54 protein-coding genes (2 of these 54 running past the window's edge) are annotated in these 54734 nt (G+C 71.8%); 30 read left to right on the forward strand and 24 right to left on the reverse strand.

Going from position 1 to position 54734, the window contains the following annotated elements; all coding sequences use genetic code 11:
- The 9 genes in view from bamA to JMJ55_RS31890 are tightly spaced (at most 54 nt apart) and all read left to right on the forward strand, a layout consistent with a single transcriptional unit that may run on beyond the window.
- Positions 1-1125, forward strand: partial view of an outer membrane protein assembly factor BamA gene (bamA, locus tag JMJ55_RS07010; protein WP_236033457.1) — the 3' portion only. 1215 nt of this gene lie to the left of the window's left edge; only the last 1125 of its 2340 coding nucleotides appear in the window; its start codon lies off the left edge, out of view; it ends in the stop codon at positions 1123-1125.
- A 54-nt stretch (positions 1126-1179) separates the two neighbouring features.
- A complete protein-coding gene (locus JMJ55_RS07015) occupies positions 1180-1998 on the forward strand; it encodes an OmpH family outer membrane protein (RefSeq protein WP_202824795.1) in 819 nt (272 codons plus the stop codon).
- A gap of 13 nt (positions 1999-2011) precedes the next feature.
- A complete protein-coding gene (gene lpxD / locus JMJ55_RS07020) occupies positions 2012-3043 on the forward strand; it encodes a UDP-3-O-(3-hydroxymyristoyl)glucosamine N-acyltransferase (protein WP_202824796.1) in 1032 nt (343 codons plus the stop codon).
- 3 nt (positions 3044-3046) lie between these two features.
- Positions 3047-3532, forward strand: coding sequence for a 3-hydroxyacyl-ACP dehydratase FabZ (gene fabZ / locus JMJ55_RS07025; protein WP_202824797.1), 486 nt, complete (start codon positions 3047-3049; stop codon positions 3530-3532).
- Positions 3533-3536: 4 nt separating this feature from the next.
- Positions 3537-4397: an acyl-ACP--UDP-N-acetylglucosamine O-acyltransferase gene (gene lpxA, locus JMJ55_RS07030; protein ID WP_202824798.1), complete on the forward strand. Its 861-nt coding sequence runs from the start codon at positions 3537-3539 to the stop codon at positions 4395-4397.
- Positions 4394-5242, forward strand: a complete 849-nt coding sequence (locus tag JMJ55_RS07035; protein WP_202824799.1) for an LpxI family protein — start codon at positions 4394-4396, stop codon at positions 5240-5242. The genes lpxA and JMJ55_RS07035 overlap by 4 nt, the downstream gene beginning before the upstream one ends.
- Positions 5239-5628, forward strand: coding sequence for a lactoylglutathione lyase (gene gloA / locus JMJ55_RS07040; RefSeq protein ID WP_171612391.1), 390 nt, complete (start codon positions 5239-5241; stop codon positions 5626-5628). Before JMJ55_RS07035 ends, gloA begins: the two co-directional genes overlap by 4 nt.
- A 4-nt stretch (positions 5629-5632) precedes the next feature.
- On the forward strand, positions 5633-7042 hold the full coding sequence (locus JMJ55_RS07045) for a YcjX family protein (protein ID WP_202824800.1): 1410 nt from the start codon (positions 5633-5635) through the stop codon (positions 7040-7042).
- Entirely contained in the window at positions 7039-7929 is an 891-nt protein-coding gene (locus JMJ55_RS31890) for a DUF697 domain-containing protein (protein ID WP_202824801.1), read from the forward strand. The genes JMJ55_RS07045 and JMJ55_RS31890 overlap by 4 nt, the downstream gene beginning before the upstream one ends.
- Before the next feature lie 6 nt (positions 7930-7935).
- Here JMJ55_RS31890 and JMJ55_RS07055 read toward each other — a convergent pair whose 3' ends face one another.
- Positions 7936-8526, reverse strand: coding sequence for a hypothetical protein (locus JMJ55_RS07055; RefSeq protein WP_202824802.1), 591 nt, complete (start codon positions 8524-8526; stop codon positions 7936-7938).
- Positions 8527-8583: 57 nt separating this feature from the next.
- Positions 8584-9558 carry a Bug family tripartite tricarboxylate transporter substrate binding protein gene (locus tag JMJ55_RS07060; RefSeq protein ID WP_202824803.1) on the reverse strand — a complete coding sequence of 325 codons (975 nt, stop codon included), beginning with the start codon at positions 9556-9558 and terminating at the stop codon, positions 8584-8586.
- A gap of 40 nt (positions 9559-9598) precedes the next feature.
- On the opposite strand from JMJ55_RS07060, the gene JMJ55_RS07065 reads away from it, so the two are divergent.
- Entirely contained in the window at positions 9599-10705 is a 1107-nt protein-coding gene (locus JMJ55_RS07065; protein ID WP_236033458.1) for an isocitrate/isopropylmalate dehydrogenase family protein, read from the forward strand.
- A gap of 139 nt (positions 10706-10844) precedes the next feature.
- On the opposite strand, the gene JMJ55_RS07070 is transcribed toward JMJ55_RS07065, so the two are convergent.
- The 7 genes from JMJ55_RS07070 to hutU form a co-directional block, all read right to left on the reverse strand.
- On the reverse strand, positions 10845-11423 hold the full coding sequence (locus tag JMJ55_RS07070) for a histidine phosphatase family protein (RefSeq protein ID WP_202824804.1): 579 nt from the start codon (positions 11421-11423) through the stop codon (positions 10845-10847).
- Positions 11424-11515: 92 nt separating this feature from the next.
- Positions 11516-12232 carry an alpha/beta fold hydrolase gene (locus JMJ55_RS07075; RefSeq protein WP_202824805.1) on the reverse strand — a complete coding sequence of 239 codons (717 nt, stop codon included), beginning with the start codon at positions 12230-12232 and terminating at the stop codon, positions 11516-11518.
- Between the two features lie 11 nt (positions 12233-12243).
- Positions 12244-12984: a hypothetical protein gene (locus JMJ55_RS07080; protein WP_202824806.1), complete on the reverse strand. Its 741-nt coding sequence runs from the start codon at positions 12982-12984 to the stop codon at positions 12244-12246.
- A gap of 60 nt (positions 12985-13044) precedes the next feature.
- Positions 13045-13461, reverse strand: a complete 417-nt coding sequence (locus JMJ55_RS07085) for a PaaI family thioesterase (RefSeq protein ID WP_202824807.1) — start codon at positions 13459-13461, stop codon at positions 13045-13047.
- Positions 13461-14642 (reverse strand): imidazolonepropionase, encoded by a 1182-nt coding sequence (gene hutI, locus JMJ55_RS07090; RefSeq protein WP_202824808.1) that lies wholly within the window; start codon positions 14640-14642, stop codon positions 13461-13463. The genes JMJ55_RS07085 and hutI overlap by 1 nt, the downstream gene beginning before the upstream one ends.
- A complete protein-coding gene (hutH, locus tag JMJ55_RS07095) occupies positions 14642-16138 on the reverse strand; it encodes a histidine ammonia-lyase (RefSeq protein ID WP_202824809.1) in 1497 nt (498 codons plus the stop codon). Before hutH ends, hutI begins: the two co-directional genes overlap by 1 nt.
- Entirely contained in the window at positions 16135-17811 is a 1677-nt protein-coding gene (gene hutU, locus JMJ55_RS07100) for a urocanate hydratase (RefSeq protein ID WP_202824810.1), read from the reverse strand. Before hutU ends, hutH begins: the two co-directional genes overlap by 4 nt.
- Before the next feature lie 174 nt (positions 17812-17985).
- Between hutU and JMJ55_RS07105 the strand changes: the two genes are divergently transcribed.
- Positions 17986-19710 (forward strand): glycosyltransferase family 39 protein, encoded by a 1725-nt coding sequence (locus tag JMJ55_RS07105; protein WP_202824811.1) that lies wholly within the window; start codon positions 17986-17988, stop codon positions 19708-19710.
- Between the two features lie 45 nt (positions 19711-19755).
- On the opposite strand, the gene JMJ55_RS07110 is transcribed toward JMJ55_RS07105, so the two are convergent.
- Entirely contained in the window at positions 19756-20385 is a 630-nt protein-coding gene (locus tag JMJ55_RS07110; protein WP_236033459.1) for a phosphatase PAP2 family protein, read from the reverse strand.
- Between the two features lie 77 nt (positions 20386-20462).
- Between JMJ55_RS07110 and JMJ55_RS07115 the strand changes: the two genes are divergently transcribed.
- From JMJ55_RS07115 to JMJ55_RS07145, 7 genes are all read left to right on the forward strand, one after another.
- Positions 20463-21377: a lipid kinase gene (locus JMJ55_RS07115; protein ID WP_202824813.1), complete on the forward strand. Its 915-nt coding sequence runs from the start codon at positions 20463-20465 to the stop codon at positions 21375-21377.
- 63 nt (positions 21378-21440) lie between these two features.
- Entirely contained in the window at positions 21441-22799 is a 1359-nt protein-coding gene (locus JMJ55_RS07120; protein ID WP_202824814.1) for a formimidoylglutamate deiminase, read from the forward strand.
- Complete coding sequence (locus JMJ55_RS07125) at positions 22796-23551, forward strand: SDR family NAD(P)-dependent oxidoreductase (RefSeq protein WP_202824815.1); 756 nt, start codon at positions 22796-22798, stop codon at positions 23549-23551. Before JMJ55_RS07120 ends, JMJ55_RS07125 begins: the two co-directional genes overlap by 4 nt.
- A gap of 32 nt (positions 23552-23583) precedes the next feature.
- The gene (locus JMJ55_RS07130; RefSeq protein WP_202824816.1) at positions 23584-24639 is read left to right on the forward strand and encodes a spore photoproduct lyase family protein; all 1056 of its coding nucleotides are present in this window, start codon (positions 23584-23586) and stop codon (positions 24637-24639) included.
- Positions 24629-25693, forward strand: coding sequence for an SPL family radical SAM protein (locus JMJ55_RS07135; protein WP_202824817.1), 1065 nt, complete (start codon positions 24629-24631; stop codon positions 25691-25693). Before JMJ55_RS07130 ends, JMJ55_RS07135 begins: the two co-directional genes overlap by 11 nt.
- A gap of 17 nt (positions 25694-25710) precedes the next feature.
- The gene (locus tag JMJ55_RS07140) at positions 25711-26766 is read left to right on the forward strand and encodes an SDR family oxidoreductase (RefSeq protein WP_202824818.1); all 1056 of its coding nucleotides are present in this window, start codon (positions 25711-25713) and stop codon (positions 26764-26766) included.
- A gap of 85 nt (positions 26767-26851) precedes the next feature.
- The gene (locus tag JMJ55_RS07145; protein WP_202824819.1) at positions 26852-27832 is read left to right on the forward strand and encodes a TRAP transporter substrate-binding protein; all 981 of its coding nucleotides are present in this window, start codon (positions 26852-26854) and stop codon (positions 27830-27832) included.
- 7 nt (positions 27833-27839) lie between these two features.
- Here JMJ55_RS07145 and JMJ55_RS07150 read toward each other — a convergent pair whose 3' ends face one another.
- On the reverse strand, positions 27840-28745 hold the full coding sequence (locus JMJ55_RS07150; RefSeq protein ID WP_202824820.1) for a polysaccharide deacetylase family protein: 906 nt from the start codon (positions 28743-28745) through the stop codon (positions 27840-27842).
- Positions 28746-28839: 94 nt separating this feature from the next.
- Here JMJ55_RS07150 and cydD point away from each other — a divergent pair, with 94 nt between their 5' ends.
- The 5 genes from cydD to recQ all read left to right on the forward strand — a co-directional run bounded on the left by cydD (position 28840) and on the right by recQ (position 35551).
- Positions 28840-30522, forward strand: a complete 1683-nt coding sequence (cydD, locus tag JMJ55_RS07155) for a thiol reductant ABC exporter subunit CydD (protein ID WP_202824821.1) — start codon at positions 28840-28842, stop codon at positions 30520-30522.
- A gap of 4 nt (positions 30523-30526) precedes the next feature.
- Positions 30527-32167, forward strand: coding sequence for a thiol reductant ABC exporter subunit CydC (cydC, locus tag JMJ55_RS07160; protein WP_202824822.1), 1641 nt, complete (start codon positions 30527-30529; stop codon positions 32165-32167).
- An 18-nt stretch (positions 32168-32185) separates the two neighbouring features.
- Positions 32186-33133, forward strand: a complete 948-nt coding sequence (locus JMJ55_RS07165; RefSeq protein WP_202824823.1) for a radical SAM protein — start codon at positions 32186-32188, stop codon at positions 33131-33133.
- 132 nt (positions 33134-33265) lie between these two features.
- Positions 33266-33658 carry an OmpA family protein gene (locus JMJ55_RS07170; RefSeq protein ID WP_202824824.1) on the forward strand — a complete coding sequence of 131 codons (393 nt, stop codon included), beginning with the start codon at positions 33266-33268 and terminating at the stop codon, positions 33656-33658.
- A 45-nt stretch (positions 33659-33703) separates the two neighbouring features.
- Positions 33704-35551 carry a DNA helicase RecQ gene (gene recQ / locus JMJ55_RS07175; protein WP_236033460.1) on the forward strand — a complete coding sequence of 616 codons (1848 nt, stop codon included), beginning with the start codon at positions 33704-33706 and terminating at the stop codon, positions 35549-35551.
- Between the two features lie 110 nt (positions 35552-35661).
- Here the strand turns inward: recQ and JMJ55_RS07180 are convergent, their stop codons facing one another.
- From JMJ55_RS07180 to JMJ55_RS07215, 8 genes are all read right to left on the reverse strand, one after another.
- On the reverse strand, positions 35662-36642 hold the full coding sequence (locus JMJ55_RS07180; RefSeq protein WP_202824825.1) for a YihY/virulence factor BrkB family protein: 981 nt from the start codon (positions 36640-36642) through the stop codon (positions 35662-35664).
- Between the two features lie 53 nt (positions 36643-36695).
- On the reverse strand, positions 36696-38426 hold the full coding sequence (locus JMJ55_RS07185) for an ABC transporter ATP-binding protein/permease (protein ID WP_202824826.1): 1731 nt from the start codon (positions 38424-38426) through the stop codon (positions 36696-36698).
- Positions 38427-38462: 36 nt separating this feature from the next.
- On the reverse strand, positions 38463-38912 hold the full coding sequence (locus JMJ55_RS07190; protein WP_202824827.1) for a DUF1499 domain-containing protein: 450 nt from the start codon (positions 38910-38912) through the stop codon (positions 38463-38465).
- The gene (locus tag JMJ55_RS07195) at positions 38909-39172 is read right to left on the reverse strand and encodes a DUF3253 domain-containing protein (protein WP_202824828.1); all 264 of its coding nucleotides are present in this window, start codon (positions 39170-39172) and stop codon (positions 38909-38911) included. Before JMJ55_RS07195 ends, JMJ55_RS07190 begins: the two co-directional genes overlap by 4 nt.
- A gap of 69 nt (positions 39173-39241) precedes the next feature.
- The gene (locus tag JMJ55_RS07200; protein WP_202824829.1) at positions 39242-40195 is read right to left on the reverse strand and encodes an NAD(P)/FAD-dependent oxidoreductase; all 954 of its coding nucleotides are present in this window, start codon (positions 40193-40195) and stop codon (positions 39242-39244) included.
- Positions 40196-40221: 26 nt separating this feature from the next.
- Complete coding sequence (locus JMJ55_RS07205; RefSeq protein WP_202824830.1) at positions 40222-40992, reverse strand: EAL domain-containing protein; 771 nt, start codon at positions 40990-40992, stop codon at positions 40222-40224.
- A 107-nt stretch (positions 40993-41099) separates the two neighbouring features.
- Complete coding sequence (locus JMJ55_RS07210) at positions 41100-41840, reverse strand: DUF1194 domain-containing protein (RefSeq protein WP_202824831.1); 741 nt, start codon at positions 41838-41840, stop codon at positions 41100-41102.
- Between the two features lie 146 nt (positions 41841-41986).
- Positions 41987-44893 (reverse strand): FAD-binding and (Fe-S)-binding domain-containing protein, encoded by a 2907-nt coding sequence (locus JMJ55_RS07215; protein ID WP_202824832.1) that lies wholly within the window; start codon positions 44891-44893, stop codon positions 41987-41989.
- A 126-nt stretch (positions 44894-45019) separates the two neighbouring features.
- On the opposite strand from JMJ55_RS07215, the gene JMJ55_RS07220 reads away from it, so the two are divergent.
- The 3 genes from JMJ55_RS07220 to JMJ55_RS07230 all read left to right on the forward strand — a co-directional run bounded on the left by JMJ55_RS07220 (position 45020) and on the right by JMJ55_RS07230 (position 48650).
- Complete coding sequence (locus JMJ55_RS07220) at positions 45020-46204, forward strand: pyridoxal-phosphate-dependent aminotransferase family protein (RefSeq protein ID WP_202824833.1); 1185 nt, start codon at positions 45020-45022, stop codon at positions 46202-46204.
- Positions 46205-46368: 164 nt separating this feature from the next.
- Positions 46369-47007 carry a VOC family protein gene (locus JMJ55_RS07225; protein WP_202824834.1) on the forward strand — a complete coding sequence of 213 codons (639 nt, stop codon included), beginning with the start codon at positions 46369-46371 and terminating at the stop codon, positions 47005-47007.
- Positions 47008-47231: 224 nt separating this feature from the next.
- A complete protein-coding gene (locus JMJ55_RS07230; RefSeq protein WP_202824835.1) occupies positions 47232-48650 on the forward strand; it encodes a PleD family two-component system response regulator in 1419 nt (472 codons plus the stop codon).
- A gap of 31 nt (positions 48651-48681) precedes the next feature.
- Here JMJ55_RS07230 and rpmG read toward each other — a convergent pair whose 3' ends face one another.
- From rpmG to JMJ55_RS07245, 3 genes are all read right to left on the reverse strand, one after another.
- Positions 48682-48849, reverse strand: a complete 168-nt coding sequence (gene rpmG, locus JMJ55_RS07235; protein ID WP_043342217.1) for a 50S ribosomal protein L33 — start codon at positions 48847-48849, stop codon at positions 48682-48684.
- Positions 48850-48931: 82 nt separating this feature from the next.
- A complete protein-coding gene (locus JMJ55_RS07240; protein WP_202824836.1) occupies positions 48932-50512 on the reverse strand; it encodes a CHAD domain-containing protein in 1581 nt (526 codons plus the stop codon).
- On the reverse strand, positions 50428-50967 hold the full coding sequence (locus JMJ55_RS07245; RefSeq protein ID WP_202824837.1) for a SixA phosphatase family protein: 540 nt from the start codon (positions 50965-50967) through the stop codon (positions 50428-50430). The genes JMJ55_RS07240 and JMJ55_RS07245 overlap by 85 nt, the downstream gene beginning before the upstream one ends.
- A 94-nt stretch (positions 50968-51061) precedes the next feature.
- Here JMJ55_RS07245 and JMJ55_RS07250 point away from each other — a divergent pair, with 94 nt between their 5' ends.
- The 4 genes from JMJ55_RS07250 (at position 51062) to JMJ55_RS07265 (ending at position 53706) form a co-directional block, all read left to right on the forward strand.
- A complete protein-coding gene (locus tag JMJ55_RS07250) occupies positions 51062-51787 on the forward strand; it encodes an SDR family NAD(P)-dependent oxidoreductase (RefSeq protein ID WP_202824838.1) in 726 nt (241 codons plus the stop codon).
- Entirely contained in the window at positions 51787-52386 is a 600-nt protein-coding gene (locus JMJ55_RS07255) for a DUF6134 family protein (protein ID WP_202824839.1), read from the forward strand. Before JMJ55_RS07250 ends, JMJ55_RS07255 begins: the two co-directional genes overlap by 1 nt.
- Before the next feature lie 97 nt (positions 52387-52483).
- A complete protein-coding gene (locus tag JMJ55_RS07260) occupies positions 52484-53239 on the forward strand; it encodes a creatininase family protein (protein WP_202824840.1) in 756 nt (251 codons plus the stop codon).
- A 5-nt stretch (positions 53240-53244) separates the two neighbouring features.
- Positions 53245-53706, forward strand: a complete 462-nt coding sequence (locus JMJ55_RS07265; RefSeq protein ID WP_202824841.1) for a GNAT family N-acetyltransferase — start codon at positions 53245-53247, stop codon at positions 53704-53706.
- A 6-nt stretch (positions 53707-53712) separates the two neighbouring features.
- Here JMJ55_RS07265 and phoB read toward each other — a convergent pair whose 3' ends face one another.
- Together phoB and phoU are read right to left on the reverse strand one after the other, a co-directional pair.
- Positions 53713-54429, reverse strand: coding sequence for a phosphate regulon transcriptional regulator PhoB (phoB, locus tag JMJ55_RS07270; protein ID WP_236033461.1), 717 nt, complete (start codon positions 54427-54429; stop codon positions 53713-53715).
- A gap of 14 nt (positions 54430-54443) precedes the next feature.
- On the reverse strand, positions 54444-54734 hold the final stretch of the coding sequence (gene phoU, locus JMJ55_RS07275) for a phosphate signaling complex protein PhoU (protein ID WP_202824842.1). The gene runs 429 nt beyond the window's last position; the window shows 291 of its 720 coding nt (coding positions 430-720); its start codon lies off the right edge, out of view — the gene reads right to left on this strand; the stop codon is at positions 54444-54446.

The following is a 54734-nucleotide window of genomic DNA, read 5'->3' on the forward strand; positions in this document are numbered from 1 at the left end:
CGCCAGCGCATCCGCGACCTCGGCTACTTCTCGGATGTGCAGGTCAGCTCCTCGCCCGGCTCGGCGCCGGATCGCGCCATCCTCACCACCCAGGTCGCCGAGCGCGCGACCGGCGAGGTCTCGATCGGCGGCGGCTACTCGACCGATGCCGGCCTGCTGGCGGATGTCGGCCTGCGCGAGCGCAACCTGCTCGGCACCGGCATCGATGCCCGCATCAACGGCACGCTGGCGCAGCGCCGCAGCCAGCTCGACTTCTCGATCACCGACCCCTACTTCCTCAACCGCAACTTGGCGGCCGGCGTCGACATCTTCTACGTCCAGCGCAACCTGCTGAACATCGCTTCCTACCGCGAGGAGCGGCAGGGCTTCACCCTCCGCTTGGGCTATGCCTTCAACGAGCGGCTGCGCCAGACCATTGCCTATACCCTGACGAACCGGAACATCTCCGACATCGCGGAAGGCGCCTCCCGCTTCATCCTGGAGCAGAAGGGCACGACGCTGCTGTCGCAGATCGGCCAGACGCTGACCTATGACCTGCGCGATTCGGTGGTTGATCCGCGGCGCGGCGCGGTGCTTCGCCTCGGCACCGATTTTGCCGGCCTCGGCGGCGACGTCGCCTATCTGCGCGGCCGGCTCGACGGCACCTATTACGTCCCGCTGGAATCCCTGCTCGGCGACCCGGACTACCTGCTCTCGATCTCCGGCAGCGTCGGCTATCTCGAAACGCTTTTCGGCAAGCGGGACCGCATCATCGACCGCTTCTTCCTCGGCGGCGAAAACCTGCGCGGCTTCCGCATCGCCGGCGCCGGCCCGCGCGACGTGAATACGCGGGACAGCCTGGGCGGCCGGCTGCTCTGGACCCAGACTACCGAATTGCGCTACCCGCTGCCGCTGCCGGCGGAACTCGGCCTGGTGGGCCGGGCTTTCGTCGATGTCGGCTCGTTGTCGCAGACCGTGAAAGGCGTGGGCGTCGTCGATGACACCTCCCCCCGGGTCGGTGCCGGCGTCGGCGTCTCCTGGCGCAGCCCCTTCGGCCTGATCAATATCGACCTGGCCCAGGCGGTGGTGAAGAAGTCCTATGACGAGACGCAGATCTTCCGGTTCGGCTTCGGCACCCGGTTCTGATCGCCCAATCCTCTGAGCCCCGCCAACACCCGAACCCCTGGGATTTCCCTGCCGATGCCAGCCTTCTGCGCCAACCCCGCCCTCCGTCACGCGGCCACGGCCTGCCTGCTCGCCGCGCTCGCGGGCGGGCCGGCGGCGGCGCAGGGGCAGGATCCCGGCTATTTCATCCCGAACCAGGGCGGCCAGCGCCCGGCGCAGGGGCAGCAGCAGCGCCCGGCGCAGCAGCCGGCGCAGCGGCCGCCCCAGCAGCAGGGTCAGGCGCCGCGGGCCGGCCAGACCCAGGCCCCGCCGCCCCTGCCGCCCGGCCAGCAGCCGCCGGATGCCGTCATCGGCATTGTCGATGTGCCGGAGATCCAGCGCGTCTCGACCGCCTTCAACCAGGTGCGGGACGAGATCGAGCGGCGCCGCCAGCGGCTGAATGACGACCTCCAGCGCGAGCAGAATAACTGGCGCGAGCAGCAGCAGCAGCTTGCCAACCAGCGCGCGACCCTGCCGCCCGACCAGCTGCGGGAGCGGGAGCGGGCCTTGCAGGACCGCATCACCGACAGCCAGCGCATCTTCCGCGAGCGGTCGCGCGCCATTGAGCAGGCGGCGCAGCAGGCGCTGGTCGAGATCGAGCAGGCGCTCGGCGTCGTCATCCGCCAGGTCGCGGCCAGCCGGAAGGTCAACCTCGTCCTGCCGCGGCCGCTGGTGATCTTCAACGAGCCGCCCTTCGACCTGACCGAAGAAGTGGCGCAGCAGTTCAACCGCACGCTGCGCAGCGTGACCATGCCGCCGGAAGGTGCCGGTGCGGAGGCCGCCGCGCCCGCGCCCGGGCCGCGGCCCGCCACCCCGGCGGCCAGCCCGGCCCCGGCGACCCAGCAGCGGCGCTGAGCGGCAGCCGGCCTTGGCCGTCGATCCGCGTTTTTTCGCCAGTGCCGGCCCGCTCCGGCTCGGCGACCTCCTCGCCGCGGCCGGCGGACGCTGCGAGGGCGATCCGGAGCGGCGCTTCACGGGCGTCGCGCCCTTGCAGGCCGCCGGCCCGGATGAGGTGAGCTTCCTCGACAACCGGAAATACCTGCCCGAACTGGCCGAGACCCGGGCCGGCGCGGTGGTGCTGCAGCCGGATCTGGCTGGCCAGGTGCCGACTGGCACGCTGGCGATCGCGGCGCCGGCGCCCTATCTCGGCTTCGCCCGCATCGCCGCCCTGTTCCACCCCGCCCCGGGCCCGGTGCCCGGCATCCACCCGACCGCCGTCATCGCCCCCGATGCCACGGTGGGGGAGGGCTGCGAGATCGGCCCCTATGTCGTGATCGGCGCCGGGGCGCGGATCGGGCAGGACTGCATCCTTTATCCCCATGCGGTGGTCGGGCCGGGGGTCGAGCTCGGCGATGGCTGCCGCCTGCATCCGCATAGCAGCATCAGCCATGCCGTCGCGGGCCGCGGCGTGGTGCTGCATCCCGGTGCCCGGATCGGGCAGGAGGGGTTCGGCTTCGCGCCGACGCCGGAAGGCCGGTTCGAGACGATGCCGCAGCTCGGCCGGGTCATTCTCGGCGATTTCGCCGAGATCGGGGCCAATAGCTGCGTCGACCGCGGCAGCCAGGGCGATACCGTGATCGGGCCGGGCTCGCGCCTCGACAACCTGGTACAGATCGGGCACAACGTCCGCACCGGCCGGGGCTGCATCATCGTTGGCCAGGCAGGAATAGCGGGCTCCACCGTGCTGGAGGATTTCGTGCAGGTGGCGGCCCAGGCCGGGGTTGCTGGTCATCTCCGTGTCGGCGCGGGCGCGCGCATCGGCGCGCAGGCCGGCGTCATGAACGACGTTCCCGGCAAGTCCGACGTCATCGGCAGCCCCGCCATGCCGGTGCGTGACTTCTGGCGGGCGGTGGCGAAATTCCGCAAATCCGGCGGCAAGAACGAAGGGAAGGCAGGCTAGAGCATGGAGTCCACCGAGGCGATCGCCGGCGAAGGCGCCGCGGGCACGATGGAGGCCTTCGACATCGCGCAGATCATGCGCGCCATCCCCCACCGCTACCCCTTCCTGCTGGTGGACCGCATCGTCGAGGTGCAGAAGAACGTTTCCTGCGTCGGCATCAAGAACGTCACCATCAACGAGAACTTCTTCCAGGGCCATTTCCCCGAGCATCCGGTGATGCCGGGCGTCCTGATCGTCGAGAGCATGGCCCAGACCGCGGCCGTGCTGGTGGTGGAGACGTTGGGGCCCGAGGCGCGCGGCAAGCTGGTCTATTTCATGTCGGTCGAGGGCGCGAAATTCCGCAAGCCTGTCGGGCCTGGCGACCAGCTCCGCATCCATGTCCGCAAGGACCGGCAGCGCAGCAATATCTGGAAATTCGCCGCCGAGGCGAAGGTGGACGGCAAGATCGTGGCCGAGGCCACCTATACCGCCATGATCCTGGACCGCTGATCCTTTGACCGAGATCGCCCCCAGCGCGCATATCGCCCCCGGCGCCGTCATCGCGCCCGGCGCGCAGATCGGCGCCGGCTGCCGCATCGGCCCCTTCTGCCATATCGGGCCGGAGGTGGTGCTCGAGGATGGCGTCGAGCTCGTCTCGCATATCGTGGTCGAGGGCGCGACGCGGATTGGCGCCGGCGCCCGCATCCTGCCCTTCGCCTCCGTCGGCACCCCGCCGCAGGACACCAAATACAAGAACGAGCCGACCCGCTGCGAGATCGGCGCCCGGACCCTGGTGCGGGAAGGCTGCACCATCCACCGCGCCTCGGTGGGCGGCAGCGGCGTCACCTCGGTCGGCGCCGGCTGCATGCTGATGGCCCAGGCGCATGTGGCGCATGACTGCATCCTCGGCGATGGCGTCATCCTCGCCAACAATGTCATGCTCGGCGGGCATGTGCATGTCGGCGACGGCGCCTTCATCGGCGGCGGCGCCGCGGTGACCCAGACGGTGCGGATCGGCCGGCTGGCCATGGTCTCCGGCCTTGCCGGCGTCACCAACGACATCCCGCCCTTCGGCTATGTCTTCGGCCTGCCGGCGCGGTTGGTCGGCTTCAACAAGATCGGCCTGCTGCGCCGCGGCGCCTCGCGCGACGACATCCGCACGCTGCGGCTGGCGCACAACTTCCTCTACAAGGATCCCGGCGAATTCGCCGCGAAGGTCACTCAGGCCGAGGAGCGCTGGTCCGGCGACCCGCTGGTGCAGGAAGTGCTGGCCTTCATCCGCGATGCCACCCGGCGCCGCCAGCTCGTCCGCCCCGGCCGCATGACCGCGCCGGAGCTGGGCGGCGTCGATGAGGAGAACGGGGAGGGGGCGTGACCCCCGGCCCGCTCGGCTTGGTCGCCGGGGGCGGGGAGGTCCCGCTCCGGGTCGCTGCCGCCGCCCGCGCCGCAGGGCGCGAGGTCTTCGCCGTGGTGATCGAGGGCTGGGCCGACCCGGCCGAGTATCGCCACCTGCCGCATCTGGCGATCCGGCTCGGCGCCGTTGGCCAGGCGATCGACGCGCTGCGGGCCCGCGGCATCCGCCAGCTGGTCATGACCGGCCGTGCCACCCGGCCCTCCTTCCTTTCCATCCGCCCCGATGCCGGTGCCGCCCGAATGCTGCTGAAGATCGGCCGCGCCGCCTTCCAGGGCGATGACGGGCTGCTGAAGGCCGTGGTCCGGGTGCTGGAGGAGGAGGGGTTCGAGATCCTGCCCGTCCAGGCACTCCTGCGCGACCTGCTGCCCCCGGCCGGCCAGCTAGGCGCCCATGCGCCCGGGCCGGAGGCGCTGCGCGATATCCGCCGCGGCATCGCCGTGGTGCGGGCGCTGGGCGCCGTCGATGTCGGCCAGGGCGCGGTGGTGCAGCAGGGCCTTGTCCTAGGCGTCGAGGCGATCGAGGGCACCGATGCGTTGCTGGCGCGTTGCGCCGGGCTCAGGCGGGAAGGTCCGGGCGGGGTGCTGGTGAAGCTGGTGAAGCCGGGGCAGGATCGCCGGGTGGACCTGCCGACCATCGGCCCCGCGACCATCGCCGGCGCGGTGGCGGCGGGGCTCGCGGGCCTTGCGGTGGAGGCGGATGGCACCATCCTGGTGGACCGACCCGCCACCGTCGCGGCCGCCGATGCGGCGGGGCTCTTCCTGCTGGCCATCAGGCCCGACGAATTCCTCGAGGAGACAAGCCCATGAGCAAATTCCTGCACACCATGATCCGCGTCGGCAATCTCGACCGCTCCGTGAAATTCTACACCGAGCTGCTGGGCATGAAGGAGCTGCGCCGGCGCGACGTGCCGGATGGCAAATACACGCTCGCCTTCCTCGGCTATGGCGAGGGCAATGCCGAGGGCCAGGGCGAGATCGAGCTGACGTACAATTACGGCACCGAGAAGTATGAGCAGGGCAATGCCTTCGGCCATCTCGCGGTCGGCGTGCCGGATGTGGCCGCGACCTGCGAGAAGGTCCGCGCCGGCGGTGGCAAGGTGACGCGCGAGGCCGGGCCGGTGAAATTCGGCACCACCATCATCGCCTTCGTCGAGGATCCGGACGGCTACAAGATCGAGCTGATCCAGCGCTGAGATCGTGCCGGCGGATGCGTTCGGGCTGCTGCGGGACCTCGCTGAGGCGCCCGAGCGCCTTGCGCGGGGGCTGATCGGCCAGCCGCGCATCCGGCTGGCCGTCACCGGCCTGACCCGCGCTGGGAAGACCGTCTTCCTCACCGCCCTCGTCGCCAACCTGTTGGCGGCGGGGCGGGGGCGTCGCACCCTGCCCCTGCTGGAACAGGCGGCGGGCGGGCGGCTGCGCGCCGTTCGCCTGGCGCCCTCCGGCACCGAACGCCTGCCGCGCTTCGATGTCGAGGCGCATCTGGCCGCGCTGGCCGCCGATCCACCCGCCTGGCCCGGCCGCACCGAGGATCTCTCGACCCTCGCGCTGGAGCTGGAGCTGGAACGGGGCGGCAGCCTGGGCGGGCTCTTCGGCAGCCTGATCGGCCACCGCACCGTGACGCTGGAGCTGCTGGATTATCCCGGCGAATGGCTGCTCGACCTGCCGATGCTCGACCAGGATTACGCCGCCTGGTCGGCCGCGACGCTGACACGGTTGCGGCGGGGCGAGCGGGCGGCGGCGGCGCGCGACTTCCTGGCCTGGGTCGATGCCCTGCCCGAGGGCGCCCCGGCCGATGAGGCGCTGGCCCGGCGCGGCCATGCGCTCTACCGCGATGCACTGCGCGCCTGCCGCGACACGCTCGGCTTCCGCTTCCTCCAGCCCGGCCGGGTGCTGAATCCGGGGCCGCGGGGGGAGACGCCGGTGCTCTGGTTCTTCCCCCTGCCGCATCCGCGCGGCCGGGGCCTCGGCGGGCTGATGGCGGAGCGGCATGCCGCCTATATCGCCGCCCAGCGGGCGGAATTCTTCGAACCCTTCTTTCGCCGCTTCGACCGCCAGGTGGTGCTGGTCGATGTGCTGGGCGCGCTGCATGCCGGCCGCGCCGCCTTCGAGGACACCGCCGAGGCGCTCGCCGCCATCGCCGGGGCGCTGCGCCATGGCGGCGGCTGGCTCGACTGGCTGACCGGCGCCGGCATCGCCCGCATCGCCTTCGCCGCGACCAAGGCCGACCATGTGCCGGCGCGGCAGCGGGATGCGCTGACGGCACTGCTCGGCCATCTGGTGGCCGGGCCGCAGGGCCGGGCGGGCGAGGCCGGGGTGCCGACCAGCGTGCATGCCCTCTCCTCGCTCCGCTGCACGGAGGATGATGTGGCGGTGCTGGATGGCCGGCCGGTTGCCGCGGTGCGGGGGCTGCTGCTCGCCGATGGCCGCAGCGCCAAGGTCTATCCCGGCGAGATCCCGCTGCGCCCGCCGGAGCCGGCCTTCTGGGACCATGGCTTCTTCGAGATGCCGGAATTCCAGCCGCCGCGGCTGGATCCCGCCGGCGGTTCGGGCGTCCCGCATCTCGGGCTGGATGCGCTGCTGGCGGCCCTGATCGGAGACGTGCTGTGAGCGATCCGCTGCCGCCGCGGGGCCCCCGCATCATCATCGAGGAAGAGGCGCGGGACCAGGCCGCGCCGCGGCTCGACTTCCAATGGGAACAGGCGGTGGTGCCGGTCGCGCCGAAGGTGGCGCCCGCCCGCTGGTCCGGCATCGGCCGGGCGGTGACGGGGGCGGTGGTGCTCGGCATCGGCCTCGCCGCGCTGGATGCGGTGAATTTCGTCGTCGATCAGTTCGGCCGTGGGCCGGTGCAGGGCTGGGCGACGGCCGGGATCGTCGTCGCCGGCTTCGGCCTGCTGGGTTCGGGCATCTGGCGGGAATTCCGCGGCCTCGCGGCGCTCAAGGCGGTGGACCGGGCGCGGGCGGCCTTCGCCCGCGGCGCGCTGGAACCGGCCCGGGCCGAGGCGCTGCGCTGGGCCGGCAGCCTTGCCCAGGCCGCCAGCCTGCAGCCCGCCCTCCGCCAGGCCGGCAGCACCGAGGAATTGCGCGCCCTGCTGGAATCCGGCCCGCTACAGACCCTGGATGCCGAGGCGCAGGCGCTGGGCCGGGTGGCGGCGGTGCAGGCTTTCTCGATCACCGCTGTCAGCCCCTCGCCGGGGCTGGATGCGCTGGTCTTCGCCTGGCGCGGCATCCGGCTGGTGCGGCAGGTGGCGGCGCTGCACGGGCTGCGGCCCGGCCTGTTCGGCACGGTGGCGCTGGTGCGGCGGACGCTGCTGGATGCGGCGACGGTGGCGGCGACCGACCTCGCGGTGGATACCGCCGCGCGGGCCCTGCTCTCGAACCGGCTGCTGGAGCAATTCGCCGGTGAGGCGGCGGCCGGCGCGGTCGCGGCGCGGCGGATGCTGCGCCTGTCCCGCGTCGCCGCCGAGGCCTGCCGGATCATCCCGCCGCGGAGCTAGCCGGGCTCAGGCGTTGTCGGAGAGGTGGCCGAGCTCCCGCAGCGCCGCCTCGGCTTCCGGCTTCAGCCGCCATTCGGTCAGGGTCCGGCCGCCTTCCTCCCGGTCCGCCGGTGCGCAAAGCGCGACGCATTTCCACTGCTTGTCGCGATAGGGCACGAAATCCTGCGCCAGCCAGGCGCTGCGGGCGGCGCAGAGGCTGCCGACCCGCAGATGGAAGCTGTTGGCGCCCTTCTCCCCGGCATGCCGCGCCAACTCCTCGCCGGTGCTGCCCGGATGGGCGTGCAGAACCCGCAGCCAGGCCAGCTCCGTGGCCGTCGGCGGCTTGGCCTGGAAGGCGGCCAGGATGCGCTCGCCCGCCGGCAGGTCGCGCATCGCCTCGGTCACCGCCTCCAGGTCGATCACGGGGCGTGCCGCGCGCCCGGTCGGGGCGGGCTTCGCGGCCTCGCGCAGGGCCCGGTCGGCGGCGATCGCCTCCAGCAGCGCCGCCGCATTCGGGTCCTTGGGGCGCGCCAGGGCATTCGCCTCCATCACGGCCAGCTCCGCCGGGGTGCGGGAGGGGAGGGTGTTCAGCAGCCGATCGAGTTTGGGATTGCTCATCAATGGTTCATACGCCTGTTTCGCCCCAGGCGCGAATGTGGCCTTCCCCCGGCGCCCTCAGCCCTCCAGCCGGACATTGGCGATCCGGGCCACCTCACGCCACTGGGCGATTTCGCGGCGGACGAAATCGGCGAATTCCTGCGGGGTGCCGGGGGCAGCGGTCCCGCCCAGCTCGATGAAGCGGGCCTGCATCGCCGGCTGGCGCAGGATGTCGCCGACATCGGCATTCACGCGGCGCAGAATCTCCTCCGGCGTCCCGGCCGGGGCGCAGAGGCCGGTCCAGCCATAGGCGCCATAGCCCGGCGCCACCGTCTCGGCGATGGTCGGCACATCGGGCAGCTGCGGCGCCCGCTCCGGCGTCGTCACCGCCACGGGGATGACCTTCCCCGCCTGGATATGCGGCAGGGCCGAGGCGACGCTGTCGAACATCAGCTTGACGTTGCCGGAGAGCAGGTCGGCCATGGCCGGCCCGCTGCCGCGGTAATGCACCATGTTCACCTTGATGCCGGTGCGATGGACGAAGAGCTCGGCCGACATGTGCTGGCTGGTCGCCGGCCCCGCCGTCGCCACATCGATCGCCCCCGGCGCCGCCTTGGCCGCCTGCACGATCTCCGCCGCGCTCCGCAGGCCGAGCGAGGGATGCGCCACGATCAGCAGCGGCAGCACCACGACATTGGTGATGAAGGCGAAGTCCCGCTCGGCATCATAGGGGATGCGCGGCAGGACCGAGGGGTTGACGCCGAGCGTCCCCGAGGTCCCGGCCGTCAGCGTATAGCCATCCGGCGCCGCCCGCGCGCCCGCCTCCAGCGCCGGCGCGCCGGCCCCGCCGCCGCGATTCTCGACGATGACGCGCTGCGGCCAGCGGCGCGACAGCTCATCAGCATAGAGCCGGGTGAAGATGTCCGCCGCCTGGCCGGGCGGGAAGGGAACGATGATGCGCACCGGCTTCTCTGGCCAGGCCGGCTGCGCCCGCGCCAAGCTGGGGAGGATGGCGGCGGCGGCCAGGAGGCTGCGGCGGGTGGCGAGCGGCATGAACTGTTCCTCCCGGTTCGTTTGCCGCAGGATGCGGCCAATGACGGGGGAGGGGAAGCGGATGGCGGCCAATTCGGTGCGGGTCGCGGTGCTGCCGGGCGATGGCATCGGCACGGAGGTGACCGAGGCGACGCTCGCGGTGCTGGAGCGGCTGACGCGGCGCTACGGCATCGGCCTCTCGACCGAGACGCTGCCGGCCGGCGCCTTCCACTACCAGGCAACCGGCGAGGCCTTCCCGGAGGCCAGCTTCCAGGCGGCCAAATCCGCCGATGCCATCCTGCTCGGTGCCATGGGCTGGCCCGGCATCCGCCAGGCGGATGGCACGGAGATCGCGCCGCAGCTCGATCTCCGCTTCCGCCTTGGCCTCTATGCCGGGGTGCGGCCGGTGCGCGCCATCCCCGGCGTGCCGGTGGCATTGGCCGACCCCCGCGCCGGGGGGATCGATTTCGTGCTGGTCCGCGAGAGCACGGAGGGGCTGTTCCATTCGCGCGGCACCGGCCTCGTGACCGAGGATATGGCGGAGGAGACGCTGCGGATCACCCGCGCCACCACGGAAAAGCTCTCCCGTTTCAGCTTCCGCCTTGCCGAGCGGCGGGCGGCACGGCTCGGACGCAAGGGGCGGGTGACGCTGGTGGACAAGGCCAATGTCTTCCGCGCCTTCGCCTTCATGCGCGCGGTCTTCGATGGCGTCGCCAAGGAATTCCCCGGCATCGAGAGCGGCCATCACTATGTGGACGCCATGGCCCTCGACCTGGTGCGGCACCCCTGGGCCTTCGATGTGCTGCCGACCGAGAACATGTTCGGCGACATCCTCTCCGACCTCGCCGCCGGCTTGGTGGGCGGGATGGGCTTCTCGCCCTCGGCCGATATCGGCGATGAGCATGCGGTGTTCCAGCCGGCGCATGGCACGGCACCCGACATCGCCGGGAAGGGTATCGCGAACCCCACCGCGACGCTCCTCTCGGCGGCGATGATGCTGGATTGGCTCGCCAGCCGCGGCGCCGGCGGGGCCTTTGCCGAGGCCGCAGCCGAGCTGGAAGGCGCGGTGGATGGCGCCTTCGCCACCGGCCTCCGCACCGCCGATATCGGTGGCCGGGACGACACCGCCGCGGTGGTGCGGGCGGTCTCGGACCGGCTCGGCGCGTGATCTCCCGCCGCGGGCTGCGACGCGGCTTCGGTAGTCCTCGTACGGCTTCCATGCCGAAGGGGGCATCCTGGTCGGGGCCTATGTCGGAGAGAATGCCTTCGGCGAGCGCTTCGCCGCCGGCATCGCGGTGGGCCGCCTCTTAATCCTCAATGCGGCGCCAGCCGGATGTCAGGACACGGTCGGACCTGCCGAATGAGTAGACGTTCCCGCCGCCACCACCGGGCTGGTCCTCGCTGCGGCTGATCGGCACGCCTTTCAGATGACAAAGCAGGAGCGTGCCGACAGCGCCGTGGGAGACGATGGCGATATCACCCCGATCGGGCGCTCGGGCCATCACCTGTCCCGCCGCGCTCAGGATCCTGCGCTGGGCATCAACCGCCCGCTCCCATCCCCGGACGCTGTCGTCTGGGCAGGCGAAGAATGCGTCAGCCATCGCCTCGAAGGCGTCCTTTGGAAGGTAGCCGGTCGCCGAGCGATCATTCTCGCCCAGCTCCTCGATGACCACCGACGACAGGCCGAATCGCTCCGCGATCATGCGCGCCGCATCCCTGGCCTTCCGCTCGGCGCTGCTGAACACCGATCCCAGACGGCTCATCCAGGGTCGTTCGAGGGCGAGAGCCATGCGGGCGATCCCGGTGGCGGACAGGGGCCATTCCGGCACCGGCACCGCCGGGTCGATCACGACTTCCGGGTGGGTGATGAAATGTACCAGCGTCATCGCATCCTCCTTCGCCCCGTCCGGTGTCTGGTCCGGCTTCCGTTGGAACAGCGGATGTCGTCCCAGCCTCCTTCGGACCTCCGGCCTTCGCTCTAACCGATCGCCAGCAGCATCCGCGCCAATTCCTCCGGCGCCGTCACCATGGCGTCGTGGCCGGTGGCGATTTCCAGCCAGTTCCAGCCGGGCTGCGTCTTCACCCTCTCCCGCGCCCAGGCCAGCGGCGCATACCAGGGATCGGTGCAGGCGATGTAGCTGCGCGGCAGGCCATTGCCAGGCGGATGCCGCAGATGCAGCGGCGTCCGGTAGGTGCCGGCCGGGTGCGGCGTCATCCGCCGGCGCAGCCAGGCGGCGCGGGGATGGTCCTCCGGCACGCCGAAGGCCGCGACCGGCGGCGGCATGGCGACGATCCCGCCGCCCTGCTCCATCACGGCGCGCCGCCGCTCCTCGGCCTGGCCAGCGGGCATGCAGCCCCAGGGCGTGTCGCCATCGCCCAGCACCATGGCATCGAGATACACCAGGTGCCGGATGCGGTGCGGGATGCGGTCGGCCGCGCCGGTGATGGCATTGCCGCCGAAGCTGTGGCCGACCAGGATCGCCTCCTCGACCTCCTCCGCCTCCATATGCTCGACGAGGTCGGTGACGAAGGTCTCCAGCGTGATGGCGGCCGAGAGCAGGTGCCGCCGCTCGCCGAGGCCGGTCTGGGTCGGGGTGGTGACGCGATGGCCCGCGGCGCGCAGCCGGTCGGCCACAGCATCCCAGCACCAGCCGCCATGGAAGGCGCCGTGCAGCAGCACATAGGTCCTACCCATCTCCGCTCCTCTCAGAAATCGACGCTCAGGATCATCTTGCCGGCCCAGCGGTCGCCCGCATGGGTCAGGCCGTGCCCGACCCCCAGATGCAGGGCGTAGCGTTCGGTCAGCTTGACGTCGGTGGTGAGGAAGAGCTGATGCGCCTGGCCATGCGGCGCGTCCGGCCGGCTGAAGCGGCCGAAATCCATGTAGTGCTCGATGCCGAGCCAGACCGTCGGCGCCACCTGCCGCACGACACGCGCCGCGGGGGTGAAGAGCGGCCCACCGCGGCCGATCGGAATCTCCACCGCCGGATTGAGGATGAGCTGCCAGGGCCCGCTGCGCAGGTCGATGATCGGCCGCAGCGTCATCGCCCAATCGGTCTCGGAGAAGCGCGTGGACTGGTGGCGGATCTCGATATCGCCGCCATAGGCGAAGGGCCGGTCGGCGGCGCCCGGGCTGATGAAGGTGTTCCGGACCTTGAAGCCGCCGCCATAGAGGTCGCCGGAGAATTCCCGCGCCACCGGCAGCAGCAGCGCCACCTCGTGCCAGGGCGCGGTCGCATAGCCGATCTCGGCCGTGGCGAGGATGCCGTTTCGCGGTGCGTCGTTATCGCCCAGCCGCCCGCGCCGCCCTGCATTCAGATGCAGGTTGAGGTCGGGCAGGCCCTGTTCGGCAATACGGCCGTCGAAGATCTGGAACTCGTCGAAACCCGCCGCGCCGGCCGGGGTGGCGAGGGCGAGCAGAATCATGGCCTGGAGAAGACGGCGCATAAAGGTCCTAGAAGCTGATGCCGAAGATGGTCTTCACCGCCCAGCGGTCGCTGGCCGGAGTCAGGCCGCGGTGGGCCCGATGACGGCCCAGGTCGTCGTGATATGCGCCGCGATCTCCTCGCTGCCCTCGGCGCGCAGCAGGATCTCGCCGAAGACCATGCGCTTGCCGCGCTTGACCAGCCGTGCCTCGGCCAGCACCGGGCCGCTGCCGGCGGGGCGGAGGAAATTCACCGTCATGGTGGAGGTCACGCTCTCGTCGCGGCCTTCGGTCAGCGACAGCAGCGCCGCCCACATCGCCACATCGGCGAGGCCCATCAGCGCCGGGCCGGAGATGGTGTTCCCCGGCCGCAGCAGCAGCGGCTGCGCCGGCAGGCGCAGCAGGGCGCGGCCCGCGGCGGCCTCCAGCACCTCGATTCCCCAGGCCTCGGCCAGCGGCACGCCGCGCCGCATCACCGCCTGGATTCCGGCAATATCCATCAACGCCCCTCCAGCACCCGGCCGATGCACGGGTTGCGGCCCATCCAGTAGCAGAGCTCGGCCGGCCTTCCGATGCGGTAGAGCGCGAGGTCGCAGCGCAGCCCCGGCGCCAGCCTGCCGCGATCCTGCAGGCCGAGCGCCGCCGCCGCCTCGACCGTCACGCCGCGCAGCGCCTCCTCGACCGTCAGCCGGTAGAGGGTGCAGGCGAGGTTCAGCATCAGCAGCAGCGAGAGGGTGGGGGAGGAGCCGGGGTTGCAATCCGTCGCCACCGCCATCCGAACGCCGGCGGTGCGCATCGCGGCGATATCCGGCATCCGCGTCTCGCGCAGGAAGAGCGTCGCGCCCGGCAGCAACACGGCGACGGTGCCGGCGCGGGACATGGCGGTGAGACCGGCCGGATTGGCATGTTCCAGATGGTCCACCGAGAGCGCGCCGAGTTCGGCGCCGAGCGCGGCGCTGCCGACATCGCCATGCTGGTCGCCATGCAGCTTCACCGGCAGGCCCGCCTCCCGGGCGGCACCCAGCACCAGCCGCGTGTCTTCGCTATCGAAGGCGAGGGGGTCGTGAAAGATATCGACCGCATCGGCGAGGCCCTGTGCCGCCGGCACCATCGCCTCGGCCACCAGCCGGGCATAGTCGGCGCGGCGGCCGGCATAGTCTGGCGGCACGGCATGGGCCGCCAGCAGCGTCGTCCGCACAGCGACCGGCAGCATCTCCGCTACCCGACGCGCGGCACGAAGCTGGCGCAGCTCCGCCGCTTGTTCCAGCCCGTAGCCCGACTTGATCTCGATAGTGGTGACGCCCTCGGCCATCAGCGCCTGGGCGCGGGGCAGGGCGGCGTCCAGCAGCGACGCCTCGTCCGCCGCCCGCGTGGCGCGGACGGTCGAGAGGATGCCGCCGCCGGCGCGCAGGATGGCGGCATAATCCTCGCCGGCGAGGCGGCGCTCGAACTCCTCGGCCCGGTCGCCACCGAAGACGAGATGGGTGTGGCAGTCGATCAGCCCGGGCAGGATCCAGGCGCCCTCGCAATCCACCGTCTCGGCGGCGGGGCCGGGCAGGGCGGCGCGCGGTCCGACCCAGGCGATGCGCCCGTCCCGCGCCGCGACGGCGCCATCCTCGATGATGCCGAGGCCGCTCTCCATCGTCGCCAGATGGGCGTTCAACCAGATCCGGTCGAACATCAGCTCCACTCCACCAGCCGGGCGAAGCGGCCGCGCTCCACCAGCGCCTTCACCGCGGCGATGTCAGGCGCCATGACCCGGTCCGCCTCCCAGGCGGCGGCGACGCCGCGCACCAGCCCATGCGCCGCCTCGATCGCCGGCGCCGATTGCAGCGGACGATGGAATTCGAGGCCCTGGGCCGCGGCCAGCAGCTCGACCGAGAGGATGCCGGCCAGGTTGTCGGCCATGTCGTGCAGGCGGAGCGCGGCGCCGGTCGCCATGCTCACATGGTCCTCCTGGTTCGCGCTCGTCGGCAGGCTGTCCACGCTGCGCGGTGCGGCCAGCGCCCGGTTCTCGGCCGTCAGGGCGGCGGCGGTGACCTGGGCGATCATGAAGCCGGAATTCAGCCCGCCCTCCCGCACCAGGAAGGCCGGCAGGCCGGACAGCACCGGATCGGTCAGCAGGGCGATCCGCCGCTCGCTGATCGCGCCCAGCTCGGCGAGCGCCAGGGCCATGGCATCGGCGGCGAAGGCCACCGGCTCGGCGTGGAAATTGCCGCCCGAGAGAACCTCCGCCCCTACCACGAGCGGGTTGTCGGTGACGGCATTCGCCTCCCGCTCCAGCACCGTCGCGGCATGGGCCAGCAGGTCGAGGCAGGCGCCGGCCACCTGGGGCTGGCAGCGCAGCGAATAGGGGTCCTGCACCCGCGGGTCGCCCTCGCGATGGCTTTCGCGGATCTGGCTGCCGGCGAGCAGCGCGCGCAGCGCCGCCGCGACGCGGATCTGGCCCGGCTGGCCGCGCAGCTCGTGGATGCGCGCATCGAAGGGCGTGTCGCTGCCGCGCGCCGCATCCACGCTCATCGCGCCGGCGAGGAGCGAGGTCGCCAGCAGATCCTCGGCGGCGAAGAGGGCGGCGAGCGCGAGGGCGGTGCTGACCTGCGTGCCGTTCAGCAGCGCCAGCCCCTCCTTCGGGCCGAGGGCGAGGGGGGCGAGGCCGGCCCGCGCCAGCGCCTCCGCCCCCGGCAGCACCGCATCGCCGACAAAGGCCTCGCCCTCGCCGATCAGCACCAGGGAGAGATGCGCGAGCGGCGCCAGATCGCCCGAGGCGCCGACCGAGCCGCGTGCCGGGATGGCCGGCAGAACATCGGCGGCCAGCAGCGCCAGCAGCGCCTCCACCACCACCGGCCGCACGCCGGAGGCACCGCGGGCCAGCGACAGCGCCTTCAGCGCCAGGATCAGCCGCACCACTGGCCGTGGCAGCAGCGGGCCGGTGCCAGCCGCATGGCTGCGCAGCAAGTTGAGCTGGAGCTGCGCGAGCTGGTCGCCCGGGATGCGGGTGCTGGCCAGCTTGCCGAAGCCGGTATTGACGCCATAGAGCGCCTCGCCGCCGGCCACCCGCGCGGCCAGCGCCGCGGCCGAGGCCTCGACGACTGCGCGCCAATCCTCCGGCAGGGCGAGGGGCCCGCCTTCCATCACCGCCCGCAGGGCCGGCAGCCTGGCCTGACCGGGGGCGATCATGCCGGCAGGCTCGGCAGGTCGAGGCCGTGGTCCCGTGCGCAGTCGATGGCGATGTCGTAGCCGGCATCGGCATGGCGCATCACGCCCGTCGCCGGGTCGTTCCAGAGAACCCGCTTCAGCCGTCGCGCCGCATCCGCCGTGCCATCGCAGACGATGACCATGCCGGCATGCTGCGAGAAGCCCATCCCGACCCCGCCGCCATGATGTAGCGAGACCCAGGTGGCGCCCGAAGCGGTGTTGAGCAGCGCGTTCAGCAAGGGCCAGTCGGAGACGGCATCCGATCCGTCGCGCATCGCCTCCGTCTCCCGGTTCGGGGAGGCAACGGAGCCGCTGTCCAGATGGTCGCGGCCGATGACGATGGGACCGATCTCGCCCCGCGCCACCATCTCGTTGAAGGCGAGGCCGAGGCGGTCGCGCTGGCCGAGCCCGACCCAGCAGATGCGTGCCGGCAGGCCCTGGAAGCTGATCCGCGCGCGGGCCATGTCGAGCCAGCGATGCAGATGCGGGTCGTCCGGGATCAGCTCCCGCACCTTGGCATCGGTCCTGTAGATATCCTCCGGGTCGCCCGAGAGCGCCGCCCAGCGGAAGGGCCCGATGCCGCGGCAAAACAGGGGCCGGATATAGGCCGGGACGAAGCCGGGGAAGCCGAAGGCGCCTTCCAGCCCCTCCTCCTTCGCCATCTGCCGGATGTTGTTGCCGTAATCGAGCACCTTGGCGCCGCGCGACTGGAAATCGAGCATCGCCTGGACATGCGCGACCATGCTGCGCTTCGCCGCCGCGGCGACCGCGGCCGGGTCTGTCTCGCGCTTCGCCTCCCACTCCGCCAGCGTCCAGCCGGCCGGCAGGTAGCCATTGGCCGGATCGTGGGCGCTGGTCTGGTCCGTAACGATATCGGGCACCACGCCGCGGCGGACCAGTTCAGGAAAAACCTCCGCCGCATTGCCGAGCAGGCCGACGCTGATCGCCCGGCGCTCGGCGCAGGCGGCGCGGATCATGGCGAGCGCGGTGTCGAGGTCATCCGCCCGATGGTCGAGATAGCGCGTCTCCAGCCGCTTCTCGATGCGGGAGGGCTGGCATTCCACCGCCAGCACGCAGGCGCCGGCGAAGACGCCGGCCAGCGGCTGCGCCCCGCCCATGCCGCCAAGGCCCCCGGTGAGGATCCAGCGCCCGGCGAGGTCACCGCCGAAATGCTGTCGCCCAGCCTCGGCGAAGGTCTCGTAGGTGCCCTGCACGATCCCCTGGGAGCCGATATAGATCCAGCTGCCGGCCGTCATCTGGCCGTACATCATCAGCCCCTTGCGATCGAGCTCGGAGAAATGCTCCCAGCTCGCCCAGCGCGGCACCAGGTTGCTGTTGGCGATCAGGACCCGCGGCGCATCGGCATGGGTCTCGAAGACGCCGACCGGCTTGCCGGACTGCACCAGCAGGGTCTGGTCCTCGCGCAGACGGCGGAGCGTGGCGACGATGCGCTCATAGCTCGCCCAGTCGCGGGCGGCGCGGCCGATGCCGCCATAGACCACCAGCTCCCCGGGCCGCTCCGCCACCTCATCGTCGAGGTTGTTCATCAGCATCCGCAGCGGCGCCTCGGTCGTCCAGTGAAGGGCGGATTTCTCCAGCCCGCGCGGGGCGCGGATGGCAGGAGCGTTGCGGAAGCGGGGCGCGGGATCGGTCATGGCGGGGAGATTACGGCGCCGCGCCGGCCGCGTCAGCCTCCGCGATCTCCACCTCTGCGCGAGGCCCGGCACCGCCGTGAAACTTTCCTGCCACAGCGGAGATGTGGTTTGCACCGCAGCAAGAATGCCGGCCGTTCTGCGCCCCGCCGACCCATTGCGACCAAGGATTCAGTTTTGCCCGATTCCATCGCCCCCTACCTGGCCGGCCAGACGGCTGCCCCGCCCCGCTGGCCGTCCCGCCTGCTGCTGGCGGCGGTCCTGGCCGGCATGGCGACGCTGCTCGGCCTCGCCTGGCTCTGGCTGGCGCGCAACCCGCTGCTGAGCTTCTGGGACGAGGTGATGCACCTCAATATCTCGATGCAGGATGCGCTGGTGCTGAAGGAGGGCGGGCTGGCCGCGCTGCGCGACCGGCTGATGCTGCAGGAACGCTGGCTGCCGCCGGGGCTGCGGCTGCTCGGCCTGCCCGTCGCCATCGCCTTCGGGACGGAGGCGCCGAGCGCGCTCCGCATCTTCGCCGCCGTCGCCACCACGGCGACGGCGCTGGTGATCTGGGCCGGGCTGCGCCCCGTCGCCGGGCGGACCGGGGCCGCGGCCGGCGCGCTTCTCTATGTGCTGACGCCGCAGAACCTGCTCGGTGCCCAGAGCTTCATGACCGAGATCCCGCTGCATCTGGCCGCCGCCTGCGCCATGGCTCTGCTCCTGCATGAAGCGGTGGCGCCACGTGCCTCGATGTGGCGGCTCGGGCTGCTCGGCCTGGCGCTGGGCCTCGGCGCGCTGGCGAAGCTGACCTTTCTTCCCAGCATCGGCCTCGCCTGGGTCGGCCTCGCGCTCTGGCGCTGGTGGCGGGACCGCGACCCCGCGGCCTTCCGGCTGCGCATCCTGCTGCCGGCGGTCGGCCTCGCGGCGCTGGCCTGGCCCTTCTACCTGCTGAATGGCGGCCGCTATGTCGGCTATGCCAAGGCGACGGCGGCCGGCTACGGCTTCATCCCGGTGGAGGAGACGGGCCTCGCCTATGCGATGCGCGTGGGCGGCACCCTGCTCTGGGAGGTGCTGGGCCTCGGTGGCGCGCCGCTGCTGGTGGCGGCGGTCGTGCTCGGCCTCATGGGCTGGCGGCGGCTGGGCCAGGGGCAGCGGAGCATGATCCTGCTGGCGATCCTGGCGGCGACGCCGGCCTTCATCGCCTTCCTCTTCTCGAAGAACCAGACCGAACGCTATCTCGGCATCAGCCTGGTCGCGCTCTGCACCCCGGTCGGCCTCGCCATCGGTGCCGCGATGCGCGATGCGGCGCTGACCCGGCTGGCGCGCGGCGCGGTGGTGGTGGTGGCCGCCGCCGCCTTCCTGCAGATCGGCGCTGCCTGGGTGGTGGCCCTCGGCGGCCCCCTGCCGGGCCGGCCGCTGCGGCCGATGGTCGAGGCGAACTGGCGCCCGAACACGCTCTGCGACCTGACGCCGGTGGCCGATCTGCTGCCGCCGCGCGGCGATGGCGACCGCACCCGGGTCGGGGTCTTCGCCCTGACGCCGGCGGTGAACCCGAACACCGTGCTGAACGCCTATCTCCGCCAGGGCCGCAGCGCCCATGTGATCGAGCTTGTGAATGACAGCGCCACCAGCATCAACTGGGACCGGCTGCTGGCTGAGAGCGCGCAGCTCGACCTGATCATATTGCCGGAGGTGTTCTGGCAGCACGGCACCGATCCCAGCAAGGTGCCGGGCGAGCGCAACGTCGCCGACCGGTCGATCGATGAATACCGGGCCCGGCTGGGCGACCGCGTCGTGGATCGCGGCACCATCCGCAATGGCACGGCCGAGGCCTGCACCGCCCATGTCCTGACGCTCCGCCAGGACACGCCGGAAGCCGAAGCCGCCCGCGCCCGGCCGTTGCGGCCGGAGGCGCATTGAGCGAAGGCCCGTCGGACCGACCCGATCGGTCTTGTCTGACGGGCCTTAGCCCCGGCGCCGCAGGGCCAGCCAGCAACTGCCGGCCCAGGCGGTGCCGAGGCACCACCCGGCCAGGACATCGCTCGGCCAGTGGACACCGAGATAGACGCGGCTGGCGCCGATGAGCAGGGTCAGCGCCACCGCGACGCCGAGGATATAGCCCCGCTGCCGCCGCGGGGCCGCCGCCCCGGCCAGCAGCGCGCCGAGGGTGAGGTAGCCGATCGCCGAGAGCATGGCATGGCCGGAGGGGAAGCTGCTGCTCTCCACCTGAACCAGGTGCGCGACGAGATCGGGCCGGGGCCGGTCGAAGCCACGCTTCAGCAGCGTGTTCAGCACCAGCCCGCCGGGCAGGGCGAGCAGCAGCAAGGCCGCCGCCCGCCCCTGCCGCGCCACCAGCAGGAAGCCAAGCGCGATCGCGGTCAGCAGCGCCAGCACAGGGATGCCGCCGAGCGCGGTGACGTCGCGCAAGGTCAGCGCCAGCCAGGCCGGGCCGATCGGCTGCTTGGGGTCGCCGGGCTGGCGCAGGGCCATCAGCACGGCCTCGTCCAGCCGGTGGCCACGGCCGGCCACCAGCAGGGCGAAGCCGAGCAGGCCCAGGATGCAGGCAGCCAGCGCCGCCCGGTTCGCGGAATTCATGACGGGGATGCGTACCATCCCCCCGCAACCCGCGACGCCTTCGGCGGTTGCAGCCCCGCAACAGCCAACCCGTATCCATGACCCCGACCGAACGCCGCGCCCTGCTGATCGTCAACCGCCATGCCCGCCGCGGCGAGGAGGCGGCCGATACCGCGCAGGATGCGCTGGAGGCGGCGGGTCTCGCCGTCTTCCGCTTCGAGCCGCCCGCCGAGATGGACTGCGCCGAGACGGTGCGCCAGGGCGTGATCCAGGCTGGGGCGAAGGGCGGGGTGGACCGGATCGTCCTCGCTGGCGGCGACGGCACGCTGAATGCGGCGATTCCCGGCCTGCTCGATGCCGGGCTGCCCTTCGGCATCCTCCCCCTCGGCACCGCCAATGATCTGGCCCGCAGCCTTGGCATCCCGCTCGAGATCGAGGAGGCGGCGCAGGTGATCGCCGAGGCGGAGCCGCGGCCGGTCGATCTCGGCGAGGTGAATGGGCATCGCTACTTCAACGTCGCCAGCATCGGCTTCAGCGCCGAATTGGCCGGGGAGCTGAAGGCCGAGGCGAAGCGGCGCTGGGGTACGCTCGGCTATGCCATCGCCGCCTTCGGCCTGCTGCGCCGTGCCCGGCCCTTCACCGCCACGCTGATCCATGACGGCGAGGTGACGCGGGTGAAGACGATCCAGGTCTCGGTCGGCAATGGCCGGCACTATGGCGGCGGGATGACGGTGTCCGAGGATGCGCGGCCGGATGACGGCGTGCTCGATGTCTATAGCCTCGAGGTCGAGCATTGGTGGCGGCTGGTGGCGCTGATCCCCTGGCTGCGCAGCGGCACCCAGGGCCGCTGGCACGATGTGCGGGCCTTCCGCACCACGGCGCTGGAACTGCGCACCCGTAAGCCTCGGCCGGTGAATACGGATGGCGAGCTGACGACGCATACCCCGGCGGTGTTCCGCCTGCATCGCGCCGCGCTCCGGGTCTTCGCGCCGGCGGAGGGAGAGGCGGACTGACGCGCTTCTAGACGAAGCGCCGCCGCTGGCCGATGTCGCTGCGTCGCGTGCTAGGGTTGCGGCATGCCCGCATACCATGCCCCCGCCGCCCTCCTGCCCGATGGCTGGGCCCGCGACGTGCTGATCGCCGCCGATGCCGATGGCCGGATCACCGCCGTCACCCCCGGCGCCGCGCCGGGCGAGGCGCGGAGGCTGCCCGGCACCGTCATACCGGGCCTGCCGAACCTCCATTCGCACAGCTTCCAGCGCGCCATGGCCGGCGCCACGGAACGCCGCGGGCCCGACGGCCAGGACAGCTTCTGGTCCTGGCGGGAGGTGATGTACCGCTTCTCCGAACGCCTCGGGCCCGAGGAGGCAGAGGCGATCGCCGCCCAGCTCCAGGTCGAGCTGCTGGAGGGCGGCTTCACCAGCCTCGCGGAATTCCACTACCTGCATCATGCGCCGGACGGCATGCCCTATGCGGTGCCGGCGGAAATGGCGCTGCGCAACTTGGCCGCCGCGCGGGCAACGGGGATCGGGCTGACCCTGCTGCCGGTGCTCTATCGCCATGGCGGCATCTTCGGCCGGCCGCCGGCGCCGGGGCAGCGGCGCTTCCTGAACGACCTCGACCCCTATCTGCGGATCGTGGGGGATTGCCGCGCCGCCATTGAGGGCGACCCGCAGATGGCGGTCGGCACCGCGCCGCATAGCCTGCGCGCCGTGACGCCGGCGATGCTGGCGGCAGTTGCGGGCGAGCCCGGGCCGCTGCACATCCATATCGCCGAGCAGCAGCGCGAGGTCGCCGAGTGCCTCGCCGCCACCGGCGCCCGGCCGGTACAATGGCTGCTCGACCATGCGCCTGTCGATGGGCGCTGGTGCCTCATCCATGCGACACACATGCACCCGGCTGAGACGGCGCGGCTGGCCGCCGCGGGCGCCATCGCCGGCCTCTGCCCGACCACCGAGGCCTCGCTCGGCGACGGGTTCTTCCCGCTGCCGGAATTCCTCGCCGCCGGCGGCCGCTTCGGTGTCGGCACGGACAGCCATGTCGGCACCGGCGCGCGGGAGGAGCTGCGGCTGCTGGAGAGCGGCCAGCGCCTCCGGCTTGAGGCCCGCGCCGTCGCGGCCAGCGCGACGCTGCCGCATCCCGGCCGTTTCCTGCTGGAGGCTGCGCTGGCCGGCGGGGCCGCCGCCTGCGGCCGCGCCATCGGCGCCATCGCCCCCGGCCGCCGCTGCGACCTGGTGGAGCTCGAAACCAGCCACCCGCTGCTCGCCGGGCATGAGGGCGATGGGCTGCTGGATGCCTGGGTCTTCTCCGGCCAGGCCAATCCCATCCGCACCGTCATCACCGGCGGCATCCCGCGGGTGGAGGCGGGGCGCCATCTGGCGGCGGCCGGGATCGCTGCCCGCTTCACCGAGACCATGAGGAGGCTGCTGGCATGAGTGGGGGCATGTTGCAGGGGAAGGTGGCGCTGGTCACCGGCGGCAGCCGCGGCATCGGCCGCGCCATCGCGCTGGCGTTCGCCGAGGCCGGGGCCGATGTGGCGATCTGCCATCTGGGCGATGCCGAACGGGCCGCGACCCTGGTCCAGGCGATCACCGCCCACGGCCGCCGCGGCTTCGCGCAGGAGGCCGATGTGGCCGACCCCGCCGCCACCCGCGCCTTCGCCGCCGCGGCCGAGGCGGCGCTCGGCCCGACCGAGATCCTGGTGAACAATGCCGGCATCAATATCCGCGGCCCCTTCGAGAGCATCTCGGAGGAAACCTACGACCGGGTCATCGACGTGCATGTGAAAGGCATGTTCTTCATGGCCCAGGCCGTCTATCCGGGCATGGTGGCGCGCGGGCGCGGGCGGATCATCAACATCGCCAGCCAGCTCGCCTTCAAGGGCGGGCCGAACATCACCCCCTATGTCACCGCCAAGGCCGCCATCGTCGGCTTCACCCGCAGCCTCGCCTGGGAAGCGGCGCCGAAGGGCATCCAGGTCAATGCCATCGCGCCCGGCCCGATCGAGACCGACCTGACCCGCGCCCGCGGGCCGGAATGGAAGGCGATGATCGAGGGCTCGATCCTCGCCGGCCGCCTTGGCCGGCCGGAGGAGATCGCGGCGACGGCGCTGCTGCTGGCCGGGCCGGGTGGCGACTATTATGTCGGCGCCACGCTCTCGCCCAATGGCGGCGATATCATGCACTGACGTTCCGGCCCCGCCTCCCCATCTTCTGAGGGATGGCCACCCCGCTCCTCGACATCCGCCGCATCTATGTCGAGCCCGCCGCCGCGGCCCTGCCGCGCGGCCGGGCGATCCTCGACCGCTTCCCCGAGGCCGAACGGATCGAGGTCGAGTCGCACTGGCGCATCCCGGAGCTGCGCGAGGCCGATCCGGAGGAATTCCTCCGCCCGAAGCGGGAAGTGCTGGTCCTCGGCGTGAAGAAGGGGATGAGCTTCCGCCCCAATGGCCGCAGCGCCGATTTCATCGCGCCCTCCACCTCGAACGGTTGCGCCATGGCCTGCGCCTATTGCTATGTCGCGCGGCGCAAGGGCCATGCGAACCCGGTTACCGTCTTCGCCAATATCGAGGAGATCCTGGCCGCCACTGCCCGCCACGCCGCGCGCCAGGGCCCGAAGCGGGAGGCCAACCAGGTCGATCCCGCTTCCTGGGTCTATGACCTCGGCGAGAATGGCGACCTCTCGGTCGATGCGCTGATCTCCGACAATGTGCGCGATCTGGTGGCGCTGTTCCGCAGCCTGCACCATGCCAAGGGCAGCTTCGCCACCAAGGGCGTGAACCCGGCGCTGCTCGATTACGATCCGCAAGGCCGCACCCGCATCCGCATGTCGCTGATGCCGCCCACGATGGCGAAGCTATTGGATGTGCGCGCCGCGCCCATCGCCGAGCGCATCGCCTTCCTGCCGGAGCTGCATCGCGCTGGCTACGAGCTGCACCTGAATTTCTCGCCCGTTGTCCTGCACGAAGGCTGGGAGGCGGAATGGAAGGCGCTCTTCGCGGAACTGGATGCGGTGCTGCCCGCTGCGGTGAAGGACCAGCTCGCGGCGGAGATCATCATGCTCACCCATAATGAAGCGCTGCATGAGGTGAACCTCGCCTGGCACCCCAAGGCCGAGGAGATGCTCTGGCGGCCCGATATCCAGGAGGAGAAGCGGTCCGAGGCGGGCGGGACCAACCTTCGCTACCGCACCGGCTGGAAGGGGCGCTGGCTCGCGCGCTTCCAGGCACTGCTGGCGCGGCACATGCCCTATTGCCGGGTGCGCTATGCCTTTTGACGCAGCAGCGCCGCCACGCCTCTGGGTGCCGAAGCGGGTGCTGGCGACGCCGGCCGCGCTGTCCTGGCCAGCGGGCACCGCCATGGCCGAGCGCGCCGCTGCCCTCGGCGCCGAGATCGTCGCGCTCAAATCGGACCGGCTGACCGGCCTGCCCGATACCTACCGGGATGCGAAGACGACGCTCGCCCTGGTCGTCGCCCCGCCCAGCAAGCGCCGGCCGCAGCCCATCCCGCCCAGCGCCGATTTCCGCTTCGACCTCGCCGCCGGCTGCCCGGCGCATTGCGGGTATTGCTACCTCGCGGGGTCGCTCGCCGGGCCGCCGATCATCCGCGCCTATGCCAACCTGCCGGAGATCCTGGCGGAGCTGCCGCCGCTGCTCGGCCAGGGCCGCGTCACTTCCCGCGATGCCACCAGGGCGGGGGAGGGCACGACCTTCGAATGCTCCTGCTACACCGATCCCTTGGCGCTGGAGCACATCACCGGCGCGCTCGCCACCACCATCCGCCGCTTCGGCGAATGGGATGCGCCGGTGCAGCTCCGCTTCACCACCAAATTCGATGCGGTGGAGCCGCTGCTTTCCCTGCCGCACAACCGCCGCACCCGCATCCGTTTCTCGGTCAATGCCGCCGGCGCCGAGCGCTTCGAGGGCGGCGCCCCGCGCATGCCGGTGCGCCTCGCCGCGATGCGGCGAATGGCCGAGGCCGGCTACCGCATCGGCCTCACCGTTGCGCCGATCCTGCGTCTGCCGGGCTGGCAGGCGCAGTATGACCGGCTGCTGGAAGAGTGCGGGGCGGCGCTGGCCGGCATCCCCGATCCCGACCTCACCGTGGAGCTGATCACCCACCGCTTCACCGAATCCTCGCGCGAGGTCTTGCGCGGCTGGTATCCTGGCAGCAGCCTCGAGATGGACGAGGCGCAGCGGAGCCGGAAGACGACCAAATTCGGCGGGGTGAAATACGTCTTCCCGCGCGAGGCGATGGCGGAGCTGCGCGCCGGGCTGGAAGCGAGCCTCGCCCGCCACCTTCCGGGGGCGCGGCGGCTCTACTGGACCTGAGGCGGGGAGGGGAAGGCATGGCCGAGGCGTGTGTCACGCTGATCGTCGGCGCCAGCGGCGCCGCCGCGACGCGCATCGCGGGCCATCTCGCCACGGCGCCGGGCTTCGCGCCGATCGGCCTCTCCCGCCGCGTGCCGGAGGGGGCCGGCGCCTGGATCGCCGCCGACCTGACCGATGCCGCCGGCCTCGCCCGTGCCCTCGTGGAGCGGCCGGATATCACGCATATCGTCTATGCCTCCCGCGCGCCGCATGCCGAGACGGGGGTGGAGGATGTGGCCGGCAATCTCGCCATGCTGCGGAACCTGCTGGATGCGGCGGAGGCGGTGCTGCCGCGCCTGGCCCATATCCATCTCGTGCAGGGCTGCAAGTGGTACGGGATGCATCTCGGCCCCTTCCGCACCCCGGCGCGGGAGGATGACCTGCGGCACATGCCGCCGAATTTCTACTACGACCAGCAGGATCTGGTCGCCGCGCGGCAGACGGGGCGGGACTGGACCTGGAGTGCCAGCCGGCCGAATTTCGTCATCGATGTCGCGCCGGGCCGGGCGCGCAACATGGTCTCGACCCTCGGCGCCTATGCCGCGATCTGCCGGGAGCTCGGCCTGCCGCTGGATTTCCCAGGCCGCCCCGGCAGTTGGACGGCGCTGCAACAGGTGACGGAGGCCGGGCTGCTGGCCGAGGGCGTGGCCTGGATGTTGGCGGAGCCGCGCTGCGCCAACCGCGCCTTCAACCTGGTGAATGGCGATGCCTTCCGCTGGTGCGACCTCTGGCCCGTCCTGGCCGAGGGCTTCGGCCTGCGGCCCGGCGCGGTGCGGCCCCTGCCGCTCGCCCGCTGGATGGCGGACAAGGCGCCGGTCTGGGAGCGCATCCGCGCCCGCCACAATCTGGCCCTGCCGCTGGAGGCGGTGGCAAGTTGGGAATTCGCCGAATTCTTTCTCGGCATCGAATACGACCAGCTTTTCTCGATGACCGCGGCGCGGCTCGCCGGCTTCACCGGCTTCGTCGATAGCTGGGCCATGTTCGCCCGGCAGGTCGAGGGCTACCGCGCCGCCCGCGTGCTGCCGCCGGCCTGAGCCCTGGCGCGCCGCCGTCCCCGCTGCCATAACGGTTTCGGGAAGAACGCCCGCTCTGCGGCACACCTGCACAGGGAGGAGCGGCATGCACCGTCTCGTCACCGCGGCTCTTGCCGCGCTTTTCGCCATGGCGGCGCCGGCTTTGGCGCAGACCCGCTGGGTCATGGCCACCGCCTATCCGGATGCCAATTTCCACACCCAGACCGTCCGCGCCTTCCTCGCCGATATCGAGGCCGCGGCGCCGGGCAAGCTGGCCGTCCAGCTGCATACCAATGCCGCGCTGATGCCGCTGAACCAGATCAAGCGGGGCGTGCAGACCGGCCAGGTGCAGCTCGGCGAATTCCTCCTCGGCGCCTATGGCAATGAGGATCCGATCTACGAGGTGGACTTCATCCCCTTCCTCGCCAGCAACTGGACGGAAGGCCGCGCCCTCGGCCAGGCGATCGAGCCCGCCATCCGTGCCCGGCTGGAACGCCAGGGCCTCACCGCCCTCTACATGGTCCCCTGGCCGAGCCAGGGCCTCTACAGCCGCACCGAGCTGCGCAGCATCGAGGATCTGAAGGGCAGCCGCTTCCGTGCCCAGACCCCGATCATCGCCCGCATGGCGGACCTGCTGGGGGCGACGCCGGTGCTGGTCCAGGCGGCCGATATTCCGCAGGCCTTCGCCACCGGCATCGTCAACGCCATGGTCACCAGCGCCCAGACCGGCGTGGACAGCGCCGCCTGGGACTATTCGAAGTATTTCTACAACATCGGCTTCACCCTGACGCGGAACGTGGTCGTGGCCAACACCCGCGCGCTGCGGTCGCTGGATGCGCCGACCCAGGCCGCCATCATGGCCGCCGCCGAACGCGCCACCGCCCGCGGCTGGGAGGCCTCTCGCGAGTCGGAACAGGCGATGACCGCCCGCCTCCAGGCCCAGGGCATGCAGACCCCGGCGCCGAGCGACACGCTGATGGCCGGGCTGCGCGCCATCGGGGCGAAGCAGGAGGAGGAATGGCTCGCCAAGGCCGGGCCGGATGGCCGCGCCATGCTCGACCGCTACCGGGCGCTGTTGCGCCAGTAGCGGTGGATCAGGCGACGCTGCCTTCGGGCAGCGTCAGCACATGGTCCAGCACCCCGCCGGCGGTGGTGATCCAGACCTCGCCCCGCCGCGCCGCGATCGCGGACAGCGCGCCCCGCAACGCCCGCAGCCGGTAGGGCTGGCCGATGATATAGGGGTGCAGCGCGATCCCCATCACCTGCGGGATGCCATCCCGCGCCACCTGCTCCAGCCGCTCCTCGAAATCGGACAGCACCATGGCGGCGAAGGCATCGGCGCCGTCCTTGCGGGCGACCACCGCGGGGATGTCGTTCACCTCCTGCGGATAGGGGATGGCCAGAAGGGGGCCGGCGCGCGTCGCCATCCAGACCGGCTGGTCGTCCATGCACCAGTTCAGCGTGTAGCGGTAGCCGGCCTCGGCCAGCAGGTCGGGCGTCACCCGGCTCTCGGCGATCCAGGGGGAGAGCCAGCCGCGCGGCGCCACCCCCTCATGCCGCGCTATGGCCGCCGTGCTCTCGGCGATCAGCACCCGCTCCGACCCCTCATCCAGCATCGACTGGCGTTCGGAATTGGTCCGGCCATGGCCGGCGATCTCGTCGCCCCGCGCCCGATGTGCCGCGACCAGCGCCGGGGCGTAGTCGTACAGCGCGCTGTTCAGCAGCACCGTCGCCGGCAGGGCGAGCGCATCCAGCAGCTCCAGCAGCCGCCAGGCGCCGACCCGATTGCCGTAGTCCCGCCAGGCATAATTCAGCACATCCGGCTGCGGCCCGCCCCCACTGTTTGCCCCGGGCGCCAGCTCCGCGCCCAGCCCCTCGCCGAAGGCGAAATGTTCCAGGTTGACCCCGAGATAGACCGCGAGCCTCGCCCTGCCCGGCCAGGCATAGCGGGCTCGCTCGGGCCAGGGGGTATAGCCGTAGCGGCCATGGCTCGGCAGCATGCGGATGGGTTCCCGGAACGGTTTGCCATCATCTGCCCGGCGGCTTGCGGCAACGCAAGGTGACGCGGGCCGGTCCGGGGCTATAAGATGAGGAATGGCTTCTCAATCGGAGGGCAGGCAGGACGCCACCCGCCTCCTGCTGCGTCGCGAATCCCGGGCCCTTCGCGGCCATGTCCTGCTCCCCGTCCTGCTCGGGGTGGCGGGCACCCTCTGCGCGCTCGGCACCACCTGGCTGGTGGCGCGGCTACTGGCTGCGCTGCTCGGTGCCGCTGGGGCCGGCTGGCCGGAACTCGCCGCCGCGGCGGCGCTGGCCCTGCTCGGCGCCGCGCTCGGCCTCGCCCAGGAACGCGCCCAGCTCGCCGCCGGCGAGGCGGCGCGGAGCCGGCTGCGCAGCATGACCTTTGCCCGGCTGCTGGCCGCCGGTCCCGCTGCCCCGCGCGGCGTGGGTGAAGCGGCCTCCCTGGTGGTGGATCGGGTGGAGGCGCTGGACGGCTTTTTCGGCCGCTGGCTGCCGACCGCCATGCTGGCCCTGCTCTCGCCGCTGCTGGTCATCGCCGCCGCGACCCTGGTCGACCCGCAGAGCGGGCTGCTTCTGGCCATTGCCGGCCTGCTCTATCCGGTGGCGATGGCCGCGACCGGCATCGGCGCCGCCCAGGCCAGCCGCCGGCAATTCGAATCCCTGGAACGCCTGTCCGGCCGCTTCCTCGACCGGATGCGCGGCCTGCCCACCCTCATCCTCTTCAATCGGCAGGAGGCTGAGGCCGAGGCGCTGGGCGAGGCTGCCGATGAGCTGCGCCACCGCACCATGAAGGTGCTGCGCGTCGCCTTCCTTTCCGGCACGGCGCTGGAGCTGCTTTCGGCCCTGGCGCTGGCCTGCATCGCCTGGCGGCATGGCGCGCTGGATGGCGGCAACCCCGCCGCCGGCCTGTTCTGCCTGCTGCTGGTGCCGGCCTTCTTCGCCCCGCTCCGCGCCTTCGCCGCCGCCTATCACGAGCGTATGGCCGCTGCCGGCGCCGCCGCCGCCCTGGCCCCGCTCCTGCTGGAGGAGGAGGCGCCTGGCCTCGCACTGGAGGAGATGCCGCCGCGGGTCGTCGTCACCTTCACCGATGTGCGGCTGACCTACGATCCCGCCCGGCCGCCGGCGCTCGACGGTCTCTCCTTCCGGGTCAATGCCGGGGATACGCTGGTGCTGGCCGGGCCCTCGGGCGCCGGCAAATCCTCGGTGCTGCGGCTGCTGATGGGCTTTCACCGGCCGGATTCCGGCCGCATCGCCATCAATGGCCAGGATGCCATGGCCCTGAAGCCGGCCGAGCTGCGCCGGCTTTCCTCCTATGTCGGGCAGAAGCCGCATCTCTTCCGCGCCTCGCTGCGGGAGAATATCCGCTTCGCCCGGCCCGACGCCTCGGCCGAACAGGTCGAGGCTGCGGCCCGCGCCGCCCGGGTGCTGGATTTCGCCGCCGACCTGCCGCAGGGGCTGGACACCTTGCTGGGGGAGGGGGGCTGGGGCCTTTCCGGCGGCCAGGCGCAGCGCGTGGCCCTGGCCCGCGCCTTCCTGCGCGACACGCCGCTGGTGCTGCTGGACGAGCCGACCGCGCATCTCGACCCCGGCACCGAGGCCGAGGTGATCGAAAGCCTGCAGCGGCTTTGCCTCGGCCGCACCGCCATCATCGCCAGCCATTCCGCCGCCGCCCGGGCTCGGCTGGGGCGGGTGCTGGAGATCAGCGGGGGCCGCGCCGTCGGCAACGCTTGGCCCGCCCAGGGGGCGGCGCAGGGATAATCCGATGACCGCCGATCTTCTCCGCATCCTCGGCCTCTGGCGCAGCCGGGGTGGCTGGCTGCTCGCCGGCCTCGCCATTGCCATCGCCTCCGCCCTGCTCGGTGCCGCCCTGTTAGCGCTGGCCGGCCAGGCGGTGGCCGATGTGCTGGGGGGCGCCGCCGTCGCGGGCGCCACCGCTTTCCTGCTGCTGCGCCCGCTGATCGCGCTGCGCCCCGCCTCCCGCTGGGCGGAGCGCATGGCGACCCATGCCGCGACCTTCCGCGCGCTGGCCGATACCCGCGTCTGGTTCTTCCGCCGCCTCGCCGAGCGCCTGCCCTCCGGCATCGGCCTCCGCCGCTCGGGCGACCTGCTCGGACGGCTGGTGGCGGATGTGGAGGCGCTGGATGGGCTCTATCTGAAGGTCATGGTTCCGGTCGCCGCGGCGCTCGCCATGGTGCTGGTGGTGCTGGCGCTGCTGGCCGGCCACCCGCTGCTGGCCGCCGCCGTTGCCCTGCCGCTGGCCCTCGCTCTGGCCCTGCCGCTGCTGCTGGCCCCCGGCGCCGCCCGCGCCGCCGCCGATGCCGCGGCGGCCCAGGGAAGGCTGCGCGCCGCCGCGGTCGACCCGCTGATCGGGATCGAGGACACGCTGGCCGCCAATGCCGAAGCGACGGCCGGCACCGCGCTTGCCGCCGAGGCGACCCGGCTGGGCCGGGCGCAGCGGCGCCTCGCCTCCCGCGCTGCCATCGCGGGGGCCGCGGGTGGGCTGCTTGGCCAGGCGGCGCTGCTCGGGGCGCTGGCCTGGGGCCTTGCCGGCGGAGCGGCCGGGGCGACGGTGCTGGCCCTGTTCCTCACCCTCGCCACGGCTGAGACCATCGGCATCCTGCCGCGGGCCGGCACCGCGCTCGCCGCCGCCGCGGCCGGCGCCCGCCGCCTGTTCGAGGCCGCCGACGCCCCGCCGCCGCTGGCCGAACCAGCGGATCCGGCCCCCATGCCCACCGGCCATGCCATCCGCATCGAGGGGCTGCATTTCGCCTGGTCACCCGACCGCCCGCCGGTCTTCGGCGGGCTCGATCTCGACCTGCCGGAGGGCACGCGCCTCGCCCTGCTCGGCCCGAGCGGCATCGGCAAGTCCACCCTCGCTGCGCTGCTGCTGAAGCTGGCGGCGCCGCAGGCCGGGCGGATCACCCTCGGCGGCACCGACCTCGCCAGCCTCTCGGCCGAGGATGTGCGGCGGCGGATCGCCTGCCTCACCCAGGATGCGCGGCTGTTCGATGACAGCATCGCCGCCAATCTCCGCATCGCCGCGCCGCTGGCGCCCGAGGCGGCGCTCTGGCGGGCGCTCGACCGCGCCGGCATCGGCACCCTGGTCCGTGCCCTGCCGGAAGGGCTCGAGACCCGCTGCGGGGAGGGCGGTGCCCGCTTCTCCGGCGGGCAGGCGCGGCGCCTCGCGCTGGCGCGCGTGCTGCTCTCGGCCGCGCCGGTGCTGATCCTGGATGAGCCTACCGCCGGCCTCGATGCCGAGACCGAGCGCGCCTTCCTGGAGACGCTGGAGACGGTGACCGCCGGCCGCACCGTCATCCTGATCGCCCACCGGCTTACCGGGGCCGAGAAGCCGGGCCGCATCCTGCGCCTCGCGGGCGGTAGGGCCTTGCCGGCAGCCGGCTAGCGGCCAAGTCTGGCGGGCATGAATCATGTCCCGCCGCGCCTCGACCCCGCCAAATTCCGCGACCCCTTCGTCACCGCGAAGGGCGAGGTGCGGGCCAGCGTCGGCCTTTCGGCGCTGCAGACGCTCTGGGTCAATACCGGGACGCTCTGCAACATCACCTGCCGCAACTGCTATATCGAAAGCAGCCCGCGCAACGACGCCCTGGCCTATCTGACGCTCGCCGATTTCCTCCCCTTCCTCGATGAGATCGAGCGCGACCGCCTGCCGGTCGAGGAGGTGGGCTTCACCGGCGGCGAGCCCTTCCTGAACCGCGACCTGCCGGCGATGCTGGAGGCGGTTCTGGTCCGCGGCCTGCGCGCCCTGGTGCTGACCAATGCGATGAAGCCGATGCGGAACCACGCTGCCGCCCTGCTGGCGCTGCGCGACCGCTTCGGGCCGGCGCTGACGCTTCGCGTCAGCCTCGACCACCACGACCCGGCCCTGCATGACGCGGAACGGCAGGAGGGAAGCTTCGCCATCGCCCTCGACGGGCTGGACTGGCTGGCCCGCGAGGGATTCCAGGTGCATGTCGCTGGCCGCGCCGGCTTCGATGCCGCCGGCGAGGCGGCGATGCGCGCCGGCTTCGCGGCCCTTTTCGCATCGCGCGGCATCCCGATCGATGCCGGCGATCCGGTCGCCCTGATGCTCTTCCCGGAGATGGATGCCGCGGTCGATGTGCCGGAGATCACCACCGCCTGCTGGGGCATCCTGAAGAAAAGCCCGGACAGCATGATGTGCGCCTCCGCCCGGATGCTGGTGAAGCGGCGCGGCGCGGCACGGCCGGCGGTGCTGGCCTGCACGCTGCTGCCCTACGACCCGCAATTCGAACTCGGCGCGACCTTGGCGGAGGCCTCGCGCCCGGTGCCGCTGAACCATCCGCATTGCGCGAAATTCTGCGTCCTCGGCGGCGCCGCCTGCTCGCGGTGAGCGGAATGTGATGGCCCGCGAACGGCCGGGCGATGCGACAAGCACGGCCTGGAAGGGTTGCAGGCTTCGCCCGGGGCTCAGGCGCCGGTTGAGGTCTGGCCTGCCCCCTTCACCCATTGCCGGAGTTTCCGCATGCGCCGTCGTCCCGCCCTTCTCCTTCTGCCGATGCTCGCCCTGGCGGGATGCATGACCGCGGCCCCGCCGGCGCGGCGCCAGCCCACCATCGTCTTCTTCAATGCCGACAGCGCGGCGCTCGATTCCAATGCCGCGACCCTGGTGGCCGAGGCGGCGGAGCGCGCCAAGGCCAATCCCACCCTCCCCGTCCGTGTCCGTGGCTTCACTGCCCCTGAGGGCAGCGCCGGCTACAATCGCAGCCTGTCCGAGGCGCGCGCCCGCAACGTCGCCGACGTGCTGGTCGCCGCCGGCGTCAACCGCATCCGCATCGTGGTCGAGCCGCGTGGCCCGGTGCCCTTCGAATCCATCCCGACCGAGAGCCGCCGGGTCGAAATCGTCCTGGGCGACTAGGCAACAACGGCTGACGCGGACGGCGCCGCATGGCATGAAGGTGCCATGCCCGATGTCATGGAGTCCCCGGCACGCCTGGGGGCTGGTGCCGATCCGGCCGAGCTGCTGCACCGGGTCTTTGGTCATCCGGGCTTTCGCGGCCGGCAGGAGGAAATCGTCCATCATGTGATGGCCGGCGGCTCCGGCCTCGTGCTGATGCCGACCGGTGGCGGCAAGTCGCTCTGCTTCCAGGTGCCTGCCCTCTGCCGCGAGGGCCTGGGCGTCGTCGTCTCGCCGCTGATCGCGCTGATGGAGGACCAGGTCACGGCGCTGCGCCAGCAGGGCGTCGCCGCCGCCGCCCTGCATTCCGACCTGCCCGAGGACCAGGCGCGCGAGGTGAAGCGCGACCTGGCGCGCGGCGCGGTGAAGCTGCTCTATATCTCGCCGGAGCGGCTGACCCTCGACGGCACGCTGGACTTCCTGGCCCGCCGCCCGCTCGCCCTCTTCGCCATCGACGAGGCGCATTGCGTCAGCCAGTGGGGCCATCACTTCCGGCCGGAATATCGCGGCCTCGGCCTGCTCGCCGAGCGCTTCCCGGATGTGCCGCGCCTGGCGCTGACCGCGACCGCCGATCCGCGCACGGTCGAGGATATCCGCGCCCAATTGGGCCTTACCGAAAGCCCGGTCTTCCGCGGCGGCTTCGACCGGCCCAACATCCAGATCGCCGCCGCGCCGCGCGAGAGCGAGCGGGCGCAGCTCCGCGCCTTTGTGAAGGCCGCTGGCGACGGGTCGGGCGCCGGCATCGTCTATTGCGGCAGCCGCGCCAAGACCGAGCAGACGGCGGAATGGCTGCGCGCCGATGGGCATGACGCGCTCTGCTTCCATGCGGGGATGGAGCCGCAGGCCAAGCGCGACGCGCATCGGCGCTTCGCCCGCGGCGATGCCGTCATCATGGCGGCGACCATCGCCTTCGGCATGGGCATCGACCGGCCGGATGTGCGCTGGGTCGCGCATCTCGACCTGCCGCGCAGCCCCGAGAGCTGGTACCAGGAGATCGGCCGCGCCGGACGCGACGGGCTGCCGGCCCGCGCCCTGCTGCTCTATGGCGCCGGCGACATCGCGCTCGCCCGCCACCGGATCGAGGAAAGCCCGGCGACGCCGGAGCAGAAGCGGATCGAGCGGTCGCGGCTGGAGGCGATGGTCTCGATCGCCGAGGCGGCCACCTGCCGGCGCCGCATCCTGCTGCGCTGCTTCGGCGAAGACGGGCCCGAGCGCTGCGGCGCCTGTGATGTCTGCCTCGACCCGCCCCGGCTGTTCGACGGCACCATCCCGGCGCAGAAGCTGCTGAGCGCGGTGGTGCGGACCCGGCTGCCTTCAGGCGGGCATTTCGGCCTTGGCCATGTGGTCGATGTGCTGCGGGGGCGGGTGACGGCGAAGGTCGCGCAATTCGCGCATGACCAGCTCAAGACCTTCGGGATCGGCGCCGATATCTCGGAACTCGCCTGGCGCGGCGTGGCGCGGCAACTCGTCGCCCGCGGCGCGCTCGATGTCGCGGTCGAGAACCATGGCGAGCTGGTCCCGACCGAGGCGGCGCGCCCGATCCTGAAGGGTGAGGAGAAGGTGATGCTGCGGGCGGAGACCCTGACCCGCCCATCCCCGCGCGAGCGCGGCCGCTCCGCCGAGCCGGCCATGGCGGGGGATGCGTTGTTCGACGCGCTGCGCGCCTGGCGGAAGCGCGAGGCGTCCGAGCAGGGCGTGCCGGCCTATGTCATCTTCCAGAACGACACCCTGGCCGCCATCGCCGAGCGCCGGCCGCAGGATGCCGAGGAACTGGCGATGATCCCGGGCGTCGGCCGCAGCAAGCTGGAACGCTATGCCGATGCGGTGCTGCGGGTGGTGCGGGACACGCTTTAGGCGCGGCTAGAGCGGTTTCCGTTCGCCTTGGCTCACGGAAGCCGCTCTAGCTTGTTGTTCGGGCGAGCAAATTACTCCGATCAGGTGATTCCACCTGATCGGAGTTTGCTCTAGCGCTTGCGGCGGAACACCGCCATCAGCACCGCCATCGCCGCTGCGCCGCCGAGGAAATGCCCGGTCTCGGCCCGCTTCTCCGCCTTGCGGTCGCGCCCGCCACGGTGATGCGCCGGCTCGGCCAGCGCGGCCTGGGCGGCAGGGCTGCCCTGCAAGCCGGCCCAGGCCCGGGTGAACTCCGCCCCCAGCATGAAGATCTGTGCCGAGTAATAGACCCAGAGCAGCACCACCATCAGCGCGCCCGCAGCGCCATAACTGGTGGCCACGTTGCTGCTGCCGACATACCAGCCGATCAGCGTCTTGCCGATTGTGAAGAGGAAGGCGGTCACCACCGCCCCCACGGCCACGTCGCGCCAAGCGATATTGCGGTCCGGCAGGATCTTGTAGATGGCCGCGAAAAGGATGGTGACCATCAGGAAGGACAGAAGGAAGTTCGCCACCCCCAGCAGCAACAGCATCTCGGGCAGCTGGTCGCGGAACCAGGTGATCAGGACCGAAATGATCGCGCTGGCGATGAGGGAGACCAGCAGCAGGAAGCCGGTCGCCGCCACCAGGCCAAGGCTTGCCAGCTTGGCCCGCATCAGCCGCGTCACCGCCCCGCCCTCGGGCGGCTTGGCGCGCCAGATGGCGTTCAGGGCCGATTGCAGCTCGCCGAACACGCCGCTGGCGGTCAGCAGCAGCGTCACCACGCCGATGATGGTGGCGATGGTGCCCGAGGTGCGGTTGCTCGCCCCCTTCACCATGGCTTCCACCGTTTCCGCCCCGGTATTGCCGAGAAGGCCGCGGAGTTGCTCCGAGATGGCGCCGCGCACCGCATCCTCGCCGAAGGCCAGCCCGGCAATGGCGGTGGCGATGACCAGCAGCGGGGCGATGGAGAATACAGTGTAGTAGGCGACGGCCGCACCCCGGCTCATTGCCTCGTCCTCGATATAGCCTTCAACGCTTTCGCGCAGCAGGCCCCAGACCCGGTTCAGCATCCAGTAGTCTCCCGTCGCCGGGAGAACATCCGCCGCCGGAAAGGGTTGCCGGATCAGGCGGGGGCGGCGACCAGATGCCCGTCGCGCACGCGCAGCGCCCGCTGGTGGTATTGCGCGACCGCCGGCCGATGCGCGATCGAGACCAGGGTCGTCGCCGGCAGCCGTTCCTTCAGCAACTCGTAGAACCGCGCCTCCGCCTCCGGATCGAGGCTGGAGGTCGCCTCGTCAAGGAAGAGCCAGCGCGGCTTCACCAGCAGGGCGCGGGCGAGGGCCAGGCGCTGCTGCTCGCCGCCCGAGAGCCGCCGGTCCCAGCTATCCTCCTCATCCAGCCGGGCGGCGAGATGGCCGAGCCCCGCCGACTCCAGCGCCTCGCGGATCTCAACCTCGGGGAATTCCTCGGCATGGCGCGGGTAGCAGACGGCGCGGCGCAGGCTGCCGAGCGGCAAATAGGGCCGCTGCGGCAGGAACAGCACACCCGCGCCCGGCGCATGCACCCGCCCCCGGCCGAAGGGCCAGAGGCCGGCGATGGCCCGGAACAGGGTGGACTTGCCGCTGCCCGAGGCGCCGGCGATCAGCACCGCTTCGCCCGGCTCGACCCGCGCCGAAGCCCCGGCGACCAGCACCCTTCCGTCCGGCAGGCCGACCGTCACATCATCGAGCACCAGCGCATCGCCGCCATCCGGCACCGATTGGATGCCGGTGCCGGCGGCCGCCCGCGCCACCTCGATGGCGCCGAGAAAGCCGCGGATCCGCAGCACCGTCGCGCGCCATTCGGTCAGGGAGGAGTAATTATCGACGAACCAGGACAGCGCGCCCTGCACCTCGGAGAAGGCGCCGGAGGTCTGGGTCAGCCCGCCGAGCGGAATCCGACCGGCGAAATAGGCCGGCGCCGCGACGACGAAGGGGAAGACCACCGCGACCTGGCTATAGGCGCTGGTGAAGAAGGTCAGCCGCTTGGTGGCGACCATGATCGCCCACCAATTGCGGATCAGCGCGCCGAACCGGTCCTGCAGGCCCCGCTTCTCATCCGCCTCGCCGCCATAGAGGGCGACGCCCTCGGCATTGTCGCGCAGCCGCACCAGGGCATAGCGGAAATCCGCTTCCACCCGCTGCTGCTGGAAATTCAGCCGGATCAAGCTGCGCCCGACGAGATGGGCGAGGCCGGTGCCGGCCAGGGCATAGAGCAGCGCCACCCAGACCATATAGCCGGGGATGGTGATGCCGAGGATGGTCGCCGGCCCCGACAGGCCCCAGAGGACCAGCACGAAGCTGAACAGCGTGACGACCGACCGCATCAGCCCGAGCCCGAGGGCCAGGGTATTGTCCACGAAATAGCGCAGGTCTTCGGCGATGCGCTGGTCCGGGTTGTCGGTCTCGGCATCGGTCAGCGCCACGCGGTAATAGGCGCGATCGGCCAGCCAGCGGTCCAGCACCTCCCGAGTCAGCCAGGATCGCCAGCGAATCTGCAAGGCCTGGCGGAGATAGAGCGCATAGACGGCGATGAGGATGTAGAGCGCGGCGACGAAGACGAAGCCGGGCATCGGCCCGCTATCGGTTTGCCGCCACCAGAACAGCAGCGCCCAGAAGGCCTCGGCATTCTTCTCCTGCAGGCTGTTGAAGAATTCCCGGTTCCAGTAGCTGAGCAGCACGCTCATCCCGACCAGCGAGAGGTTCAGGGCCACGACGACGCCGAGCAGCAGCCGGGCCTTCCAACGCTCCTCGCTCCGCCAATAGGGTCCGGCCAGGGTCCAGGCATCCGAAAGGAAATGGCCGATGCGGCGCATGGCGGGACTCCGGGAGGAATGGGGTAGGGCGGGCGGTCAGCGGCGGCGCAGCGCGGCCTCGAAGGCGGCGAGCCAGGCTTCCACCCGGCGGCGGTTCACGCCGAGATCCGACCAGCCGAACAGGCTGCGGGAATAGAGGAAGAGCCCGGCCCCGCCCGGGCCCGGCACCAGCTCGGCCGCGATGACATCCGGGTAGTTCATCAGGGCGGAGCGCGCGACCCATTGCGCCTGCCGCCGTTCCGGCCATTCGGCGAGGGGGTAGGTGCGCGGTAAGCCCTCGCCCAGGCGGCGCAGCACTGGCCAGGCGGTCGCCGCATCCACCGGCAGGGGTGGTACGGTGATATGCGCCTGCGCGTGGCCGCCCGGCGGGGCGGCGAGGCAGGTATTGGGTGAGGGCGGCAGGACCAGCCGGGTGAAATCCACCGGCTCGGCCGGCGGCAGGCCGGCGGCGCCGCGGCCGAGCAAGGCCCCGATCGGCGCGCTCATGCCCCCACCCGCCGGCGCAGGCGGATCACGCCGCGGACGTCTTCGGGCGGCACGGGCTTGCCCTTGCGGAGGATTTCTAGATCGCCCTCCCGGCTCAACGCGATGGCGGCCCGGCGCACCGGGCCCATCAAGGGGCGCCAGTCCTCGGGCGCGAGGGCGCGGGCCACCTCGCTCGGGCAGATGGATTTGTCGGCGCCGCGCTCGGCGGTCTGGCGGAGGATCTCGGCCGCGATCGCGGCCTGGTCGGGCTGGGGGCTCATGCTGGGCGGCACCATAGGGCGGGCGGCGGCGCTGTCAGCTTGGCTTTTCGCCACATTTCCGCAAGCGACTCAGGCCAGGAGCGCGGCGGCCAGCGCCCGGCCGCTGTCGAAGGCGGCTTCCGCCCGGCCGGCGAGGCACCAATCGCCGGCGAGGCCGATCCGTGCCGCAGGCAGCCAGAGGCAGGGCTCACCGAGCGGCGCCCGCACCAGCGAATAGCGCCAGCGATGTGCCTTCAGCAGCAGGGGCGGCGGCGCGGGCGGCAACGCGGCCAGCAGGCGCGGGGCGATGGTCTCGGCAGGGTCCTCCAGATGGGCGAGGGACCAGTCCGGCCCGGCCTGGATCACCCAGCATTCGGCCGCGGTGTCGCGGCCGGGCTTGCTGCTGTCCCGCGCCAGCCAGCCAATCGGGCCCGCCTCCGGCCGCAGGGTTTCCGGCCAGTCCGGCCGTTCGGCGAAAGCGGCGAGGACGGCCCAGCAGGGGGCAATCGCCACCGATTCCAGCCGCTGCCGCAGCCCGGGCGCCGGCCGGGCGATCAGCGACGCGGCCTGGGCCGGCGGCAGGGTGATGGCGACGGAGTCGAAGGGGCCATCGGAGTGGGGCTCGGCCGCGGGCAGGGGCTGGCCGGGCCGGACCAGCGCCGCATCCAGATGCCGCAGCATCCAGGCGCCCGGCCCGCCCTCCAGCGCCACCACATGTCGCCCCGCCCGCAGGTCGAGCCCCGTGGCGAGGGTCCGTGGCAGGCTGGACATGCCGGGCACGCCGACGAATCGCCCTGGCTCGCCCCAGGGCGCCGCCCCGCATTCCGCCAGGAGCGCGGCGAAATCCGCGCCGCGGGCGGTCAGATATTGCGCCCCATGATCCCATTGCAGGCGGCGCCTGCCCGCCTCGGCCCGGCGGGTCGCCAGCCTGCCGCCGGCGGCGCGGCCCTTGTCGAAAAGCGTGACCTCCCGGCCCTCATCACGAAGGGCGCGGGCGCAGGCGAGGCCGGACAGGCCGGCGCCGATGATGGCGATGCGGGACATGTTGCACCTGGAATGGGGTGGCAGAGCTAACCCGCAAGGGCCGGGGCCTGCCAGCGCTGCCGCAGCAGCTCGGCCGGGACCGGCCGGCCGAAGAGCCAGCCCTGCGCCTCCTCGCAATCGAGGGCTTCCAGGCAGCGCCGCTGCGCATCCCGCTCCACGCCTTCGGCGACCATACGGATGCGGAGCGCGTGGGAGAGGTCGCGGATGGCGCGGAGGATCGCCATGTCCTCCCGCTCCTCCGGAATATGGGCCAGGAAGCTGCGGTCCAGCTTCAGCGCCGTGAAGGGCAGCCAGCGCAGTCGCGCCAGCGAGGCATGGCCGATGCCGAAATCATCGAGCGCCAGGCCGATCCCATCCTCCCGCAGGGCGGCCAGCATCCGCAGCGTCTCCGGCCGCTCCTCCAGCGCCAGGGTCTCGGTCAGCTCCAGCTCCAGCCGGTCCGAGGGCAGGCCGGATTCGGCCAGGGCCTCCGCCACCTGGGCCGGCAGCAGCCCGGCCTCGATCTGCCGGGCCGAGACATTGACCGAGACGATGCCGGCCGATTCCGGCCAGAGCGCCGCCTCCCGCGCCGCCTCGCGCAGGACCCAGCCGCCGAGATGCAGGATGAGGCTCGAGGCCTCGGCCAGCGGGATGAAGGTGGCGGGCGGGATCGGCCCATGGGCCGGGTGGTTCCAGCGCAGCAGCGCCTCGGCCCCCGTCAGCCTGCCATCGGCCAGGGCGATGCGCGGCTGATAGCTGAGCGACATCTCGCCGCGGCGGATGGCGCCGCGCAGATCGGCCCGAAGCCGCCGCCGCATCGCCCCATCCTGCCTTGGCTGCTCGACCGCTGCTGGCATCGCCGCTGTCCCTGACCGCGCTGGTGATCCTGGGCCGGAGGGGTGAAGGAAGCGCTAAGCCGCAGGGCTCAGGCGAAGCGCTCCGTCACCGGTCCCGGCGCCGGCACCGCGGCGATCTCGCGGATGATCTTCCGCCGCACCGCCGCCTCGAAGGCCTGGAATCCCTCGGCGACGACCAGGAAGGCGCCGGGTCCCCCGATCACCTCCTGGCGGTAATAGGTGTCGAGCGGCGGCAGGGCGGAGGAGAGCGCGGCCGGCGGGGGCGAGCGGTCGAGCACGGCGAGGCCGTTCAGCACGATGCCCTGGGCCAGCGCCTCCTCCCGCGCCTCGGCGACCGGGCGGCCCGAGTTGTTCACCCCGTCGCCGGAGATATCGACGACCTTGCGGGTGCCCTCGAAGCCCTGGCCGAATTGCTTGGCAGCATAATCCATGGCGCCGGAGATGGATGTATAGAGCCAGGTGCGGCGCGGCGCATTGGCGACGGCATCGGCGAAGCGGTGGCAGGCGGGGGCGCCGTCCAGCAGCATCCAGGGCACGACGGTGTTCTGGATATGCCAGTCCGACCAGGTGAACATCGTCACTGCGATGGCGCCCACCGGTCCGCCGGCAATGCCCTCGATCAGCCGCCGGTCGCGGAAGGCGGCCTCATAGCCGCTGAATTGCAGTTCCTGCTCCTCGGGATCGACCGAGCGGCTGACATCCACCGCCAGCACCAGCTCCACATCGACCGGCGTGGAGGCCCGGGCGCGGCCGGCCCGCAGGATGGCGGGCATCGCCAGGGCGGCGCCCAGAATAACGCGTCTTCGCATACGACCCCCTTCGGGCCGGGGCCGGCGCGGCGCGCACCGGACCCTCGGCGTGGCAAGGCGAGGCCGTGGCTGTCTTCCTTCCCGAAACAAAATCATCATAGGGCAGCGCATGCTGCGCTGCAATATTAAAGGCCGTTACGGCCCTTTCACGCGAGTGCCATATCCATCACCCGGATGCCGTGCAGCGCCTCCCGCCCCGAGAGATCCTGGATCTGGTGGCGGCAGGAGGTGCCGTCGGCGACGACCAGTTCCTCTTTCGGGACCTTCCGCACCGCGGGCAGCAGCGAGAGCTCGGCCATCGCCTTCGAGACGGCGATGTTGCCCGCCTCATAGCCGAAGCTGCCCGCCATGCCGCAGCAGGAGGAGGCGATGGGCACCACCTTCAGCCCCGGGATCATGGTCAGCATGGCGATGGCGGGCGGGAAGGCGGCGAAGGCCTTTTGATGGCAATGGCCATGCACATGCGCCGCCGGGGCGACCGGCTTCAGCGCCAGCTTGGGCTTCTCCCGCGCCAGGAATTCGCCGACCAGGAAGGTCCGCGCCGCCAGCGCCTCCGCCTCGGCCCCCGGCAGCAGCGAGAGGAATTCGTCCCGCAGGGTCAGCGTCGAGGAGGGCTCGATGCCGATGACCGGGGAGGGGAAGGCGGAGAGCGCCGCCAGCGTCCGCCGCGCCTCGGCCCGTGCCTCCTCGACCAGCCCGGCGGCGAGGAGGGTGCGGCCCTCATCCAGCGGCCGAGAGCCGCGCGCGGGGCGCGCCACCGCCGGCCGATAGCCCGCCGCCCGCAGCACCCGCACCGCGGCCCGCAGGTTCTCCGGCTCGAAATACCGGTTGAAGACATCGGGGAAGAGGATGACCTCGCCCGGCTGGCCATCCGGCGCCGGCAGCTCCGCGTCATGGAAGGCGTCGCGGCGGAAGCGGGGCAGGCTGCGCTCGGCGGCGAAGCCGAGCAGGCGTTCGGTGAGCCGCGGCAGGCCGGGGATCCAGTTCCGCGCATTCGCCGCCGCCGGCAGCATGGCGGCGAAGGGCGCCCAGCGCGGCAGTGTGGCGATCAGCCGGTCCTTGGCATTGATGCCGCGCTCCCGCGCCCGCGCCGCCATGGCTTCGATCTTCATCTTCGCCATATCGACGCCGGTCGGGCATTCCCGCTTGCAGCCCTTGCAGGAGACGCAGAGCGACAGCGCCTCATGCACCGCATCGGAAGCAAGTCCGCCCGGCAACTGCCCGGTCAAGGCGAGGCGCAGCGTATTCGCCCGGCCGCGCGTCAGGTGCGCCTCGTCGCGCGTCGCCCGGAAGCTCGGGCACATGACATTGGCATCCGACTTCCGGCAGGTGCCGTTGTTGTTGCACATCTCGACCGCGCCGAGCAGCCCGCCCTGTGGGCCGGGCCAGGCGGACCAATCGAGCACCGGCTGCACGCCGGGATCGGCGGCATAGTCCGGTGCGTAGCGGAAGAGGCTGCGGTCATCCATCCGCGGCGCCCGCACCACGCGGCCCGGATTCAGCAGTCCGGCCGGGTCGAAGGCGTCCTTCACCTCCTCGAAGGCCGACGTGATGCGCGGGCCGAACATCGTCGCGTTGAACTCGCTCCGCACGATGCCGTCGCCATGCTCGCCGCTATGCGAGCCCTTGTATTCGCGGACGAGCGCGAAGCACTCCTCGGCAATGGCGCGCATCCGCCGCACATCGCCAGGGTCCTTCATGTTGAGCACCGGCCGCACATGCAGGCAGCCGACGCTCGCATGCGCATACCAGGTGCCCTTGGTCCCGTAGCGCTCGAAGACGCCATTCAGCCGCTCGGTATAGTCGGCGAGATCGGGCAGGGCGACGGCGCAGTCCTCGATGAAGGAGACCGGCTTCCCGTCCCCCTTCATGCTCATCATGATGTTGAGCCCCGCCTCCCGCACCTCCGCGACCGCCGCCTGGAAACCGGGGTCGATGCAGCGCACCACGCTGTCCGGATAGCCGAGATCCCCCATCATCTCCTCGAGCGCATCGAGGCGCCGGGCCAGCGGCCCATCCTCCTGCCCATGGAACTCGACGATGAGCAGGCTGTCCGGCTCGCCGCGCACGATCTTGTCAATGGTTGCGCGGAAGATCGGGATGGAGCGGCCGAGATCGATCATCGTCCGGTCGACCAGCTCCACCGCCTCCGGGTCGAGCGTCACCAGATGCTGCGAGGCCGCCATCGCCGCACGGAAGGTCGGGAATTGGCAGATGCCGAGCGCCTTCCGCGGCTTCACCGGCCAGAGCTTGAGTTCGAGCGCCGCCGAGAAGGCCAGCGTCCCCTCGCTGCCGACCAGCAGCCGCGCCAGGTTGCCGCGCCCCTCGGCGCGGGCGGCAGGCGTCAGGCTCTCGATATTGTAGCCGCCGACCCGCCGAAGCTGGTTCGGGAAGCGGGCGGCGATCTCCTCCGCCTCACGCGCCCCGAGCGCGCGCAGCCGCTGGATCAGATCCGCGATCCCCGCCGGCACATCCCCGCCGAGATTGTCCGGCATCTCTCCGAAGCGGAACCGGCTGCCGTCGGCGAGCAGCGCATCGATGGCGCGCACATTGTCCGCCATCAGCCCATAGCGGATGGACTTGCTGCCGCAGCTGTTGTTGCCGGCCATGCCGCCGATGGTGCAGCGCGCCCAGGTCGAGGGATCGACCGGGAAGAACTGCTTGCCCCCGGCAAGCGCCGCATTCAGCGCACCGAGGCTGATGCCCGGCTCCACCCGCGCCGTATCGCCTTCGACGGCGAGCACCCGGTTCAGGTGCTTGGTGCAGTCGATCACCAGCGCCCGGTTCACCGTCTGCCCGCATTGGCTGGTTCCGGCCCCGCGCGGCAGCACCGGCACCCCGGCCTCGCGGCAGATCGCCAGCGCCGCCTCCACATCCGCCAGGCTGCGGGGGACCAGCACGCCGACCGGCTCGATCTGGTAGATGCTCGCATCGGTGGCGTAGCGGCCCCGGTCGCCCGGGCTCCAGAGCACCTCGCCCTGGGTCTCGCGCCGCAGGCGCTCGGCCAGCCGGCTGTCGCCGATCCGGTCCTTGGGGATGGTGAAGGCGTTCATGCGCGGGTTCTAATCCTGGGCGGGGTTCTTGTCCGATCTATAATGCTCATCAATCCGACAAGCCCTTCTCATTGGCGAGGGACATGGATCGGGCGCATATCGCGTCCCAAGAGCGGAGACCAGAGCATGGCCTATTACCAGTCCTCCCCCGTCGCCGGCCGGCATTTCCTGCAGATCCCGGGCCCCACCAATGTGCCCGACCGCGTGCTGCGGGCCATGGACAACCCGACCATGGACCATCGCGGCCCGGATTTCGGCCGCTTCGGCGCCCAGCTTCTGGAAAAGCTCCGCACTGTCTTCAAGACCGAGGGCCCGGTCGTCACCTACCCCGCCTCCGGTACGGGCGCCTGGGAGGCGGCGCTGGTCAACACCCTCTCGCCCGGCGACCGGGTGCTGATGTGCGAGACCGGCTGGTTCGCCACCCTCTGGCGCGAGATGGCCGAGCGCCTCCAGCTGAAGCCCGAGTTCATCCCGACCGACTGGCGCCGCGGCGCCGACGTCGCCGGCATCGAGGCGGCGCTGCGCGAGGACAAGTCCCACGGCATCAAGGCCGTCTGCGTCGTCCACAACGAGACCAGCACCGGCTGCACCTCCCGCATCGAGGAGGTCCGCCGCGCCATCGACGCCGCCGGCCACCCGGCGCTGCTGCTGGTGGACACCATCTCCTCCCTCGGCTCCATCGACTACCGGCATGACGAATGGGGCGTCGACGTCACCGTCGCCGGCTCGCAGAAGGGGCTGATGCTGCCGCCCGGCCTCTCCTTCAACGCGGTCTCTGCCAAGGCGCTGAAGGCGACCGAGACCGCGAAGCTGCCGCGCAGCTTCTGGGACTGGCACCCGATGCTGAAGGCGAACGAGACCGGCTACTTCCCCTACACGCCCGCGACCAACCTGCTCTACGGGCTCGACGCCGCCGTCGACATGCTGAACGAGGAGGGGCTCGACAACGTCTTCGCCCGCCACGGCCGCTTCGCCGAGGCGACCCGCCGCGCCGTCCGCCATTGGGGCCTCGAGATCCAGTGCGAGGAGCCGCGCCACTACTCCTCTTCGCTCACCGCCGTCCGCCTGCCCGAGGGCCACAGCGCCAATGCGATGCGGGCGGTGATCCTGGAGCGGTTCAACATGTCCCTCGGCAACGGCCTCGGCCGGCTGAACGACCGGGTCTTCCGCATCGGCCATCTCGGCGATTTCGGCCCGCTCTCCCTGGTCGGGACGCTGGGCGGGGTGGAGATGGGCCTGGGCGCGGCTGGCGTGCCGCACAAGCCGGGCGGGGTGCAGGCGGCGATGGCCTATCTGAACGGCAACGCCTGAGCGTCTTCACCAGTCGGCTAGGGGGCGCCGCCCCCGCTTGCCCAGCCTGAGGAGGGGCTTTTCCCGCCGCACCGGACGCGAATTGATCCGGCGCATTTCCTGTCGCTAAAGCGTTGGCATGATCATGTCACGCGGCCGACCAGCCGTTCAGGAAAGGGAGAGACATGGCCGAGATCGACCATATCGTGGTGGGGGCCCGCAGCCTCGAGGAGGGCGCCGCCTTCGTCGAACAGCATCTGGGCCGGCGCCCGGGTCCGGGCGGGGTGCATACCGGCCTCGGCACCCACAACATGCTGCTCGGCCTCGGTTCCGCCTGCTACCTGGAGGTCATCGCCCGCGATCCGAACCAGCCCGATCCGCCGCATCCGAGGCTCTTCGGCCTCGACGACCCCTCGGTCGCGCTGCGGCTGGAGGCCGGGCCCGAACTGCTGGCCTGGGTGGCCCGGACCCCGGTGCTGGATGCTGTGGCCGCCCGGCTCGGACCCCGCGCCGGCGAGGTGCGGCCGATGTCGCGCGGCGACCTCCATTGGCGGATGGCCTTCCCGCCGCCCGGCCAGGACATGGCCGGGTTGGTGCCGGCCCTGATCCAATGGGATGGCGAGAGCGCCGTCACCCGCCTGACGGATAGCGGCTGCCGCCTGGTGCGGCTGGAGGCGGAGCATCCGGAGGCAGATGCGGTGAATGCGGCGCTCGCCGAGCGCGGGCTGGAGGAAGCGCTCCAGGTCCGCCGCAGCCCGCATGCCCGTCTGGTCGCCCGGCTGCGCCGTCCGGACGGGGAGGAGGCGGTTCTATCCAGCGGTTGAGCACCGCGCCGCTTCAATCCGGAGGGTGGCCTGTGCTAAAAGCGCGTCCAGGGAAGGGCAGGCCAGCATCTGCATAATTCCCCTGGGCACGGGCGGCCACCGTCCCGCCCGCCTATGGTTTGGACGGCGCCGCGCCAGGACGTGCCGGCGCCTCCCGGTTGGGAAGGCAGTGGGACAGGGATGCAGGAACTGACGCCGTCTCTCGACCGGGCCCGATCGCAGGCATGACCGCCCGCATCCTGGTGGTGGATGATATCGCCGCCAATCTCCGGCTGCTCGAAGCCAAGCTGCTGAACGAATATTACGAGGTGGCGCTCGCCGCCTCAGGGCCCGAGGCACTGGGCACCGCCGCGCGCTGGTCGCCGGATGTCATCCTGCTCGATGTGATGATGCCGGGGATGGATGGCTATGAGGTCTGCCGCCGGCTGAAGGAAAGCAACGCCACCGCCCATATCCCGGTGGTGATGATCACCGCCCTGGTCGATCCCGCCGAGCGGGTCCGCGGGCTGGAAGCCGGGGCGGACGACTTCCTCTCGAAACCGGTCGACGATGCCACCCTGTTCGCCCGGCTGCGTGCGCTGCTGCGGGTGAAGCAGGTGCAGGATGCCTGGCGGCTGCGATCCGACACCGCCCGCGACCTCGGCTTCGAACCGCCGCCCGATCCTTCGCCGAGCATCGAGGGGGCCACCGCCCTCGTGCTCTCGGAACTGCCGGGCGAGGCGGAGATGGTGGCCGGCATCCTCGCCCATGACGGCGTGGCGGCCCAGGCCGTGACCGATTCCGAAGCCGCGCGGCGCAGCCTGGTCGAAGGTAATTTCGACCTCGCCGTGCTCTGCCTGCCGGCGGAGGGGGGCGATGTGCTCCGCCTGGCCTCGCGGCTCAGGGCGCAGACCGCGACGCGCGACCTGCCGGTGCTGCTCGCCGCCGATGTCAGCCAGCGCGGCTTGGTCCTGCGCGGCTTCGATCTCGGCGCCAATGACCATGTGCTGCGGCCGATCGACCCCAATGAGCTGCGGGCCCGGGCCCGCAACCAGATCCGCCGCAAGCGTTACCAGGAAAGGCTGCGGGCCGATCTCGACCGCAGCCTGGAAATGGCGGTGACGGATCCGCTGACCGGGCTGCGCAACCGCCGTTATGTCCGCCGCCATCTCGATGGCGTGCTGCGCGGGACGGATGCCGCGGTGCTGCTGCTGGATGTGGACCGCTTCAAGTCGATCAACGACAATTACGGCCATCCGGCCGGCGATGCCGCCCTGCAGGAGGTGGCGAACCGCCTGAAGTCGCATCTCCGCGCCGCCGATGTGGTGGCACGTTATGGCGGCGAGGAATTCATGGTGGTGCTGGCCGGCGCCCCGACCGATTACGCGACCATGGTGGCGGAACGGCTGCGCGGCGCCATCGGCACGGAGCCCTGCAAGGTGGGCGGGCATCGCCTGCCCATCACCATCAGCATCGGCTTGGCCATCGCCCGGACGGGGACGAGCGCGGATGCCGTGATCGCGGCGGCGGATGCGGCGCTGTACCGGGCGAAGCAGGGCGGGCGGAACCGGGTGGTCCAGGCTCTCCCCGAGGAATTCGTCGAGGATCCGTCCGCGCAGTCGCTGCAGGATGTTGCCCCGCCGCAGAAGGTGCCGGCAGGGTAGGCAGGAGGGGCGGGGCGCTGCCCCGCCGGCCTTACTTGATCTTGGCTTCGCGGAAGACGACGTGCTTGCGCGCGACGGGATCGTATTTCTTCAGCTCCAGCTTGCCGGTGGTGTTCCGGACATTCTTCTTCGTCACGTAGAAGAAGCCGGTCTCGGCGCTGCTGACGAGCTTGATCTGGATGGTGTTCGACTTGGCCATGGGTGAGCCCGTTCGGTCCTGCAGGTACGGAAGGGGCCGCAACCTAACGGCCCCCGCCGCTGCGTCAAGCTAAACCCGCCCGTCAGCGCCAGAAGGGCTCGGCTTCCAGCAATTCATCCCAGGATTCCAGCGCATGGCGGCGGGCCCGGCTGGCCCGGGCGGAGGCGAATCCTTCCACCGCGCCGATGGCCCAGCCCGGCACGCCGGTGCCGAGCGAGGCGGCCAGCTCCCGCGCCACTGCCACGTCATTCGCCAGCCCCAATTCCTCCTGCAGGGCGGAGAGGCGGCGGAGGAAGCGGCGGGCGGGCTTGCCCGGCCAGAGCGGGGCAAACAGCTCCGCCGCATAGCGCAGCCGCTTGGCGTCCAGCCGCACCTCATGCAGGGCGGCGGCGCCATGCTCGGCGATGTCCTCGCCGCGCTTCCGCAGCCGGTGCCAGCGCTTGTCGAGCACCCCGGCGGCGAAGTCCGGCAGCGGCTCCTCCAGCGGCGCCAGCGACTCGGGCGGGCCCTCGCGCCAGGGGCGGCGCTGGATCAGCCCGATCCCGGCCAGAACCAGGCGGGGGAAGGCGGGTCCGTCCAGCAACCGGCGCAGCGCCGCATAGGCCTCCTGCCGCCGCGCCTCGCCGGCCCGGAGCAGGGCGGCCAGGCGCCGATCCCCGCCGATCGCTGCCGCCGCCTCGGCCGCGGTGCCGGCCAGGAACACGTCCCAGTCCCGCGCCGGGCCGAGCGCCGCGGCCATCGCCCGCAGCCCGTCATCGAATTCCACCAGCTCCGGCCCGCTCGCCACCGGGCGGAACACCTTCAGCACCGAACGCAGCCGGCGCAGCGCCACCCGGGTCTGGTGGACGCCCTCCATCCCGGCGCCGAGCCGGCAGGCCGGCGCATGGACCAGCATCACCTCCAGCAGATGGCCGAGCGCCGCCAGCAGCGCCGCCTCCACCGTGGCGGCACCGGAGAGCGGGGGCGGGCCGCGGCGGCGCGGCCGCGGCGGCCCGCCGCGGGCCAGGGCGCGGCCTTCCTCGGCGAGGCTGGCGGCCGGCGGCAGCATATGGATATCGGCGGCCAGGGCCGCGGCCCGGGCCAGCACCGCCTCGGTCGGGCCGGTGAGGAGCAGCCGCGCCACCGGCGCCTCCGCCGCCACGGCGCGCAGCTTGCCGGCCAGCAGCTCCGCCGTGACCTCGCCCAGCGCCATGACGCTGCGCCGGCCGCTGAAGGCGGCAATCGGCACCCAATTCTCGTCGGTCGGCTCCATCTCCTCGAGCGCCGGCGGGGTGCCGGGGCACCAGGGTGCCTCCGCCGGGGGCATGGACCGGATCAGCCGGCGCGGGCCGCGGCGCGGCACCTCCAACGCCAGCCCATCCGCCGCCAGGACGCCCTCGGCGCTGTCCATCCAGATCAGCTCCTCGGCCAGGCTGCGCGCCCGGCCGGCGCGGGCCGAGGTGATCGCGGGGTGCCGCGGCAGGCGCTGCACCGCCTCCGGATCGAGGGCGAATTCCAGGCTGAGCTGCGCCGCCGCATCGGCGGGCGGGGCCGGTTCCGCCGGCGGCTCCGCCGCGGCGTCGGTGGCATCGAAGCGGGTCAGGCTGAGGTCTCCGCGGCTGGGAGGTCGCGCGGGGCGAGGAAGCGGACCAGCCGTCCGCCCCCGGCTTCCAGCTGGCGCCATGGCGAGGCAATGGTGAACTCCGCCAGCGCCCCGGTCGGGTAGCCCTCCAGCAGCCGCCGCCCATCCGGCCCGCCGCGCGCCAGCACCGCCTGGTCGGCCAGGGCGAGGGCGAGGTCGTGCAGGCCGGGATTATGCCCGATCAGCAGCAGACTCCGTGCCGTCTCCGGCACTTGGCGCAGCTCCTCCAGCAGGCGCGACCAGGGCGCCAGGTAGAGCGCATCCATCGGCTCCACGATGGCGCCGCCCTCGAAGGGCGTCAGCGCCTCCAGCGTCTGGAGCGTGCGGCGGGCGGAGGAGACCAGCACCACATCGGGCGAGAGGCCGAGCTCCCGCATGGCCGTCGCCATGGCGACGGCTGCGTGCTTCCCACGCGCGTTGAGCGGGCGGGCATGGTCGGGCAGCCGCGGGTCGTCCCAGGAGGACTTCGCGTGCCGCAGCAGCAGGAGCTGGCGCATCGCCGCCGATCCTGCCACGGGACGCGCCGCTTGTCCTGCCCCTTACGCTCACGGCGCCGCGCCCCATCTCCGGGCGGCTGGATGCCGAGGGGGAATGATGCCGGGACCTGTCGTGATTTTGGGCGCCACCGGGGGGATCGGCGGGGCGCTGGCGCGGCGGGTCGCCGCCCGTGGCGCGACGCCCTTCCTCATCGGCCGCGATGCGGGCCGGCTCGCCGCCCTGGCCGCCGAGCTCGGCGCGCCCTCCGCGCCCTGCGATGTCACCGATGCGGCGGCACTGCGCGATGCGGTGGGGGCGGCCGGCAGCCCGCTCTCCGGCCTTGCCTTCTGCATCGGCTCCATCGTCATGAAGCCGCTGGCCCGCGCCATGCCTGCGGATTTCGCCGAGGCCTTCGCGTTGAACGCCACCGCGGCGGCGCTGGCGGTGCAGGCCGCGGCGCCGGCGCTGGCGGCGGGCGGCGGCTCGGTCGTGCTGTTTTCCTCCGTCGCCGCCCGGGCCGGCTTCCCCGGCCATGCGGTGATCGGCGCGGCGAAGGCGGCGGTCGAGGGATTGTCGATTGCGCTCGCCGCCGAGCTGGCGCCATCCGTGCGGGTGAATTGCATCGCCCCCAGCCTGACCCGAACCGGGATCGCCGCGCCCATGACCAAGAACCCGCAGATGGCCGAGGCCATCGCCCGGCTGCATCCGATTCCCCGCCTCGGCGAGCCGGAGGATGCGGCGGCCCTCGCCGACTTCCTGCTTTCCGACCAGTCCGGCTGGATCACCGGTCAGGTGATCGGCGTCGATGGCGGGCGGTCCAGCCTGCGGGGCCGCGGCTGATGCAGCGCCGCCTGCTGCCGTTGCTGGCCCTGCCGCTGCTGGCCCGTCCCGCCAGCGCCGTGCCCTCCGCCTACCGCTTCCGCATCATGCGCGAGGGCAGCGCCATCGGCACCCATACGGTGACGCTGGCCGAGGCGGGCGGACAGCTCACGGCACGGTCGGAGGTGGCGATCCAGGTGAAGCTGATGGGCATCACCGTCTTCCGCCTGACGCATCTCTTCACCGAGGTCTGGGCCGGCGACCGGCTGCGCTCCGTCACCTCGCATCACGACCGCAACGGCACGGTGAAGGACATGACCGCCCGGGCCGAGGGCGGCGCCATCCTGGTCCAGGGCCCCGAAGGGCCGCAGCGTCTCTCGGCCGAGGCGGCGCCGCTGAGCTGGTGGGACCCGCGCCGCTTCGACCGGCCGCTCTTCGACAATGAGACGGGCAAGCCGCTCCGCCTCCAATGGAGCCGGCAGCAGGCCGCCGGCGGCATGACGATCTTCCGCGCCACCGGCGATGAGGAAGGGGAGGGGCAGTATGCCGCCGACGGCACCTGGCTCGCCTGGCGGACCAAGGGCGATGACGGCAGCACCGTGACCTACGAAAGGGCCTGACGGGCCTGCTGCGGGGCGTCCTCGCTTCGCGGCGGGCCGAGGCTTGACCCGCCCCGGCCGCGGCGCATCATCCGCAGGACGCGGAGCGGGGGAAGTGATGGCTACCGAGATCGAATGGATGCGCCTGACCGCGGAGGAATTGCGCGCCCGCGCCGCCGAGGATGCGCTGGTCGTCATCCCCGTCGCCTCGCTCGAACAGCATGGGCCGCATCTGGCGACCGGCGTCGACATCATCCTCGGCACCGCCGTGGCGGAGGAGACCGCGCGGCGGCTCGGCGGCCCCGTCGTCGTCACCCCCTGCGTCTGGACCGGCCTCGCCGAGCACCATATGGATTTCGGCGGCACGGTGACGCTGGAGTATGAGAGCTTCGCCGGGGTATTGCGGGGGATCGTGAAATCCGCCGCTCGGCACGGCTTTCGACGGATGATGCTGATGAACGGCCATGGCGGGAATGCCGAGGCGGTGGCCGTCGCCGCCGGGGAATTCTCGATCGAATTCGGCATCCGCGTCGCCGCCGCGACCTATTGGCATGCGGTGCCGGAGGTGATCGCCCCGCTGCTGGAACGCCAGCCCGGCCTGATGCATGCCTGCGAGGCGGAGACCAGCCTGATGATGCATCTCCGCCCCGACAGCGTTCGCACCGAGCGCCTGCCGGAGGCGCATGGCCCACATTCCACCCGGGTCGAGGGTCAGCCGACCGGCCTCGCGCTGCGGCGGTCCTTCAAAGCCATCTCGCCCTCCGGCGTCATCGGCGATGCCCGGGTGGCGAGTGCCGAGAAGGGGGCGAAGCTGCTGGAGGCCATCGCCACGCGCATGGCGGCGCTGCTGGCCAATCCCAAGCTCTGGGCCTGACGGCGATGGAGCATCCACTCGTCACCGGCCATGCCGCCTGGGTCGCGCTTGCCACCCCACCGCCCGGAATCATCTTCGCCCGCGAGGAAGGGCGGCTGGACCCGGCCGAATATACCGCGGTGGTCCGGGCCTCCGGCCTGGTGCGGCCGGTGGATGACGCGGCGCGGATGGCGGCGATGGTCGCCGGATCGAACCTGATCGTCACCGCGCGCGATGCGGCGGGCCGGCTGGTCGGCGCGGCGCGCAGCTTCACCGACTTCGCCTATGGCTGCTACCTCTCGGATCTCTGCGTCGATCCGGCGGCGCAGGGCGGGGGCATCGGCCGGGGGCTGATCGCTGAGACCAAGCGGATCATCGGCCCCGGCTGCATGCTGCTGCTGCTCTCGGCACCGAAGCCGATGACCTGGTATCCGAAGCTTGGGATGGAGCAGGTCGAGAACGGCTTCATCATACGCCGCGACGGCTGATACGCGTCAGCTCGCCTCCTGGTCCAGGGCATAGCCGGCCGAGCGCACGGTGCGGATCACATCGGCGCCGCCGCCGACATTGATCGCCTTGCGCAGCCGCCGGATATGCACATCCACGGTGCGCGGCTCGACATGGATGTCGCGGCCCCAGACCGCATCCAGCAGCTGTTCCCGGCTGAAGACCCGGCCGGGATTCTGCAGGAAGAACTCCAGCATCCGGTATTCGGTCGGGCCGAGATGCAGCGGCTTGCCGGCCCGCGTCACCCGATGCGCATCCTGGTCCATGGCAATGTCGAGATAGGTGAGCGTGCCCTTGGTGGCGACCCCGCCGGAGCGGCGCAGCAACGCCCGGATGCGCGCCAGCAGCCCATCCATGGCGAAGGGCTTGGCGATATAGTCGTCGGCGCCCGTATCCAGCGCCCGCACCGCATCCTGGTCTTCGGTCCGCGCCGTCACCATGATGATCGGCAGGTCCCGCGTCGCCGGCTTGCGGCGAAGCTGCCGGCAGACCTCGATGCCCGAGAGTGTCGGCAGCATCCAGTCGAGCAGGACGAGGTCGGGCCGCGCCTCCGCAACGCGCAGCAGCGCCTCCTGCCCATCGGTCGCCTCCTCGACGCGGAAGCCCTGCTTCTCGAGGTTGTAGCGGAGAAGCGTGATCAGCGGCGCCTCATCCTCCACGACCAGGATCGTCGGCTTGGCATGGCCCATGACCATGTCAGGCATGATATGTCCCTTCCTTAGACCGGAGGCCGGACGACCGCATAGGCCGAACCATCGCCCTTCGGCCGGTCTTCCGGCAGATTCTCGCCGCTGACGGCATAATGCACCGTCTCGGCGATGTTCGTGGCGTGGTCGCCGATCCGCTCGAGATTCTTGGCAACGAACAGCAGATGCGTCGCCGCGGTGATGTTGCGCGGGTCTTCCATCATGAAGGTCAGCATCTCGCGGAAGATGCCGTTATAGACCTGGTCCACCGGCTCATCCGCGGCCCAGACCTCATCGGCGCGGTTGGCATCGTCATTCACCAG

This window comes from Belnapia mucosa, from assembly GCF_016775475.1.
GTDB lineage: Bacteria > Pseudomonadota > Alphaproteobacteria > Acetobacterales > Acetobacteraceae > Belnapia > Belnapia mucosa.

Excerpts from the sequence above, each read along its gene's own strand:
- cydD (WP_202824821.1), top strand. The coding sequence starts at position 28,840 with ATGGCTTCTCAATCGGAGGGCAGGCAGGACGCCACCCGCCTCCTGCTG.
- phoB (WP_236033461.1), bottom strand. The coding sequence starts at position 54,429 with ATGCCTGACATGGTCATGGGCCATGCCAAGCCGACGATCCTGGTCGTG.
- JMJ55_RS07260 (WP_202824840.1), top strand. The coding sequence starts at position 52,484 with ATGGCTACCGAGATCGAATGGATGCGCCTGACCGCGGAGGAATTGCGC.
- recQ (WP_236033460.1), top strand. The coding sequence starts at position 33,704 with ATGCCCGATGTCATGGAGTCCCCGGCACGCCTGGGGGCTGGTGCCGAT.
- JMJ55_RS07140 (WP_202824818.1), top strand. The coding sequence starts at position 25,711 with ATGGCCGAGGCGTGTGTCACGCTGATCGTCGGCGCCAGCGGCGCCGCC.
- JMJ55_RS07055 (WP_202824802.1), bottom strand. The coding sequence starts at position 8,526 with ATGAGCAATCCCAAACTCGATCGGCTGCTGAACACCCTCCCCTCCCGC.
- JMJ55_RS07205 (WP_202824830.1), bottom strand. The coding sequence starts at position 40,992 with ATGCGGCGGCGGCTTCGGGCCGATCTGCGCGGCGCCATCCGCCGCGGC.
- JMJ55_RS07015 (WP_202824795.1), top strand. The coding sequence starts at position 1,180 with ATGCCAGCCTTCTGCGCCAACCCCGCCCTCCGTCACGCGGCCACGGCC.
- JMJ55_RS07165 (WP_202824823.1), top strand. The coding sequence starts at position 32,186 with ATGAATCATGTCCCGCCGCGCCTCGACCCCGCCAAATTCCGCGACCCC.
- hutI (WP_202824808.1), bottom strand. The coding sequence starts at position 14,642 with ATGTTCGACCGGATCTGGTTGAACGCCCATCTGGCGACGATGGAGAGC.
- JMJ55_RS07135 (WP_202824817.1), top strand. The coding sequence starts at position 24,629 with ATGCCTTTTGACGCAGCAGCGCCGCCACGCCTCTGGGTGCCGAAGCGG.
- JMJ55_RS07185 (WP_202824826.1), bottom strand. The coding sequence starts at position 38,426 with ATGCGCCGCATCGGCCATTTCCTTTCGGATGCCTGGACCCTGGCCGGA.
- rpmG (WP_043342217.1), bottom strand. The coding sequence starts at position 48,849 with ATGGCCAAGTCGAACACCATCCAGATCAAGCTCGTCAGCAGCGCCGAG.
- JMJ55_RS07265 (WP_202824841.1), top strand. The coding sequence starts at position 53,245 with ATGGAGCATCCACTCGTCACCGGCCATGCCGCCTGGGTCGCGCTTGCC.
- JMJ55_RS07125 (WP_202824815.1), top strand. The coding sequence starts at position 22,796 with ATGAGTGGGGGCATGTTGCAGGGGAAGGTGGCGCTGGTCACCGGCGGC.
- JMJ55_RS07150 (WP_202824820.1), bottom strand. The coding sequence starts at position 28,745 with ATGCTGCCGAGCCATGGCCGCTACGGCTATACCCCCTGGCCCGAGCGA.
- JMJ55_RS07215 (WP_202824832.1), bottom strand. The coding sequence starts at position 44,893 with ATGAACGCCTTCACCATCCCCAAGGACCGGATCGGCGACAGCCGGCTG.
- fabZ (WP_202824797.1), top strand. The coding sequence starts at position 3,047 with ATGGAGTCCACCGAGGCGATCGCCGGCGAAGGCGCCGCGGGCACGATG.
- JMJ55_RS07170 (WP_202824824.1), top strand. The coding sequence starts at position 33,266 with ATGCGCCGTCGTCCCGCCCTTCTCCTTCTGCCGATGCTCGCCCTGGCG.
- hutH (WP_202824809.1), bottom strand. The coding sequence starts at position 16,138 with ATGATCGCCCCCGGTCAGGCCAGGCTGCCGGCCCTGCGGGCGGTGATG.
- JMJ55_RS07250 (WP_202824838.1), top strand. The coding sequence starts at position 51,062 with ATGATGCCGGGACCTGTCGTGATTTTGGGCGCCACCGGGGGGATCGGC.
- JMJ55_RS07210 (WP_202824831.1), bottom strand. The coding sequence starts at position 41,840 with ATGCGAAGACGCGTTATTCTGGGCGCCGCCCTGGCGATGCCCGCCATC.
- JMJ55_RS07190 (WP_202824827.1), bottom strand. The coding sequence starts at position 38,912 with ATGAGCGCGCCGATCGGGGCCTTGCTCGGCCGCGGCGCCGCCGGCCTG.
- JMJ55_RS07060 (WP_202824803.1), bottom strand. The coding sequence starts at position 9,558 with ATGCCGCTCGCCACCCGCCGCAGCCTCCTGGCCGCCGCCGCCATCCTC.
- JMJ55_RS07240 (WP_202824836.1), bottom strand. The coding sequence starts at position 50,512 with ATGGCGCCAGCTGGAAGCCGGGGGCGGACGGCTGGTCCGCTTCCTCGC.
- JMJ55_RS07245 (WP_202824837.1), bottom strand. The coding sequence starts at position 50,967 with ATGCGCCAGCTCCTGCTGCTGCGGCACGCGAAGTCCTCCTGGGACGAC.
- cydC (WP_202824822.1), top strand. The coding sequence starts at position 30,527 with ATGACCGCCGATCTTCTCCGCATCCTCGGCCTCTGGCGCAGCCGGGGT.
- JMJ55_RS07120 (WP_202824814.1), top strand. The coding sequence starts at position 21,441 with ATGCCCGCATACCATGCCCCCGCCGCCCTCCTGCCCGATGGCTGGGCC.
- JMJ55_RS07075 (WP_202824805.1), bottom strand. The coding sequence starts at position 12,232 with ATGGGTAGGACCTATGTGCTGCTGCACGGCGCCTTCCATGGCGGCTGG.
- JMJ55_RS07225 (WP_202824834.1), top strand. The coding sequence starts at position 46,369 with ATGGCCGAGATCGACCATATCGTGGTGGGGGCCCGCAGCCTCGAGGAG.
- JMJ55_RS07070 (WP_202824804.1), bottom strand. The coding sequence starts at position 11,423 with ATGACGCTGGTACATTTCATCACCCACCCGGAAGTCGTGATCGACCCG.
- JMJ55_RS07230 (WP_202824835.1), top strand. The coding sequence starts at position 47,232 with ATGACCGCCCGCATCCTGGTGGTGGATGATATCGCCGCCAATCTCCGG.
- JMJ55_RS07115 (WP_202824813.1), top strand. The coding sequence starts at position 20,463 with ATGACCCCGACCGAACGCCGCGCCCTGCTGATCGTCAACCGCCATGCC.
- JMJ55_RS07065 (WP_236033458.1), top strand. The coding sequence starts at position 9,599 with ATGACGGGGGAGGGGAAGCGGATGGCGGCCAATTCGGTGCGGGTCGCG.
- JMJ55_RS07145 (WP_202824819.1), top strand. The coding sequence starts at position 26,852 with ATGCACCGTCTCGTCACCGCGGCTCTTGCCGCGCTTTTCGCCATGGCG.
- JMJ55_RS07255 (WP_202824839.1), top strand. The coding sequence starts at position 51,787 with ATGCAGCGCCGCCTGCTGCCGTTGCTGGCCCTGCCGCTGCTGGCCCGT.
- hutU (WP_202824810.1), bottom strand. The coding sequence starts at position 17,811 with ATGACCGATCCCGCGCCCCGCTTCCGCAACGCTCCTGCCATCCGCGCC.
- JMJ55_RS07130 (WP_202824816.1), top strand. The coding sequence starts at position 23,584 with ATGGCCACCCCGCTCCTCGACATCCGCCGCATCTATGTCGAGCCCGCC.
- JMJ55_RS07200 (WP_202824829.1), bottom strand. The coding sequence starts at position 40,195 with ATGTCCCGCATCGCCATCATCGGCGCCGGCCTGTCCGGCCTCGCCTGC.
- JMJ55_RS07085 (WP_202824807.1), bottom strand. The coding sequence starts at position 13,461 with ATGGATATTGCCGGAATCCAGGCGGTGATGCGGCGCGGCGTGCCGCTG.
- JMJ55_RS07080 (WP_202824806.1), bottom strand. The coding sequence starts at position 12,984 with ATGCGCCGTCTTCTCCAGGCCATGATTCTGCTCGCCCTCGCCACCCCG.
- JMJ55_RS07180 (WP_202824825.1), bottom strand. The coding sequence starts at position 36,642 with ATGCTGAACCGGGTCTGGGGCCTGCTGCGCGAAAGCGTTGAAGGCTAT.
- JMJ55_RS07110 (WP_236033459.1), bottom strand. The coding sequence starts at position 20,385 with ATGAATTCCGCGAACCGGGCGGCGCTGGCTGCCTGCATCCTGGGCCTG.
- gloA (WP_171612391.1), top strand. The coding sequence starts at position 5,239 with ATGAGCAAATTCCTGCACACCATGATCCGCGTCGGCAATCTCGACCGC.
- JMJ55_RS07195 (WP_202824828.1), bottom strand. The coding sequence starts at position 39,172 with ATGAGCCCCCAGCCCGACCAGGCCGCGATCGCGGCCGAGATCCTCCGC.
- JMJ55_RS07220 (WP_202824833.1), top strand. The coding sequence starts at position 45,020 with ATGGCCTATTACCAGTCCTCCCCCGTCGCCGGCCGGCATTTCCTGCAG.